Consider the following 56,523-nt stretch of genomic DNA (forward strand, 5'->3'; position numbering starts at 1 on the left):
TGCCATCGTCGCCACGGCAGCTCCCGCACTGGCGAAGAATTCCCAGACGGCCAGGGCGGACGAGCAGTCCGCCGCGACAACGCCATGCCGCGCCTACCAACAAGACCCTGATGGAACCTGGAAGGAGCTGCCCTGCCAGGGACAGACGGCGGCCGTGCCGCGGCGCCAGCAGTCGGTGACCAACACGCCGAGCAACCCCGCGCGTTAGCTGGACGCAAGATGGCAGGAGCGCGCGCGCCCCGCGCTCCGGCTTGCATCAAGATCGCAGCGCTCAATAAGGCGGCGCCTTGCGCGCCCGCTGTTCACGGCCGGCTTCGACCCACCACAACAGATCATCGGCAAAGCGCGGGAATGCGCGCGCCAGCGATTGACCCGCATCGCCCGTAGGCTTGCCGTCCGTCGAGAGCGCCTGTCCAATCGGGCCCACCGCGAGCGTGCTCGACACCACGACCATGCCCATCTCCGACAACGTGCCGTGCCAGGCGGTGGCGGCGCGCGCCCCGGACAGCCGGCCAGCGGAGTAGCTCGCGATCGCCGCCGGACGCCAGAACCATTCCTCGAGGAAGTGGTCGGTGAGATTCTTGAGCCCAGGCTGCATGCCCCAATTGTATTCGCCGGTCACGAACACGAAGCCGTCGGCCGCGCGGATCTTGGTCGCGAGCTCGGTCATGGCCGCCGGCGCCTCGCCCGGCTTGTATTCCTTGTACATGCGGTCGAGCATCGGCAGGCCGATCGCCTTGGCGTCGATCAGCTCGACGTCCTGTCCCTTGTCGCGCAGCCCATCGACGAGGAATTGCGCGAGCCGGATGCCCATCCGGTCGGAGCGGTAGGAGCCGTAGAGGACTAGGATGCGGGTGCTCATGGCGGTCAACTCCTGGCCGGACGATCCGTGCCAGTCTACCACGCCCACATTGTCATCGAAGCATTGACATCATCGAAGATCGGCATGACGCCGCGGGTCGGTCCCCAGCCAACCGGCGGCGCGTCGTTGTCGAAGCTGGCGGGGACGCTAGCGCGTCACCGTGGCCGAGGCCGAGCGTTCGGACGGACGGCCGAACACGCTGCGGCAACCGTCGCTGAGGCTGGCGCGCTGCTTCATCATGCAGGCGATGATGCGGTCGCGGTCGGGAATCTCGGACGAGCACAGCCGAAACACGTCGCCGGTGCACAGCCGCCGCTGGTCGTCCTCAGTAAAGGCGTGGCCCGCGCGCGGGCTGACGACCATGGCCAGCGCAAGCCCTGCCATTGCCACATTCAAGTTTCGCATCCTGAACAGATGAGTTCGCATCAGTGTCCCCAATTCGCCCGCTGTTTGTCCGGTTCACCCGCTGCTCCCGCATTGCCGCGAAGCAGTTGCCGCCGCAGAATCGAATGATGACACGTCGCTGCGCGCCTTCAACAAGCGCGCGTCTCGCTGCACCACTATTTTGCCGGCTGTTGCATCTTCGACTCCACGCCGCCGCCGGAACCTGTGAGGCGCCGCCAAATTGTCATTAGGCGAACGCAATCCGGCCCAGCGGCGCTCACACTCTCGCGGCGTAGTGACGACGAACCGATGGTGCTTCGGGCCATCGTCCCCAGAGTCGATGGTTGGGAGTTGAGTCATGGCGTACACGATGATCGCCGAGCGGGAGTCGCAGAAGATCCGCAAGCAGCGTGAAAGCGCGCTGATCGTGATCGCCAACGCGCAGGTAATGGAGGCCGAAGGCTGGCAGGTCGTCATCACCGACGAGGACGGCAACACCCTGCCGCTCGCCGATTTCGAAGCCACCCTCACCCAGAAATTTTCGTCCTGGTACAAGGCCAAGTCGCGGCCGGTGGTCCCGACCACGATCCCGGGGCCGAACCTGTTCGGCGAGTCCGCTGCCGACCCGGCCGAGCCGGAAGCCGTCGTAGCGGCCGAGCTTGCCGCCGAGCAGGTCGAGACAGCGGCGGCCGCCGAGGTCGATGAGGCCGAGGTCCAGGAGATCGCCGAGGACGATTTCGAGACGGCCGAGACCGCCAATGCCGCCCCGGCCGAGAAGGTCGAGCGCGACGAGATCGTGATCGAGGCCGAGGCGATGGCCGACTAGCAATATGGCCGCGCCGCAGCGCCCCCGGCGATGTCGCGCTTCGAGACGAATCGAGCGGCAGGCCCACGGCCTGGCCGATGCCCGTCGGGCGACTCAGCGCGAATTCTCCCACCACCATCGCGCATCCTGGGGGGGAGCGACCCTGAAGCCGGGATTCCCGCAAACACGATTTTCTCCATACGGATCAAGCTGATTTGGTCTGTCCAGTCCCGCCGTTGAAAATATTCTGCTTTTCCTAAATCCAAATCGATGCTCTTGTCGCGTCACCTCCCGCTCTCAGGAGGGGCGGTTCGCGGTCGTCACGGACGTGGAGCGGGAGGAGCGGTGGACGCGATGGCAGCGCAGCGCATCTTGCGCCGACGAACGCTGGCGTCGCGTACGGTCAAGTCGCGTGGTCCTGGCATCCCGCCGCTGATGCCCCCGCGGTGGCGCGCCCAAAGCGCGTCATCGTGCACGGTGACCAGAACGCCCGGCGCACCGGGGAGCGCGCGAAGCAGCCGTGAAGACCATCGCGCGGGGAATGCCGTTGTCGGCTGAACCTGTGGTGACTGCCGCCTGCTTTTTTCTGCAGGCGGGCCATGGGTTGCGGCCAGCAGCCCGGCATTCCCCGCGCCCTCTGTTCATGACGGGGGCAAAACGAACGGATCACTCGGACGCCGCGCGTCGCGAGAACGCGGGAGCATGTGCAAATGATAGAATACTTGAGGTTTGCGAAATGTCTCGGCACCCCCCCGCTGTCATTCCGGGGCGCGCGCAGCGCGAGCCCGGAATCCATACTCACGAACGGGCGTCATTGAGCGAGCTGGAGCCACCAGCACGCCTCACACGACCGCTCGTGGTTATGGATTCCGGGCTCGCGCTGCGCGCGCCCCGGAATGACGATGCTGAAAGACCGTGGCCCTACCCACCGCCGCCGTCATGCCCGCGAAGGCGGGCATCCAGTACGCCGCGGCATCTCGGTCGATCACGACCGCCTCGGAGTACCGGATCGCCCGGTCCCGTCTTCGCCCGGCGGGCTTCGACGCGACCACGAATTCGAGGGCGCGCCGCAGCATCGGCGAAGGCGGCAAGCCGGGCGATGACAGAGAGTGTGACGCGGGAGCGGACAGTCAACGCAAGCAGAAACGATCAATGCACGGCCCCAGCGACTATCCCCCTCACAGCAGCTTGGCACTCACGAACAGCGTGCGCACCGCATTGGTCGCCTGCACCGTCATGATGGCGTTGTCGGCCGCGTCCTGCAGCGCGGCCATGGCCGTGTCGTGAAGCGACTTGAACTCCATCCATTCGACGGCGTTGAGGCTGGTGAGGAATTGATGCGCCTGTCCGACCGTCGAAATCACGACCGGCTTGCCGTTCACCTTGATGTTGAAGGTGGTACGCAGACGCGTTTCCGAGTTTGCGGGATCGATCATGAGGACCTTCTGGAGGATGCGACTGCTGTCACCGCCGAGGTCGCGCACAGGTCCGGCAACAAAACGTCACTCGGTCTTCTGCGCGGTCCGCGTCGGGGTGCCAGCCTCGAGCCCGACGACGACGACGAGTCGGTTGAACTCGCCGTCATCATACGCCTTCAGGAAGCGATCGTAATTCTTGATCGACACGCAGCCGTTCGAATCGCCCTCGGGTCCCAGCATATAAGGGTGGGTCAGCAGGCCGCTCCGGCCGAGGGTCGATCCCTCCACCACGTTCATGCGCAGGGCGCGTACGCCGTGAAATGGCTTTTCTCGCGGCTTCAGGTCATAGGTGGCCGGCGGGGTCGCGCCAACCATGCGCTGATTGACGTGCTCGGGGTCGTCGCGCAGGTTGCCCATGCCGGAGTGAGCCTCGAGGCCGATGCCCGAGGGCAGATAGACCATCTTGGCCTTGATGTCGTAGACCGCCGTCCTTTCGTAGCCGAGCGCGCCGAGATCGACGCCGGAGCGCACGATGCCGCTATCGGGCCCGAGCGAGGCGAACTTGGTCGGGCTCGGCAACATGTCCGACAGCTTCTGCAGAATCGAGCGGTCGTCGACGCGGCCGACTGCTTCGGAGGCGCTGGCCGACACGAGGCTGGTCGGCAGGTTGGCCACCGATGGGCGCGGCCGCGGCAGCGGCACGCCCGGCGCGGGCATTGCGACCGTGTTACCTTCCGTCAGGGTCGGCCGCCAGTCGCTGCCGTTGAGGTCACGCGCGCCGGCATCGCGCGATTCCATGCCTTTCACCAGCGCCGCCCGAGCGTCCAGCAGTTGGCGGTCGATGCCGCGCATGGCGAAACGGTCGAGCGCCCGGATAGCGTCTTTTTCCGAATAGGCCGTCGCCGAGGCAGAGGCCGGCGCGAAGCGGGTCTCGAAGGTCATGGCCGGCGCGGCGGTCGCAGGAAGGGCGGCCGTGGCGACCGGCGGCTGCTCGCTGGTCGCATCGATCCATGCCGCTGCGCCCGCCGCGACCGCCAGTGCTGCAAGCACGAGTGCGATCGCTTCGGAGCGCCCGAAGCGGCCTTGCGACAACAGAACGTCTACGCTTGCTTCACTGGAAGCCATCACGTCCCCGATATACCCCCCTTTTCGAACACCCGTGGAAGGTGCCCGACCCCAAGGGGTACGATTCGACCCGTCATGACATAGGATGGCAAGAGTGCGGCATAATCTAGACAAAGGCCAGCCCGGATTGCTCCGGCGCCGCCGCCAGAGTCAGGCGGCTACACGACCATGCCGGATCGGGCAGACTGATGGATTGTTTCGATAATTCATATAGTTGGAGGAAATGATGGATGCCGATTGTCACGACCTCAACCGATTTGTCGACGCACAGAATTCGATATATTCGCGCGTGACCGCCGAACTTGCGGCGGGGCGGAAGCAAACCCACTGGATGTGGTTCATCTTTCCGCAGGTCGAGGGGCTGGGCCACTCCGCGATGGCGCAGCGCTATGCCATCCGCTCTCGCGCGGAGGCCGAGGCCTATCTCGATCATCCCGTGCTCGGACCGCGCCTGCGCGAATGCACCCGCCTCGTTCTGGCCGTGAGGAACAAATCGCTCCGCGAGATGCTCGGCTCGCCGGACGACATCAAGTTCAGATCATGCATGACGTTGTTTGATTCGGTCGCGCCGAACGCGGAGTTCGCTGCCGCCCTCGACCGTCATTGCAACGGCGCGCGAGATCCCGAGACAGTGGCCTTTCTGCAGCGCGGGATGCGATGAGGGAGCGTCGTCCGACATGTCGCACCGGCGTCATCGGTAGCATGCTGATGAGTCCGGAGGCCTGTGCGGCCGGATTTCGGGTGATAGCCGAACAGGAAACTTGATCGCGCCAAGATTTGCGGCTCCCATCCGCCGCATTGTTCCCACTGAGGAGACACGCTCATGAAGAAGTTTTTCCTGATTGCCGCGCTTGCGACCTTCGCCGCGGGCTCCGCCTTCGCCGAGGACAGCTGCGAGACCAAGGCGGTCGGTAAGGACGGCAAGGCGCTGGCTGGCGCTGCCAAGACCTCGTTCATGAAGAAGTGCATGGCCGAGAGCTGTGAGACCAAGGCGGTCGGCTCCGACGGCAAGAAGCTCTCCGGTGCCGCCAAGACCAGCTTCATGAAGAAGTGCGAGGCCGGCGGCTGACGCACGGCGAGCGACGACACGAGCGCCCCGCCACGACGCCGGCGGGGCCCGACAACCATCCCGCAAGTTCCATCAAAGGGGAGCGTACCGCCGGCAGCATTGACATGGTATGTTGTCAGTCGATCTCCACATCGAGCTGCTCATGCCCATTGCCCCCCTGCTGATCGTCAAACGCGCCGAGGCCTTTGCAGCGTGAGTTCTCCGGAGATCGAGGAGCTCCGCCGGCAACTGCAGGAGCTCGAAAGTGAGAATGCCCGGCTCAAGGCGCTGTTTGCCGCCGATGCCGGCAAGCGCGCACGGGCCGAGACGGCGCTGGCCGAGAGCGAGGAGCGCTATCGGACGCTGTTCAACTCGATCGATGAAGGCTTCTGCATCATCGAGTTCTTCGACGGCCCGCATGGCCCGCTGAGCGACTACGTCCACGTCGAGGCCAATCCGGCCTATGCCCTGCATGCGGGCATCCCGAACGTGGTCGGGCAGAAGGTGCGGGAGATGGTGCCGGGCGAAGCCGACGGCTGGGTCGAGCTCTATGGCGGCGTGCTGCGCACCGGCGAGCCGATCCGCTTCGAGCGCGAACTCGTCGCCACCGGCCGCCACCTGGAGCTGGCGGCGTTTCGCGTCGAGCCCGCCACGAGGCGCCAGGTCGCGGTGCTCTTTCAGGACATCACCGCGCGCAAGCGCGCCGAAGCCGCGTTGCAGGAGATCAACGACACGCTGGAGGCGCGGGTCGTCGCTGCGCTCGCCGAGCGCAAGCTGCTCGCCGACATCGTCGAAGGCACCAATGCCTTCGTGCAGGTGGTCGACATGCAGTTCCGGCTGATCGCGATCAACGGCGCCGCCGTCCAGGAATTCCAGCGCATCTTCGGCGTCCAGCCCAAGGTGGGAGATCATCTGATCGAGCTGTTCAAGGATCTTCCCGGGCACCAGGCCGCCGTCCGCGCCGTGTGGTCGCGCGCTTTGGCGGGCGAGGAGTTCGTCGAGGTCGGCGAGTTCGGCGATGCCAGCCGCGACCGCCGCTTCTACGAGTTGCGCTTCTCGGGGCTGCGCGACGCCACCGGACAGCAGATCGGCGCCTATCAATTCGCCTATGATGTCACGGAACGGCTGCGCGAGCAGGCGCGGCTGCGCGAAGCCGAGGAGGCTTTGCGGCAGTCGCAGAAGATGGAGGCGGTCGGGCAGCTGACCGGCGGGATCGCGCACGACTTCAACAATCTGCTGACCGGCATCATGGGCTCGCTCGAGATGCTGCAGACCCGGCTGCGCCAGGGCCGCTTCACCGAGGTCGACCGCTACGTCGCCGCAGCCCAGGGTGCCTCGAAGCGCGCGGCAGCGCTGACCCATCGCCTGCTCGCCTTTTCGCGCCGGCAGACGCTCGATCCCAAGCCAACCGACGTCAACCGGCTGGTGATGGGCATGGAGGAGCTGGTCCGCCGCACCGTCGGGCCGCAGATCCATCTGGAGGTCGTGACGGCCGCCGGGCTGTGGCCGGCGCTGATCGATTCCTCGCAGCTCGAGAGCGCCCTGCTCAACCTCTGCATCAATGCCCGCGACGCGATGCCCGAGGGCGGCCGGATCACGATCGAGACGGCCAACAAATGGCTCGACGACCGCGCCGCGCGCGAGCGCGACCTGCCGGCGGGCCAATACATCTCGCTCTGCGTGACCGATACCGGCACCGGAATGACGCCCGACGTGATCGAGCACGCCTTCGATCCGTTCTTCACCACCAAACCGATCGGCCAGGGCACCGGCCTCGGCCTGTCGATGGTCTACGGCTTCGCACGCCAGTCGGGCGGCCAGGTGCGGATCTATTCGGAGATCGGCCAGGGCACCACGATGTGCCTCTATTTCCCGCGCCACTATGTCGGCGAGGCTGCCGCCGCGGATCCTGCCCGTGCAGCAACCGCGGCAACGGTTCCGACGGGCAAGACCATCCTCGTTGTCGACGACGAACCGACGGTGCGCATGCTGGTGATGGAGGTGCTCGACGAGCGCGGCTATGCCGTGATCGAAGCCAAGGACGGACCGACCGGCCTCGCTGCCCTGCAATCCGATGCGCGCATCGACCTCCTGGTCACCGATGTCGGCCTGCCTGGGGGCATGAATGGCCGCCAGCTCGCCGATGCGGCGCGCGCCACCCGCGCCGATCTCAAGGTGCTGTTCATCACCGGCTATGCCGAGAACGCGATCCTGGGCAGCGGCCAGCTCGCGCCAGGCATGCAGGTGCTGACGAAGCCGTTCGACGTCGAGGCGCTGGCCAGCCGCGTGTCAGAGATGATCGAGGGCTGAGCGCGCGACCGCGGCGGCGGCATCCGTGATCAGCTGCGCAGGCCGGGCGCCTCATGACCACTCCGGGCGACGTATTCGGTATAGCCGCCGCCATATTGGTGCAGCCCGTCCGGCGTCAGCTCGAGCACGCGGTTGGAGAGCGCGGCGAGGAAGTGCCGGTCGTGCGAGACGAACAGCATGGTGCCCTCGAAGCTCGACAGCGCCGCGATCAGCATCTCCTTGGTCGCCATGTCAAGGTGGTTGGTCGGCTCGTCCAGCACCAGGAAGTTCGGCGGATCATAGAGCATCTTGGCCATCACCAGCCGGGCCTTCTCGCCCCCCGACAGCACCCGACAGCGCTTCTCGACGTCGTCACCGGAGAAGCCGAAACAGCCGGCCAGCGCGCGCAATGAGCCTTGGCCCGCCTGCGGAAAGGAATGCTCCAGCGACTCGAACACGGTCTCGTCGCCGTCCAGCAGGTCCATCGCATGCTGCGCGAAGTAGCCCATCTTGACGCTGCCGCCGATCGTCACCGAGCCGTCGTCGGGCTCGGCCGTGCCGGTGACGAGCTTCAGCAAGGTCGACTTGCCGGCACCGTTGACGCCCATCACACACCAGCGCTCCCGGCGCCGGATCATGAAGTCCAGTCCTTCATAGATGCGGCGGCTGCCATAGCTTTTCGACACGTTCTTCAGCGCGACGACATCCTCACCCGAGCGTGGCGCCGGCAGGAAGTCGAACGCCACGGTCTGGCGGCGCTTCGGCGGCTCGACGCGCTCGATCTTGTCGAGCTTCTTGACGCGACTCTGCACCTGCGCCGCATGCGATGCCCGCGCCTTGAAGCGCTCGATGAACTTGATCTCCTTGGCGAGCATCGCCTGCTGGCGCTCATATTGCGCCTGCTGCTGCTTCTCGTTCAGCGCCCGCTGCTGCTCGTAGAAGTCGTAGTCGCCCGAATAGGTCGTGAGCTGACCGGCGTCGATCTCGATGACCTTGTTGATGATGCGGTTGATGAACTCGCGGTCGTGCGAGGTCATCAGCAGCGCCCCCTCGTAACCTTTGAGGAAGTGCTCCAGCCAGATCAGGCTTTCGAGATCGAGATGGTTCGACGGCTCGTCGAGCAGCATCACGTCCGGGCGCATCAGGAGGATGCGGGCCAGCGCGACACGCATCTTCCAGCCGCCCGACAACAGGCCGACATCCTTGTCCATCATCTCCTCGGAGAAGCCGAGGCCGGCCAGCGCCTCGCGGGCGCGGCTGTCGAGGGCGTAGCCGTCGAGCTCCTCGAAGCGCGCCAGCACCTCGCCATAGCGTGCGATGATCTCGTCCATCTCGTCGGCGCGGTCCGGATCGGCCATCGCGGCCTCGAGCTCCTTGAGCTCGGCGGCGACCGACGACACCGGTCCGGCCCCGTCCATGACCTCGGCCACGGCGCTGCGGCCGCTCATCTCGCCGACATCCTGGTTGAAATAGCCGATCGAGATGCCGCGATCGGTCGAGACCTGGCCCTCGTCCGGCTGCTCGCGGCCCGAGATCATCCGGAACAAGGTCGTCTTGCCGGCCCCGTTGGGGCCGACCAGCCCGATCTTCTCGCCGCGCTGGAGGGCGGCGGAGGCTTCGATGAACAGAATCTGGTGGCCGACTTGCTTGCTGATGTTGTCGAGGCGGATCATGAGGGCTCAGGCGATGGACGGGTTGCCGCCGCTCTTAGTCGATGCGCGCCGCCGGTGGAAGGCGCAATTTTGCACCGCAACCGGCCGCACGCAACCGGCCCGATCATCGGCCCTGGGGCCGGAAATCCTGGTTGCCGAACGGCTTGTCGGTCGGGATGCGAATGGCGACGTAGCCGCGATCCATCGTCGCGTGGCAGGCATTGCAGCCTGACGTCAGCTCGGTCACCGCGGAGGCGAACCGCTTGCCATCCTTGGCGGCAATCGCATCGGAAATCGACTGGATCGGTTGGCTGAGGGTGGTCACGTTGTTCACCGGCAGACCCGAATAGAAGATCGCCGCGTCGGTCAGACTCTGTTTGAGTTGAGCGAGCTCGTAACCGGCAAGGTCCCAATTCTTGGCCTGCCCGGCGAACCACAACTTGGCGTGCCTGACCTGGATCAGATTCATGATGTCGCCGAGCCGCGGCAAATACTGGTCTGCGTTGGAGCGCGACGGCGTCGCCGCGAGCGACACGACCGAACAGGCCAGCGCAACGCCGACAACCCACTTGCGATACGTCATTCGATCCCCCGCTTCTCAGATCCGACCCACTGCCATCCAAGATGGACATACCGCTGTCCATATGCGCGGGACTTGCGATTGATCAAGAGCGGCCATTCCGGCCTGGACCCGGCCGACCACTCATTGAGAGGGGTCGACGAGTCCCAACCTCAAAACAAATGATCCGCCGAAGCGGCTGCTCCGGCGGATCATCATGTCAGCCCCTGCCCCGGGGTGTTGTGCTCGGCGTCTTAGGCTGCGGCTTTCGCGCCGGTCGGAACCATGGCGATCGTCTTCAGGACCTGAGACGCGATCTGGTAGGGGTCGCCCTGCGAGTTCGGGCGGCGGTCTTCCAGATAGCCCTTATAGGCGTTGTTCACGAACGAATGCGGCACGCGGATCGAGGCACCGCGGTCGGCCACACCCCAGCTGAAGGTGTCGATCGAAGCGGTCTCGTGCTTGCCGGTCAGACGCATGTGGTTGTCCGGACCGTACACGGCGATGTGGTCGGCGCGGGCCTCCTTGAAAGCGTCCATCAGCTTCTCGAAGTACTCCTTGCCGCCGACTTCGCGCATGTGCTTGGTCGAGAAGTTGCAGTGCATGCCCGAGCCGTTCCAGTCGGTGTCGCCGAGCGGCTTACAGTGGAACTCGATGTCGATGCCGTACTTCTCGGTCAGACGCAGCATCAGGTAGCGGGCCATCCACATCTGGTCGGCGGCGGTGCGCGAACCCTTGCCGAACACCTGGAACTCCCACTGGCCCTTCGCCACCTCGGCGTTGATGCCTTCGTGGTTGATGCCGGCCGCGAGGCAGAGGTCGAGATGCTCTTCGACGATCTTGCGGGCGACGTCGCCGACGTTCTTGAAACCGACGCCGGTGTAGTACGGACCCTGCGGAGCCGGGTAGCCGTATTCCGGGAAGCCGAGCGGACGGCCGTCCTTGTAGAAGAAGTATTCCTGCTCGAAGCCGAACCACGCGTCCGGATCGTCCAGGATGGTGGCGCGGGCGTTCGACGGATGCGGGGTCTTGCCGTCCGGCATCATGACTTCGCACATCACCAGCACGCCATTGGTGCGGGCAGCGTCGGGATACACGGCGACCGGCTTCAGCACGCAGTCGGAGCTATGGCCTTCGGCCTGCATCGTCGACGAGCCGTCGAAGCCCCAAAGAGGCAGCTGTTCCAGGGTCGGGAAAGAGGAAAATTCCTTGATCTGTGTCTTGCCGCGCAAATTCGGCACCGGCTTGTAGCCGTCGAGCCAGATGTACTCGAGCTTGTATTTCGTCATTGAGCCTCTCTGTCTTGTCGAAAGGTGGGAGCCCAGCAATCGAAGGCTCCCCGCTTACCCGGCCACGATCGGCCAGCGCACTCTTAAGCATGGAACGTGCCAAATCCATCGATGACCCTCCTCGTGCCTCGGTGCTCACCCGGAGACCGCGAGGCTCCGTACCCACTCGCCAGGGGTGCGGCAAACCAGCGCGGCCGGGTTTGCACGGAGCGCATGACGGCGCGACCAGCGTGCGAGAAACCCGCTTGTTTCATTGGCATTTGCGGCGACGCGAAAAAAGCGCCGAACAAGACAGCAGCAGTTCCCGGACATTTTCGCAAAGCTTCGCCGCCAGCCTCGCAACCTTTGATCCGGCTCAAGCGTTAATCAGCTGCCCGTTGCTTCGCAGGGGGCAAAACCATGTTTGCCCTCAAAACGCGCAATTTGTGATTTCGTTTTGATCATATTGCATTCCCCGGGGCAGCCGCCGATATCGGAACGGTAACCACAAGAGAACGAGTCGGGCGCACCATGATGGGGAGTCCGATTGAGAGGAGCCTGTTCAATGGACACAAACGTAAAAGAGGGGTCCGCAAGGATCTATCAATTCCCGCGCGGGGGGCGGGCCGGTCTCGCGCCTCGGCATCTCGGAGAAACGCCTGCGCGTCAGGCCGCTCCGTCTTTGCAGCCGGCCATCTACAGCGGCAGCTGGTATCACGACGAGGCGATTCAGGAAGCCAAGCCGGCATGGGACCGCTAATGTCGACAACTCCCGTGACGCATCTTTCGAGCCTTTGCTGAAGGGTCGGACCGCTAAGGTTCCGGCCCTTTTGCTTTCCGAGACCCTCGCCTCCTCCATCACGAGGGCGGACGCAGGTGGTTTCAAACGGATCAGCGAATGACGTACACTTGGAGTCATGTCAGCTGCGTCACCTTCGTATCCCTCCCGCCATCTCGGCCTGCAAGGGGCCAGCAATTTCAGGGATCTTGGCGGATATCCCAGCCGCGACGGCCGCCATGTGCGCTGGCGACATCTCTTCCGCTCCAACCATCTCGGTCGACTGACCGAAGCCGACGCTGCGGTCGTGCGCACACTCGGCATCCGCACGGCGTTCGATTTCCGCGGCAAGGAAGAGCGGATCGCAGGCCTCTGTGCGATCGCCGAGATCGCCGTTCATACGCTGCCGATCGAGCCCAGCGTCGTCCCTGTCCTGCGTGACCGCTGGTCGGCAGGACGTTTGACGGTGGAAGACGCCCTGGAACTGATGCGAGAGTCCTATCGCAACTATATCCGGCGCCATACGCCGCGCTTCCGCGCTCTGTTCGACCATCTGCTCGGCGATCACGCCCCGTTGGTGATTCATTGCACGGCTGGCAAGGACCGCACAGGCGTGGCCTGCGCGCTCGTGCTGTCTGCCCTCGATGTGCCCGACGAGATCATTCTCGACGATTATCTGCTCACCAACCAGCATTTTCGCCGCGACACGGCCGCCCATCCCGAGCTTCCGCAGGACGTCCTCGAGGCGATTGGCACGGTGCAGGCTTCATTCCTGGCTGCCGCTCTCGATGCCGTGCGCGAGTCGTATGGAGATATCGACAGCTATCTGCGCGAAGGCCTCGGTCTCGATGGCCCCACGCGCACTGCTCTGCAACAGCGCTACCTCACCAGCTGAGCGCTGCGCTCAGTCCGGCAGCTTGGCCGGCTGCATCGAGATCACGCGCGCCGCGGCAGATGACTTGACGGTTTTGATCATCAGTTCCAGCCGAAAGCCGAGCGCCGGCTCCTCGCTCTTGGGTTTGAAGAGAATGGCAGCAAAGCGGAGACGGCCATCGGCATCGAGCTTGACGGGCAGATCCTCACGCACGCGAAACACCCGCCCCTTCCCGGCCCGTTGCGGAGTCTTCGCGCGGACCGCCTGCTCGACCAGATCATGGAGGTTCAGGGTCACGACGTCGGGATCGCCGACCGCGTAGAAGCGGAATGAATCCGTGTCCCAGCGGCTGTTCGCGACCTCGACCACGGCGCGGCTGTCGGGCGACCAGGCGGCAATCAGATCATAGCGATTGGCACGCATCTCGCCGGTGGCCCAATAGGTGCCACCGAGCCGGCCAAGCACCGCGCCGTCCGGCAGCCTGATCAGCACATTCTCAACATCGCCGGGCGGCTCGGCCTGGCCTGTCGACAATCCCTCCGAGGTCCGCCAGCCGAAGGCCAGCTTGCCCGATGGTGAGATGGTCTCGGGAAATACGCGGATGGCATCCTTGCCATTGCCGCAAATGAAGCTTCGGTGCTGGTCCGGCACACAGGCCGCCAGGGCAGCGGCAGACGACCCTGCCAGACAGGACAGCGCAAGGAAGCTCAGCGTGGCGACGATGAAAGCCCGGTTCATGCAGTCCATGCTAACCGCAGCAGCCGTGCGACGCACGTCGCTCCGACCTCGAACGGTCGGCCGCGTGCGATTGGCGGAGATCAGGCCGCTTCGATATCCGCCGACTCGGCCGCCTCGAGCGCGTCGAGATCGGCAATGACCTCCTCAAACGCGGAGATCGCCTGCTGCACCGCTGCGATCTGCATCAACTCCCATCCGCTCACCGGGCCCGACCGGTTCTGCAATGCGACCACGAGATCCCGCCGCTGCTCTTTCAGCTGCACCAGCGGCAAACCATGGTCCGGCAGATGTCTCATCATGACAAAGCTCCAACGCCCCTCAAGCGGCATGGAAGCAGGCTAGCCGGCCGCGCTGGCGATCTGCTTACGAAACTCCGGCAAATTTTATCGATCAGGCCGGCGGCGCGGGGCTCGCCATGATGGCGTTGGCAAGGACCTCGCTCACCGTGGCGGTCGCGCATTCGCTCATATGCAGGCCATCGTCATGGCCATCATCCATGGCCCGCAACGGAATGCCGGCGTCACACCAGCCCTTCATGAGATCCCAGCGCCNGGCGTCACACCAGCCCTTCATGAGATCCCAGCGCCGGAACAGATTGACGCCCGCGGCCGAGGTAACCTCCTCGATGCGACGTTGCATGTCCCAGGCACGCGCCAGCCGCTCTGGCGGGTCGACCATCGCAGCCGTGTACTGCAGGTCCATGACGATGACATCGATCGGCAGTCGGGCCAGCCAGCCGAGGCCGTTGCGGAGCGCCGTTTCGACCTCATCGAGGTTGGAGGTCTGGTAGCGATAGACGGCGTTGGTACCGACCTGCCAGATCACCAGCGACGGCTGCTCCGCTATGACGTCGCTCTCGATGCGGGAGAGCTCTTCTGGAGCCTCCTGTCCGCCGATGCCGCGATTGAGGACGTCGATCACGCAGCCGAAATTGGCTTTCTGCTTGCGCAGCTTCTGCTCGAGCCGCGCCGGAAACGCCACGATATCGTTGGTGCCAGCGGTCGAGGACGAGCCGAGCGCCACCACGCGGGTCTTGCGCCGGGTCACGAGACCCTCGCGGAAATGCCGGATCGGATAGCGAAACGCGCTGGTAGCGTCGGGAAATCTGCAAGAGCTTGTCGCGGTCATGGTCACCTCTGACAAACCACGCCTTCTGATTGCAATTGAATGCACCGGCCGCTCAGCCATTGCAACTCGTCCGCAGGGCAATAGTATAAAAAGGAACGCTGCGGGGCGTGTGAACGGGGATCAGGGACGGAATGAACGGAGCAGTGATTGTCATCACGGGGGCGCAGGGCGCGCTCGGGCGCAGCGTGGCCGATCTCGCGCTGGCGCGTGGCGCGCATGTGGCTGGAATCGATCACGCCCAGGCCGAAATCCCTGCCAGTGACGACCGCATCGAGCTCGGAGGCGTCGATCTGTCCGATCCAGACCAGGCCAAGGTCGCAATCGACTCGGTCGCTGCCCATTTCGGCACGCTGGATGCCCTGATCAACATCGCCGGCGCATTTGCTTTCGAGAATGCCGCCGATGGCGACGACAGCGTCTGGGAGAAGATGCATGCGCGCAATCTCATGACCGCGCTGCATGCCTCCCGCGCCGCGATCCCGCATCTGGTGCGCTCCAGCACCGGCCGAATCGTCAATATCGGCGCTATGGGGGCACTGCAGGCCGGCGCCGGCATGGGCCCCTATGCCGCCTCCAAGTCCGGCGTGCATCGCTTGACCGAAGCGCTCGCGGCGGAGTGGAAGGGCAAGATCACCGTCAACGCCGTACTGCCTTCGACGATCGACACGCCGGCAAACCGCGCCAGCATGCCGAAAGCCGATTTTGACAAATGGGTGACGCCGCAGGAGCTTGCCGAGGTGATCCTGTTTCTGGCCAGCGATGCGGCAAGCGGTGTCACCGGGGCACTGATACCGGTGGTCGGCCGCGTTTAGCAGACCGCGCCCGAGCCGCAGTTCGCACTGACACGACGAGACGCATCGGGCTAGACTCGCGGCGCTTGAGTCGCAACGATGGACGCCCCTTGGAAACCACGCTCTACCTTCCCGTCAAACGCTTCCTCGAAAACCTCGGCTTCACGGCCAAGGGGGAAGTCGGCGGCTGTGACGTGGTCGCGCTGAAGGGTGAGGACCCGCCGATCGTGGTCATCTGTGAGCTGAAGCAGGCCTTCAACCTGGAACTGCTGCTGCAGGCGGTCGACCGCGCCGGCGCCTGTGACGAGGTGTGGATCGCCGCCCGATTGTCGGTGCGGGGCAAGGGCCGCGAGAGCGACACGCGCTATCGAAATCTGTGCCGACGGCTCGGTTTCGGCATGCTGGCGGTGACTTCCAACGGCCAGGTCGAAGTCCTGGTCCCGCCGCCAACCACTGCGCCCCGCAAGAACCCCAAGAAGCGATCGCGCCTGGTGATCGAGCATCAGCGCCGCAAGGGCGACCCTGTCACCGGCGGCTCGACCCGGACACCTCTCATGACGGCCTACCGGCAGCAGGCGCTGGCCTGCGCCTCGGCGCTCTCGGACGGCCCGAAACGCGTCCGCGAGCTGCGAGCGGACATTCCTGATGCACCGAAGATCCTTCAGCGCAATGTCTACGGCTGGTTCGACCGCGCCGAACGCGGCGTCTACGCCCTCACCAAAGCCGGGCACGCGGCCTTGCGCCGCTGGCCCCAGGATATCCACATGACGGCGGCAGCGTTGCCCGATCGCGACATGGTGAACGCATAGCTGGGCTGCCGCGCAGATTTCATATTGCAATGCAACAAAGCTGCTTCTAGGTATCCCCGACGATTCACGAGGCCTCCCATGAGCGAAGATTGGAACACCAAGTACGGTCCGCGTCGCGTCAGGCGTGATCCCCCGACTCTGGAGGAGGCGATCTTCGCGGCGTCCGGCATCACCGATGATGTCCAGGCCCAGGCTGAGATCGCATCAGCTCTGATGGGGCTGCCGCTCGAGCAGGTGCTGCCGGAGGTCAAGAAGGCGGTCCGGGTTGCCGCGCGCACCAATACGCGGGTCATCACGGCTGATCAGGGCACGCAGCAGCGCGCCGTCGTGGTCGAGCGCCGCACCGTACGCCGCTTCAATTTCGACAAGCGCACCGGCACCTGACCGTTGCGGCGCGCCACTGGATAGCCGCCCGCCGCAGCTAGCAACGACTTCCACGACAAAAGCGCGACAGCGAAATCGCCGTCGCGCTTTTGTCATTTGCAAGCGTTGTCGTCGACGAGCCGCTCCTGATCAAGCGGCGCGCTTGTCCCCGTACATCCGGGTCACGAGCTTCCAGCAAGCCCGGTTCAAATTGAAGAATGCACGCGCGGCTGCGATCGGCGCGTCGATCACGAGCTTGGCGAATTCATCCTGGGGCTGCTCGGTGAGATCAATCGTGCCGGTCGACTCGCCATGCCGGAACGCCAGATGCGCACCGAACTTGAAGGCGAGCGCACGCATGGCGTGGTTCTGCGAACCCGTGGTTACCCGCAGCTTGCGATAACCCTTCCAGCGCGCTTCCGAGATCACACGCTGGAACAGCAGGCTGCCGACGCCACGGCGCCGCACGCAGGACTCGACGCTGAACGCGATCTCCGGAAGCCCGTCCTCGGACTGCTCCGGCGGATGCAACTCTGCCGCGCCGCGCACCATGCCGTTTTCCATGTAGGCGACGACGATCGTGCCGTCAGCCGCACACCGGGCCGCGTAGCGTTCGATGAAACTGTCATCGAGAAAACCGTTGAACCGATCATGCCGGCTCTCAGGATCGAGCCGCAGCAGATGATCGCGCAGCAGCGGCAGTTCTTCATGCTGGCTGAGCGTCCGCACATAGCCGAAGCCCGGCCGGGGACGAAAAGTATCTACCTGTGTCACTGCCAAAGACTCCTCTCCGAAGCCCTCCGCGTACAGACGTCTTTCCCTAGACAGCAGCTATATTGTGCATCGCAACATTCATTGCAAGCCCCGTGCTCTACGGAGAGAACATGCGGCCATGCACGGGTCGCGTGAGTTAATGATTTGTTCGTATACGAATGGTCACAGCACCAGCTGAGTCTGGCTGACGATCGCCACCAGCCTACCGTCGTCGGTCTCGATACGGGTCTGCCAGACCTGGGTGCGGCGGCCACGATGCACCGGCGTCGCAATGGCCGTCACCACGCTCCCCTCCTTGGCGCCGCCGATGAAGTTGGTCTTGCTTTCGATCGTCGTGGTGCCCTTGGCATCCTCGGGCAGATTGATCACGGTCGCAGCGGCGCCGACCGAATCGGCGAGAGCCATGATCGCACCGCCATGGATGGTGTGATGTAGCGTGCAGAGATCCGGCCGGACCAGCATCTGCGCCACCACGCGCTCAGCGCTGGCCTCGGTGAAGGTGACACCCTTCAACTCGGCGAACGGCATCTTCAGAGAATTGATTCTTTCGAGCGGCGTCATGCCGTTCCCTCCTGCGACCGGACCACACGTCTTTCGCGTGCCTGCACCTGATCTGAATGCATCGAGCTTCGAATCGAAGGCAATGACCCGAGAGGTCATTGCCTTCGCGGGTCACAAAGTCAGGACGTCTCGACGCCGCACCATTCGGCAATGAACAGCGCCATGGCCTTGGTCACCTGACGCAGCGAGTCGATCTCGACATATTCATTGAAGCCGTGCATCGCCGCACCGGTGGCGCCGAAGCAGAGGCTCGGGATGTTGTAGTTCAGCCCATAGAAGCGCGTGTCGGTCAGCGCCGTGAAGACGAGATCCTGCACCTCACCGCCATAGACGGCGGCGAATGCCTTGCCGAACGCCGCCTCGGGCTCGGCCGAATTGGTTAGTTCGTAACCTTCCGACAGGAAGCCGGACCATTCGACCACCGGCGGATTGTTCGAGAGGAAGCGGTGATCGCGCGAGGCTGCGGCGATGCAGGCGAGGATCTCGTTCTGGCAATCCTTGATCGACCAGCCGGGCAGGATCGCAATCCGGCAATCGACGTCGCACCAGGCCGGTACGCTCGAGGCCCAGTCGCCGCCTCTGATGATGCCCGGATTGAAGTTGATCGGATGCGTGAGCGTCTTGAAGTGACGGTCGCTCTTGGCGCGCTCGTTCCACTCCGCTTCGAGCTTCTCCAGCGCATGAATGAGGTGATAGGTCGCCTGGATCGCATTGGCGCCGACGCCGGCCTCGAAGACATGCGCGGGGAAGCCGCGCACCTTCAGGCGGAACCAGATCACGCCGACCTGCGAGCGAACCATCTTGCCGTTGGTCGGCTCCGGAATGAAGCAGGCGTCGGCGCGGTAGCCGCGCTGCAAGGTCGAGAGCGCACCGACCCCGGTGCTCTCCTCCTCGATCACGGACTGGACGTGAATGCGTGCGGTCGGCCTGAAGCCTGCGGCCTTGATGGCGTCGAGCGCATACAGCGCGCCGATCGTCCCGGACTTCATGTCGCAGGCGCCGCGACCATACATCCGACCGTCGCGGATGACCGGCGAGAATGGCGGTGTCTCCCACATGTCGAGCGGACCGGCGGGCACGACGTCGCAATGCCCCTGCAGGATCAGCGAGCGCCCCGCCGTGGTCGTCGGCCGATACGTTCCGACGACACTGCGCCCCTTCGAGAAATCATGCTCGATCGGGCCGTAGCCCCGCATGTCCTTCAGATCATCGAGATCGATGTGCCAATCGTCGACCTCGTAGCCGCGGGCGCGCAGGAGATCACCGAACATGTCCTGGCATGGCCCTTCGGCGCCGCGCGTCGAGGGGATCGCGACGAAGTCGCTGGTTGTGGCGAGCTGCCGGTCGAAGCCGGCATCGACGGCGTCGACGATCCGCTGCGTAATGTCCTTGGTGATCATGCCTGTTCAGGTTCCAAATTGCTGACGATCCCAACAAACCATACTTCGCAGCACTGTTGCACCGGATTTGCCACTGCTTTCAGAATCGCAAGCCTCCCCGTACACTGGCGCATACGAAAAACGACAAAACATATTCTGGAATTTCACATGTCGGATCATCGCAACGTTCTTTATTTCCTGCTCGGCATTCTCACCGCGGCCATCGTCGTGCTCGGTTATAATTTCTACCAGGCCAAGAAGCAGCCCGACGGATTTCAGATCAATGTCGGGCCGAACGGTGTGAAGATCGAGGGAAAGTGATGCGTCTTGTCCATATGTCGCGGCGGTGTCGTGCCGCGCAGTCTCTTGCCGGCCTCGGCCTCGTGCTGCTGCTGCTCGCCACGCCGGCGCAGGCGCAATATGTCGGGCGCGAACAGGACGTGATCGACCTCCGGCTCGGCCAGCGCGTGCTGGTCGATGACGGCACCTGCCCCGCCGGTCAGGTCAAGGAGGTCTCCGGCTCCCGGATGGCCGAAACCGGCATTGTCCGCACCACGAAATGCGTGCCCCGCTTCGGGCCGAAGAAGAAGTAGCAGCGCATTCCGGCCGGACGTCGCCAAAACGACCGGCGTGACCTGACGCACAGAGCCTCATCGTCGCATCGCCCATGCTCCCGCCGGTGCACAATCGCGGGGACTGATCATGTCGATGTCACTGGTACAGGATCACGGCTTCTTCGAGCCGGCAGACCGGCCGCAGCCGGTCAAGGCCGATTTCAGCCGCTATGCCCTGCTCGGCTATCTGTCGATCGCGCTGGTGTTCGGCGGCTTCGGCGTATGGGCCGCCTACGCGCCGCTCGACCGCGCGGCGATCGCGCCGGGCACGGTGTCGGTCTCCGGCGATCACAAGGTCGTCCAGCACCGCGAGGGCGGGATCGTCAGGGAGATCCTGGCCAAGGAGACCCACGCCGTGCATCGCGGCGACCTGCTGTTCCGGCTGCAGCCGACCGAGGCGCAGGCCAACACGGACCTGCTGCGCAAGCAGATGGACGCCGCCTTGGCCGAGGAGGCGCGCCTGCTGGCGGAGCGCGGCAATGCGAGGATGATCTCCTTCCCCGACAGCCTGCTCCGTCGGCAGCACGTGCCTGAAGCAGCCCTCGTCATCGCCGACCAGCAGCGCCTTTTCATCGAGCGGCGCAATGGCCTGATCAGCCAGATCAACATCCTGAACTCGCAGATCGCCCAGCAGCAGCAGGAGCTCGCCGGACGCGACCGCCAGCGCGCCGCGCTCGTCGCCCAACGCGCGAGCTTCGAGACCCAGATGAACAACGTGCGGCCGGCGGTCGCCGGCGGCTACTATCCGCGCAACAAGTTCCTCGAGCTGGAACGGGAACGCGCCCGCGTCGAAGGCGACCTCGGCCAGGCGCAGGCGGACGTGGCGCGTCTGACCCAGACGGCGGCGCAAACGCGCCTGCAGATCGACCAGACCATGCAGAAGTACCTTGCCGAGGTCGGCCAGCAGCTCGACGGCACCCGCGCCAAGCTGTCCGACCTGCGCGAGAAGCTCGTCATCGCCGAGGACGTGCTGCGCCGTGTCGACATTCGCGCCGAGCGCGACGGCATCGTCATGAACATGAAGGTCCACACCGTCGGCGCCGTCGTAAAGCCCGGCGACACGCTCGCCGAGATCGTCCCGGTCGGCGAAGGCGTCGACGTGATGGCGCACGTCTCTCCGCGCGACATCGAGAGCGTCGCCATAGGCCAGAAGGCCGAGGTGCGCTTCCCCAACTTCTCCTCGCGCACGACGCCTGCGATCTTTGGCAAGGTGCAGAGCGTCTCGGCGGACGCGATGAACGACGAGGCGACCAAGCAGAGCTACTACTCGGCACGCGTCGTGATCGACTATTCGACCATTCCGCCCGACATCGCCGACAAGATCCTGCCGGGCATGCAGGCCGACGTGATCATCTCCACGGGCGAGCGCACCGTGCTCGAATATCTCGTGGGACCGCTGCTCAACACGCTTGCCAAGACGTTCCGCGAGAAATGATGCGGCGGCACCTAGACCGGCGCGTCCGGTGCAGCGCGCGCGACGGGAGCGACGTCGCGCGCACGGAGCACGCCGACGGCATCGAGATCCCCGCCCTGCTCGGCATCGGCGAGCGTCTCTTGAGCCAGCCCGGCCACGTCGTGCAGGCCTGCAGCTCTTGCCGCGTGCCCGGACAGCGCCAGCTGCCAGCCTTTGCGCTGCGCCAACGCAGCCAGGCGCGCCGGCACGTCGGTCACGGTTCCCAGCACCGCCACTCGCGTCATCCGTCCCAACGCCAACCGTCCGACGACCACCTCGCCGACATGGACACCGATTGCGAGCTCGACGGGACGACCGATCTCGGCGGCAATCTTTTCATTGACCCGGTCCATGGCGAGATCGATCGCGCCAATCGCCTGCAGCGCATCACGGCAGCCTTGATCCGGCCCGCGCTGCTCGCCGAACACGGCAAGCACGCCGTCACCAAGGAAGCGATCGATCCGCCCGGCATTGGCTTCGATGGCTCCGGACACGGCGCCGAAGATCTCGTTCATCATGAAGACGAGATCGGAAGCGAGGCGATCGCCCGCGATGGTCGCGAAGGCGCGAACGCGGATCTGGACGAGACAGACGGCGCGGCGCTCGCCTTGAGCGTCAGCCTGTTCGTTCACCTGCATCAGTGCTCCAGGGCCATCCACCAGGGGCGCGATGGTGAGCGGCGTCGCCGGGCGAATCTGGCAGGCCAGCCGTACATGCTCCGGGGCGCTCGAGCCCGTGAGCACGGCGCGCTCCTCATGACCCGGCGGCGGCAGCGTCTCTGCACCCTCCAGCACACGAACACGGCACAGGCCGCAACGGGCGCGGCCGCCGCATTCGGACCGATCGGAGAGACGGTTGCTCCTGATGATCTCGAGCAGCGTGGGACCGATGGCGGCCTGCACCGTCGCACCATTTGGAAAAGTGACGGCAACCTTTGGCGCCGCGAGCAGCGCAATGTGGCGGAAGACGACGATCGTCGCGCCCGCCACGAGCAGCGCGGCAACAGCGATCCGCGCCGACAACTGCAACAGATTGATCCACTTGCTATCGAGCTCACTCGGCCAATGCGTCACCTGCCGCATCCGGTCCGCCATGGCGGGATCGCTCAACAGCCCGGCGACCGCCCGCCCCGACACCACGAAGCCCATCAGCGCCGCCATCGGGACGGCGACGGCGAGCACGACCAACGCCGGCTGCGCCAAGCGATACCAGCGCCGGAACTTCAGCCAATGATGCAGGCCGAGACAGCCATGGACCCACACGAGCAGCAGCAGCGTCGTCTGGATCCACGCCGCACGCGGCCAGATCAGCGCAAGCGCGTAGAGGTAGTTGTCCTGAACACCGAACAAGGCATGGGCGACATGGGTCTCGACGATGTGCGGCAACAGCAGCAGCGGGATCGCCAATCCTGTGACGAGCTGAATCAGCTCCCACGCCGGCAGCCGCCAGCTGCTGCGCTGGATCGTCTTTGCCACCGCAAGCACGGCATGCGCCAGCAACGCTGCCAGCAGCACGATCATCCCGGGCCAAGACCGCGTCAGCACAAGCCGCCACTCCTGCACCTCGTCCATCGCCTCGAGACTGAACAGACCCACCGCGTGATTGAGAAAATGCGTGGCGGCGAATGCGAACAGGATGAGCCCCGACAGGAGGCGAATGTTTTGGGTCGTCAAAGTGCGCATGTCATGACTGGCGAAAAGGCAGAGCTCGAGATCAAGCGGGCGTGTCACTGCGGTAGCGGCTGAGACCGGTCAACTCAAGCACCGGCAGAGCCGTTTCGACCTATGTGAGGTCAGTCACGGTCGCCGATTCCGCAATGGACGAACCTCCCCGAGCGCCATCGTGAGGGGACCTGCCATGACGACCACCATCGCCCGAAGCCCGCTGGGAGCCGCGCTCCGCGCCTGCTTCCCCGCGCTCACCGCGACCTTCGTGCTCAGCCTCTTCATCAATGCGAGCATGCTCGCCTCGCCGCTCTACTCCATGCAGGTCTACGACCGCGTGCTCACCAGCCGCAATCTCGGCACGCTGGTGATGCTGACCCTGATCGTCGGCGTTTTCCTGGTGCTGTACGGGATCCTCGAATTCGCCCGCTCCGGCGTCTTGGCGCGCGCCGGCGTGCAGTTCGAAGGCACGCTGCGCCACCCGCTGTTCGAGACGATGATGAAGGCCGAGCTGTCGCCGCGGCACCGTTTCGGCCAGCAGATCATCCGCGACGCCGAGACGATCCGCGACTGCATCTCCAGCGGCACCGCCGCGATCGCCTGCGACCTGCCGTGGACGCCGGTGTTCGTCGCGCTGTGCTTCCTGCAGCACGCTTATCTCGGCGTCCTTTCGCTGCTCGGCGCCATCGTGCTGTTCTCGCTGGCGCTGTTCACCGAGTTCTACACGCGCGCCAGTGTCGAGCGCACCAATGCGCTGGCGAACGAGGCCTCGCGCTTCGTCGCGGCGGCCTTGCGCAACGGTGAAGTCGTGCGCGGCCTCGGCATGGGCGACATCGTGATGGATCGCTGGAGCTGCCGGCAGTCGGCGATGGTCGATGCCCACAGCACGCTGGTCGAGCGTGGCGCGGCGATGCACTCCGTGACCAAATTCGCGCGCATGGCGGTGCAGACCTCGCTGCTCTGCATCGGCGCTTGGCTCGCCATCGAGCAGCAGATCTCGCCCGGCGCAATGATGGCGACGTCGATCATCATGGGCCGCGCGCTGGCGCCGGTCGAGCAGGTCGTCGGCCAGTGGAAGCGCATCGTCGCCTTCCGCTCTGCCTATCGGCGCCTCGAGGAACTGTTCCATGCCCTCCCCGTCACGGCAGCCCCCACGGCCCTGCCGACGCCGCGCGGCGACATCGACGTCGAGAACGCCGTGGTGTGGCCGCCGGCCGCGGGACGTCCCTCCGTCAAGGGCGTCAGCTTCTCGCTCAAGGCCGGCGAGAGCCTCGCGATCGTCGGCGCCTCCGCCAGCGGCAAGTCGAGCATGGCCCGGGCGATGGCCGGCGTCTGGCCGCTCCGCGAAGGCGTGATCCGCATCGACGGCGCCGCCTACAGCCAGTGGGACCAGAACCGGCTCGGCAAGCATATCGGCTACCTGCCGCAGGACATCGAGCTGTTCGCAGGCACGGTGGCAGACAACATCGCCCGTCTCGCCAAGGTGGACGAGGCTGCGGTCGTGGCCGCAGCCAAGGCCGCGGGCGCTCATGAGGTGATTCTGCGCCTGCCCAACGGCTACGACACCCCGATCGGAGAAGGCGGCGTGGCGCTGTCGGGCGGCATGCGCCAGCGCGTCGGCTTGGCCCGCGCGCTGTATGGCAATCCGCGGCTGCTGATCCTCGACGAGCCGAACTCCAACCTCGACGAGGACGGCGAGCGGGCGCTGGCTCATGCGATGGCCCAGGCCAAGGCCGCCGGCCGGACCGTGATCGTCGTCACGCACCGTCCGCAGCTTCTGGCGCATGTTGACCGCATCATGGTGATGGCCTTCGGCAAGACGCTGGCATGCGGCCCGCGCGACGAGGTGATCGCCAAGATGCGCGGCCAGCGCGTCGTCGTCGCCCACGACCGGGCGACGGCCAGCGCCGCGGCCTGAACCAAGCGCAAACAGATCGCACACCGCAAGGAGCCCGCCATGACCCAGCATATGTCGCCTTCCAGGATCATTCAGCTGACGCTCACAGCCGCCGTCCTGTTGCCGATCACAGCCTTCGCGGAAACACCGATGACCGCACGGCAGATGCTGGCTCACGCACAGAGCCAGGCCGTGAATGTCCCTGATGAAGTCAAGAAGCCCGAGCCGGACAAGAACGACAGGATGAGCGGCGAAGCCGTCGTGACGCCCACGGGTGCCAGCGCCGTCGCGCGCCCGCTTCCAGTGATTGAACCGCCGGCACCGATCTCGCCGCAACCGACGACGCTCTCCGCCCTGACGGTGCCGGTCGCAAGGCCCGAGCCAGCGTCGCCGCAGACCCGCACCAACTCACTCACGGCCGCCGCACCGTCGGTCGATCCGGTGAAGGCGCATGCCGCGCCCGCAACGCCGTCGGTCGCGACCGCGGCCGGCAGCACCCCCAGCGTGGCCCCGACTACGCCGCCCGTTGCAGCCGCGGCCTCTCCGGCAGCGGCCCCTGCGGTTGGCCCCGCCGCAGCGACAGCACAGCCCAGCGTGCCAACCACGATTGCCGCACCGACCCAGGAGGTTCAAGCGGTGGCGCCTTTGTCATCATCAGCGGCGAGACCCGCCGATGCGCGCCGTCCGTCGAAGGCCGCCGCCCCCCCTTCTCGCATCGTCCACAAATCGTCGCCGAGATCGTCGCTCCGCAACGATGATGCGGCGATCGGCACCCGGATCTCGAACATCATGCGACGGCCCGAGGTGCAGGCGCTGATGTCGCAATATGGCCTGGAGTGACGACCGCGCGGTGCGGTATGCCGTCGAGGGTCAGCGCTCGGCGCGCATCAGCCGGCCGGATCGAACATGCACTGCAGGGCAGGCTTGGCAATTCTGGTGAAGGTCGGTCCGATCTCGGACTGCTTCGGCACGGGCACCCAATCGGCCTCGATCGTCGGCACGCCGGTCTCACTGATGCCGCGCAGCAGGGCCTCGCGCAAGTCGGCATCCTCGACGACAGCAGCCGCATGGTCATGCAGGCAGGAGCAGACGGCTTCGGGGTGCGCCCAGCGTCCGAGCATGCGAGGCGCGCATTGCCGGACGAACTCGCCGCGCAGGTCGGGCAATCGGGTTGCCGGCCGCGCATCGGCGGATGACCAGGAGAGGCAGGACAGGACGGCAAGCGCCGCAGCACCTAGTCGAAGAAGCATGGTGGACCGCTGGTCTCGTTGTGTTGTCATGTCATCTGCGTCGGGCCGGATGACACGATCGGGATGGCAGCGCTGCCCGCTCTCACTTCATAATCGTTTCACGTTTCATCGCGTCTGCGGGACAAGCAGAAAACGGTTTCGTGGCCCCACTGCATTGTTTCATGCCGTCCGCCTGACGACACAAACCACAACCAGAACGCGAGAATATACCAACGTCAAGCAAGGCGGGACGATTTCAGCGTTCCCCATCGGACTGGCTGCGCCGTGGGCGGTCGATTCCCACCGATGGAGAGCTTCTTAAGGCCCGTCCTGTAAGCGTGCTGCCAGGGAGGCCCATTTCAGCAAGCCGGCGGCGCATGCGTTGGGGACGTCGTTGCTCCCTCAGGACCCGCATGGACAAGAACAGCACGCACATCCCCACGCCGATATCGCCAAAGCGCAGCCCTACCGCGCCCATGGCGCAACAGCGGGCAGAAAACGACGCCGGTTCGACGCCGCAGGGCCTGCTTCGGCTGGTCGGCTGCCACGACCCTGCCAAGCGCAAATTGCCTGGCAAGCCCGCGGGCAACCGCCCATTGCTCGGCAAATCCCTTATTGAATGAAGTCACCGCACTTCTGAACTTCGCCGTCGTCCGCCTTGCCCCAGGGCATGACCGGGACCGACGACGTCGAGTTCTTCGGCGAGCCCTCGATCAGCCTGTCCGAATAGACCATGTAGACGAGCACATTGCGCTTGGCATCGCAGCCACGCACGATCTGCATCTTCTTGAAGAACAGCGATCGGCGCTGCCGGAACATGTCATCCGCCTGATCGAGCTTGCGCTTGAAGCGGATCGGACCGATCTGCCGGCAGGCGAGCGAGATGTCCGAGACTTCCTCTGCCAGGCCGAGCCAGCCGGCATAGCCTCCCTTCTGCGGGACAGTGAAATGGCAGGCGACGCCCTCGACCTCAGGATCATCAACACCATAGGTCGCGAGCTTGTCATTCGGACTCAGCAGCTTGAACACTGTCGACCGACGGAAGATCAGATCCGGCTCATCCGCGGCGGAGGCTGACACCACGGGCGAAGACAGTCCGATAAGCAATAGGAAAGCTAGGGTTTTCAGCCACAGGTCAAACCGCTTGGTGGCTCTGAACGACATGTCGGTCTCCGTTATACCGCCGATGGCTCGGCATACCGCCCATGTAGGAACACAAATGCCTGCAAGGAAGGCACTCCACGCCTCCATCTCTCCAATGCGCGTTTAACGCGATGTGAGGCTTTTCTGCTACGATTGGAACGAAACTCACGGCGGGCAGAAGCCCCAAGCTGGTGAACGCAGAGTCCGTCTGCGACACTAAAGACCAGATGGTTCTTGAGGATTTGCCGGAATGCTCTGCGTTCGTGCAGCCGCCAGGGGGCGGTTTTATTGTGCCGCAATCGTTTCAGTCCCGCTTGTTCTAGCAGCGACATCTCAGGCTGACGCAGCGTCCTATTACTACTGGAACGATTCGCGGCCGGTCACCATCGCTCCGCCCGCGTTCCCGGCCATGCCCCGCAAGCCCAAAGTGCGCCACGGTCAGAAGCCGGTGACGATCGAGAAGGAGGCCGCCAAGCCGCAGGGGCCGATCACGATCGCGGTGTCGATCAGCAAGCAGCAGCTCAAGGTCTACGACGCCAACGGCCTGTTCGCGGAGGCTCCGGTCTCCACCGGCATGAAGGGACACTCCACGCCGATGGGCGTGTTCAGCGTGATCCAGAAGCAGAAATTTCACCGGTCGAACATCTATAGCGGCGCGCCGATGCCGTTCATGCAGCGGATCACCTGGTCGGGTGTCGCGCTCCATGCCGGTGTGCTTCCGGGCTATCCGGCCTCGCATGGCTGCATCCGCATGCCCGCGAGCTTCGCACCCCGGATCTATGGCTGGACGCGGATGGGATCGCGCGTCCTGGTGACGCCGGGCGAAGTGGCTCCGGCCAGTTTCTCGCATCCGCTGCTTGCCGCGCTGAAGGCGCCGCAGCCAAGCGCCTCGGTTCAGCCCGACGCCAATGCACCAGCTGCTACCAAGTCGGACAAAGGCGCCGCGGTGACGCCGGCGATCACGGTCGCAACGATCGACCTTCGCGCCACGATCGGCCATGGCGAGGTCGGCCGCTCCGCTGAAGCGATACCGGTTCAGCGCCAGATGCGCACCGCCGATGCCAGCAACGCGAGCCGACTGCCGGGCGTGGCCTCTGACGCCGCGCCGAGCGCCGATCCGGCGCGACCGGACTTGGCCGATGTGAAGGCCAGCGTCGCCGAAACGACGACCGCCGACGCATCGAGCGCCGAGGCCAAGCCCGCCGATGCTGCGCCGGCACTGGCGAGCCAGCCGGCCGACAACGCGCAGGCGGCGGCACCTGAAAAGACGACGGAAGCGCCGGGCAAACTGGAAGCGACCGGCTCGACCGATCTCAAGCCGGTCGATGCCAAAGCCGCAGACTCCAACCCTGCAGACTCCAAGGCCGCTGGCACCAAAGCTGCTGACACCAAACCATCCGCCCCAGAGATCGCGGACCAGCCTGCGGTGCCGCCGACGACAACCGCCGATGCGCCAGCCAAGCCGCTCGACGCGCAGGAGCCCTCCAAGGATCCGTCCCGTGTTGTCGCCGCACCGGACAAGCCGATCGCGCCCAAGCCCGAGCTGAAGCGCAACAGCCAGGTCGCCATCTTCATCAGCCGCAAGGATTCCAAGCTGTACGTTCGGCAGAACTTCGCGCCGGTGTTCAATACCCAGGTCACCATCGCCTCGAGCGACAAGCCGCTCGGCACGCACGTGTTCACGGCAACGGCCGACAAGGCCGATCCGGCGACCATGCATTGGTCGGTCATCTCGCTTCCTGCCTCAGCACGCGCCGCAGCAGCATCGGAGGCCACCAACAAGGTAGCCAGGCGCGGCAAGAAGTCAGCGGAGACCCACGCCGAGTCGAAGCCCGCCATTCTGTTGAGCAGTCCAGCCGAAGCGCTGGATCGCATCACCATCCCGGCGGATGTCATGGCGTGGCTCGGCGAGGCCCTGTCGACCGGCAGTTCGCTGATCGTCTCGGATCAAGGCATCAACCAAGGCGAAACCGGCGAGGGTACGGAGTTCATTCTTTCGCTGCGCTGACGACCGACGAGGTCCCTTTTTCCGCCCCAGCCTAAGGGTATCCCCTTGCTGGAACGCAGTCTGATCCAACGGACAGCCGTCGCCGTTCCAAGACCGGCTGGCGAACGTGGGTGCCTGCGTGCTTTTCGGGGCTGGCTCTGCACAGGGAGATTCTCATGATCGATCGCAGGATGGTTGTTCTCGGCCTCGGCGCGTCATTGTCGAGCTTGGCGCTGACGTCGTACGGCGCCCGCGCCGACAGCACGGCGAGCAAGACCACAGCCTACCGCTTCTCCTTCCCGGCGCTGTCCGGCGAGCCGATTCGCCTGGCCGATTTCGCGGGCAAGCCGGTCATGGTCGTGAACACGGCCTCGCAATGCGGCTACACCCCGCAATACAGCGGCCTGCAGCAGCTCTGGGGCGAGTTCCACGAGCGCGGGCTGTCGATCATCGCCGTGCCCTCCAACGACTTCCACCAGGAGCCCGGAATCGCTGGCGATATCGCCGATCTCGCCAACAAGCAATACGGCGTTACCTTCCCGATGACCGCCAAAGCGGTGGTCACCGGATCCAATGCTCACCCGTTCTACCGCTGGGCGGCGGAGGCGCGTCCCAAGGACACCCCCCGCTGGAACTTCCATAAATACCTGATCGGGCGCGACGGCTATATCGCCGACGTCTTTGCCTCCTCGGTCGAGCCCACCGACACCCGGGTGAAGACGGCGGTGGCTCGGATGCTCGCCAACGGCTGAGCAACACTCGGCAAGAATGCGGCGGAAGCTGACAACTTCCCCGTGCTTTTGCCTCGTTTCCTTTTGGCGCCGATCCGGCGGCTGGGCTAGTATCCTTGCCCGGATGGTGGAGCGACTCCTGGCATTTGCGCTCCCGCAACAACCCCGAGGAAACACGAGATGCGGATTGCGGCTGGATTGGTGTTCGCAAGCTCTTTGGCAGCTTCGCTGTTGACGTCTGGCGCGGCCTGGTCGCAGGCCCAGCGCACGGCGGCGGCCGCCGCCCCCGCGCCGGCCGCGGCTCAGCCGGCGGCGGCTCAGACCCAGCCGCCGCGCGCGCCCTGCATGAATCCGGAGGCGCTGGGCGTCGGCCGCACCGTCGAGATCGACACGACCGGCGGCCCGGGCTTCGGCTTCGAGCACTTCAAGGACCTCGACTTCCTGAAGGATCACGAGGTCGTTCTGACCTTCGACGACGGCCCGTGGCCGGAGAACACCCCCGGCGTGCTCAAGGCGCTGGCCGACCAGTGCACCACCGGCATCTTCTTCATCATCGGCAAGCACGCGACCTATTATCCGGAGATCCTCAAGCAGGTGTACAATGCCGGCCATACCGTGGGCACGCACACCTGGTCGCACGCCGCGCTGACCAACAAGAAGCTGACAGACGACCAGCGCAAGGAAGAGATCGAGCTCGGCATCAGCGCCGTGAAATGGGCGCTCGGCGGCAACTCGCCCGCACCGTTCTTCCGCTTTCCGGCGCTGCAGCACCCGCCGGAGATGGTGACCTATCTCGGCAGCCGCAACATCGGCATCTTCTCCTGCGACCTCGACTCGTTCGACTTCAAGGCGCGCAATGCGCAGGCGGTGATCGACGTCACCTTCAAGAAGCTCGACAAGCTCGGCAAGGGCATCATCCTGATGCACGACTTCCACAAGCACACGGCCGAAGCTCTGCCCGAGCTGCTCCGCCGCCTGAAGGCCGGCGGCTACAAGGTGGTCGCGATGCGGGCAAAGGCGCCGGTGCAGTCGCTTCCCAACTATGACGAGCAGCTCGGCAAGGTCGCGAAGCTTCCGACAGTGAGCCAAAGGCCGGTCTCGAGCGTTGTGACGACAGTGTCCGAATGACCGAGGATCCGTTTCGTCAGTGACCAAGCTTCGTCTCGAGGGTTATGTGATCGTGTCGGCCGACGGAATGTTGGCCGACGCCCACAATGTGATGCCGGCAGCGCTCAAATTCCCCGGCGACGCGATGTTCTTCTCCGATGCGCTCGACAGTGCCGATCTGATCGTGCACGGCCGCAACTCCTATGAAGACCAGCCGAACTCGCCGAAGCGCCGGCGGCTGGTCGTGACCCGCTCGGTGGCGGGGCTCGCGCCGGACACCGAGAAGCCACTGTCGACCCTGTGGAACCCGGCCGGCGCCTCGTTCGAGGCCGCCTGCGCGGCTGCCGGGGTCACGACGGGCACCGTGGCCATCATCGGCGGGCCGGTCGTGTTCGACATGTTCATGGACCGCTACGACACCTTTTTCCTGTCGCTCGCGCCTCACGTTTCTCTGCCCGGCGGCGCCCCCTGCTTCACGGAGATCGGTCCAGGCCGTTCGCCGCAGCAGGTGCTGACGGCCCACGGTTTTGCGCCCGCCAATCAGCTGATGCTCGATCCCGCCCACGACGTCTGCGTCACCGCCTGGAAGCGCGCCGCCTGAGGCGAACTGCTAGATGTCGCCATAGGCGCTCTGCTCGGGCGCCTTCGGCCCCCTGCCGTAGCCGAAGATCATGAACAATGCGCCGATGATCGAGAGATTCTTCAGAGCATCGATCAGGGTCTTGGCGTTATCGGGCGCGGCCTGATTCCAGAAATCGTGGAAGTAGAAGATCGTCAGTCCGACGAACACGATCATCAGAGCAGCGAAGAACCGCCCGAGAAAGTTGATCGCGATCATGGCGCCCGCGAAGACTTCAAAGGCGCCGGCCGCGATCGCCAGGATCTGCGGCATCGGCATCTTCGCGGCGGCCTCGAGCTGCGCCGCGTAGGGCGCGAGCAAGGTGGGGATCGTGACCTTGGCCGCGATGATGTCGGCGGTCGCCTGAATACCGAACAGCTTGGTCGCGCCCGTGTAGATGAAGATCACGGCAAACAGAACGCGCCCGAACGTAATGAAACCCGGCATTCCAGCCCTCACGATCAACTTCAAACCATGTGTCGCCGGCCCGTCAGGCCGGATATGTGACGTCGCGAACGCTTTTCAACAATAAAGGCGGGCGGAATACGACCGAAACCGGACGAATTCCGCCACACTTCGATCACGCCAACAAGGTTATGCGAACAGCGTCGGCTGCGCCCTCCCCGCCCGCTCCTGGGCCTCGACGGCGGCCACCGCCGTCATGTTGAGGATGCCGCGCGCCGTGACAGAGGGTGTCAGGATATGCGCCGGCCTGGCAGGGCCGATCAGGATCGGACCGACCGGAACTGCATCCGCCAGCACCTTGATCATCTGATAGGCGACGTTGGCGGCATCGAGGTTCGGCATGATCAGCACGTTCGCCGAGCCTTCGAGATCGGAATGCGGCAGGATCGCCTTGCGCGCGGTCGCCGACAGCGCGGTATCGCCCTGCATCTCGCCGTCGGCCTCGAGGTCCGGGCGATGCTGCTTCAGCAGCGCCGTCGCCTGCCGCATCTTGCGCGAGGACGCCGTGTCATAGCCGCCGAAATCGGAGTGCGAGACGAAGGCGATCTTCGGCTTGATGTTGAAGCGCGTGACGTGATTGGCCGCGAGCGACGCCATCTCGGCGAGCTCTTCCGCGGTCGGATCGGGCCGCACCTGGGTGTCGCCGATGAAATAGGCGCCCTTGCTGGTGATGGTGAGCGCCAGCGCCGCGTAGTCGCTGACCCCCGGCATGAAGCCGATGATCTCGCGCACGTGGCGCAGATGGCTCATGTAGCGGCCCTCGACGCCGCAGATCATCGCATCCGCCTCGCCCCTGACAACCGCGAGCGCCGCGATGACGGTGGCGTTGGTGCGAACCACCGTGCGCGCCGCATCCGGCGTCACGCCACGACGGCCGGCGATCTCGATGTAGCTCTGCACATAGGAGCGGTAGCGCGGATCGTCCTCGGGGTTGACGAGGTCGAAGTCGCGTCCGGCCTTGATCGACAGGCCGAAGCGCTTGATGCGGGCCTCGACGACGCTCGGGCGTCCGACCAGGATCGGCCGCGCCAGCTTTTCCTCGAGCACCACCTGGGTGGCGCGCAGTACGCGTTCGTCCTCGCCCTCGGCATAGATCACGCGCACCGGCTGCGCCTTCGCCTTGGCAAACACAGGCTTCATCACGAGGCCGGAGCGGAACGCAAAGCGTTCGAGCAGCGCGGTGTATTCGTCGAAATTGGTGATCGGCCGGGTCGCGACGCCCGACTCCATCGCGGCCTTCGCCACCGCCGGCGCGATGCGCAGGATCAGGCGCGGATCGAAGGGCGACGGGATCAGCGAGCCCGGGCCGAAGCCCTGCGTCTCGCCGGTGTCGAAGCCGCGCGACACCGCGTCCGACGGCGGGTCCTGCGCGAGCTGCGCGATCGCGTCGACCGCGGCCTGCTTCATCGCCTCGTTGATCGCGGTGGCGCCGACGTCGAGCGCGCCGCGGAAGATGAACGGGAAGCACAGCACGTTGTTGACCTGGTTCGGGAAGTCCGAACGCCCCGTGCAGATCATCGCGTCGGGCCGCGCCGCGCGCGCCTCCTCCGGCATGATCTCCGGGTTGGGATTGGCGAGCGCCATGATCAGCGGCTTCTCGGCCATCTGCTTCAGGAGCTCCTGCTTCAGCACGCCGCCGGCGGAAAGGCCCAAGAAGATGTCGGCGCCGCCGATCACGTCGGCCAAGGTCCGTTTGTCGGTCTTCTGCGCATAGACCGCCTTCCAGGGATCCATCAGCGTGTTGCGGCCCTCGTGCACGACGCCGTCGATGTCGCAGACCCAGATGTTCTCGCGTTTCGCGCCCATCGACACCAGCAGATTGAGGCAGGCGATGGCGGCGGCGCCCGCGCCCGACGTCACGATCTTGACCTCGGACAGCTGCTTGCCGGCCAGCGACAGCGCGTTCTTGATCGCGGCGCCGACGATGATCGCGGTGCCGTGCTGGTCGTCATGGAAGACCGGGATCTTCATCCGCTCCTTGAGCCGCGCCTCGATCTCGAAGCACTCCGGCCCCTTAATGTCCTCGAGGTTGATGCCACCGAAGGTCGGCTCCAACGCCGCCACCGTCTCGACCACGCGGTCGATGGTGTCGGCGGCGATCTCGATGTCGAACACGTCGATGCCGGCGAACTTCTTGAACAGAACCGCCTTGCCTTCCATGACCGGCTTGGATGCCAGTGGGCCGATATTGCCGAGACCGAGCACGGCGGTGCCGTTGGAAACCACGGCGACGAGATTGGCGCGCGCCGTCAGCGTCGCCGCTTCGGCCGGGTTGTTGGCGATCTCGGTGCACGCAGCCGCCACGCCCGGCGAATAGGCAAGCGCGAGGTCGCGCTGGTTGGCGAGCGGCTTGGAGGCCTGGATCTCCAGCTTGCCGGGCCGCGGCAGGCGGTGATAGGCCAGGGCTGCGGAACGAAGATCTTCAGAAAAGGACGACGACATACGTGCTCCAGCGTTTCCGACCCGGATTTTTGGTCTCTTGAATTTCGTTCAGACGTCGGTTTTTCCGGCCGGTGGAAGCGCATGTGATGCACGTTGGACGGCTTTCATGCAACATCCGAAACCATGTTCGTCGGCATCCCGGGCCAGCGATTCCTTAATTCGCAGAAGCACATCCCTACTCCATCGATTTCCCTGAGACCATCACCCCTCTGCTGCCTAAGCGTTGGGCGGAGCATATCGAATGAAACGTGTCGTCATCACAGTCCTCGTAGCGGTAGCCCTGGGCGCCGCCGGCTTCATCGGCGTCCCCTGGTACGCCCAGGCGCGCGCCGAGCGCGAGGTCGAGGCCAATTTCGCCCAGATCCGCCAGAACGGCGCCACCGCCAGCCACGGCAAGGTCGCCTTCGACCTGTGGTCGCGCAAGTTGACGATTGCCGACGTCAAGCTGGAATCCGCCAGCCAGCCGCCGGCCAGCGTGACCTTCGGCAGCATCGTCGCCACCGGGCTGAACCAGCCTGACAGCGAGCATGTCACGGCATCCAGCATCGAGATCAATGACGTCACGATGGCCGGCAGTCTGGCCGGCGCGGCGCCGATGCGGCTCAGCTACAAGCTGCCGCAGCTGCTGGTGAAGGACTATGCCGGCCCGGCGCGGTTCGCCGCGATCCCCTCCGGCGCCAGCATGCTCGACACCTACCGGGCACTCGCCCAGCAGTTCGTGACGATCAGCGCAGCGTCGATCTCCGTGCCGCGCACCACGGGCACCATGGACGGCGGCCCCTCGGCCGGCCCGGCCGAATTCGCCTATTCCGGGCTCACTTTCGAGACCATCAAGGCCGGCCGCATCGCCAGCTACAAGCTCGACGAGGTCACCTTCACGATGACCCCGCAGCAGCCGGGCGGCAAGGCCGACAAGATGCAGGGCCGGATGGCCGGCATCGTCCACCAGGACATGGACGCCAATGCGATCCTGGCCGTGCTCAGTCCCGACGCCGCCAAGGACGACAGGACCTATCGCATCAACGGCAAGTTCACGATGGGCGCCTACGAGATCACCACGGACTCCGGCCTGAAGATGCGCATGGAGAGCGCCAGCGCCGACGAGTTCAGCGTGCGGCCCTCCCGGCTGCAGCTGCCCGCTCTGTTCGCCATCCTGCCGGCCTCGCCGGCCGCCCAGCCGACGCCCGAGCAGGCGCGCGAGCTGATGGACCGGGTTGCCGGCATCTATGAGGGCATGGCCGTCAAGAATGCCGAGCTCCGCGGCCTTGCGATCGAGACGCCGCAAGGGCCCGCCAAGCTGGCCGCGTTCCGCCTCGACCTCCGGGACGGCAAAGGCGACATCGCCGTCGAGGGGTTTGACGGCCGTGGGCCGAACGGGCCGATCAAGCTCGGCCGCTTCGCGCTGAAGAGCTTCGATCTCGCCGGCCTGATGCATTTCGCCGCCAAATATTCCGCCGCCGGCGCCAAGCCGGCCCCGGCCGATGCGGCCGAGATGCTCAAGCTGCTCGCCGGCGTCGAGCTGAAGGCGCTGACGACACCCTACAAGTCCGGCGACAAGCCGGTGCAGATCGACACGATCAGCCTCGATTGGGGCCAATATGTCGGCCCGATCCCGACGCAGGCCCGGCTGGTCGCCAAGATGGCCGGGCCACTCGATCCCTCCAACCCGGCATTCCTGCCGCTGCTGGTCGCCGGCATCGACACTGCCGCGCTCGATGCAGATCTCGGCCTTGGCTGGACCGAGAGCGCCGGCACCTTCGCGTTGTCGCCGTTCAAGCTCGAGGTCAGCAATCTGGTCGGTGCATCCGCCAACGTCTCGCTGGCGCGCGTGCCGCGCGACGTGTTCACGGTCGATCTGCAGCAGGCGACGACGGCGGCGGCGCAGATCGAGGCGGCCGGGATCGAACTGACGTTGCGCGATCTCGGCGCCGTCGACGTGTTCGTCGCCAACTATGCGCGGACGCATGCGATTCCGCGTGACGCCGCGCGCAAGGCGCTGGTCGACAGCATCAAGGCGATCGGCGCCCAGTTCGCCGCTGACAATGCCGATGTCGCCGCCGCGGTCGAAGCCCTCAGCCGCTTCGTCGAGAAGCCGCGCCAGACGTTCTCGCTGAAGCTCTCGCCGCGCGCCAAGGTGCCAGCCATGCAGCTCGCCCAGCTCATCGCCATCGATCCGCCGAGTGCGCTGGCGCAGTTCAAGATCGAGGCGCAGACGGCGCCGTAAGACTGACGCCGATCGGAGCAGCGCGCTGAAGCAGGACGTGAGTCCACGTCTCTCTCCACGCGTCATTCCGGGGCGCGCGCAGCGCGAGCCCGGAATCCATACTCCGGGACGGTGATTGGTGAAGGAGGTCAAGCGAGCAGACATCCCGATCCTCTCGACCGGTCGTGGTTATGGATTCCGGGCTCGCGCTGCGCGCGCCCCGGAATGACGGGCGGAGAGAGCGTGCCATCAGGCGGCAACGTTGCACGCGGAGGGATCGCGCTCGCTGATCAAGACGCACGGTTGGCACCTCGCCGTCAGCACACACGTCCACGATCCCGCGGCTGAAACGCCCGAGTTGGTCCGGTTCGTTCCGCCCTCGCTTAGCGAAGAGGGCGCAGGGAATGCCGGGTGCTGGCCGCAACCCATGGCCCGCCTGCGAAGAAAAATGCAGGCGGCAGGTACCACAGGTTCAGCCGGTCATCCGGCATTCCCTGCGCGGTGGGCTTGTCGGCTGCTTCGCGCTCTCCCTGGTGCACCGGGCTTGTTGGCCACCATGCGCAACAATGCGCTTGCTGCGCATTGCGCGGGACACCAGCGTCGGGGTGTCGAGACCACGCGACTTGACCGCCTGCAATCCGCCGTTCGTCCACACGCCATCAGCGCGTTGCGACAGACTGCAGCCACCGCCTCCCCACCTCACGTCTCGTGACGACCGCGAACCGTCCCTCTTCATCGAGGCGGGATGCGCAAGAAGATGCAGGTGATCTGCCCGACGGCGCAAGCGGAAACAGTGCGGCAAACTAACACGACGGGCAGTTGGCGCATGGCGGAGATGCGGAAATTGCCCGTCGGGCAGACACGCGGAGGAGAGCGACGAACGACGACGCTGCTGTCTAAGTCGAACCGACTATGCGGATCGGACATCCGGTCTGATCGGTTCTCTCGATCCAGCCGGTCCCGATCCAACGGAAGCGACTTGCCCCGGGGACTTGGCCGCGCCGTGCACGTTCGGTTAGAACGCGACTCCCGCGAGTCGTCCCGCCTCCGTCCGAAGGAACTCTCATGGCCTTGATGCCGGTGTCCGATGCGTTGTCTGCGGTGCTCGCCGGCGCCGAACCGCTGGCCGAGGAGATGGTCGGGCTGGACGAGGCGTTTCACCGGGTGCTGGCGCGCGATCTTGCGGCGCTGCGGACACAGCCGCCGGAGGCGATGTCGGCGATGGACGGCTATGCGGTGCGCGCGGCCGATGCCGACAAGCCCCAGGCGCGGCTCAAGGTGATCGGCGAGGTCGCCGCCGGGCGGCCGTTCGATCGTGTCCTCGGACCCGGCGAGGCGGCGCGCATCTTCACCGGGGGCGTGGTGCCCGTCGGCGCCGACGCCGTCGTGATCCAGGAGGACACGATCGCGGAAGGCGATCACGTCGTGCTCAGCGAGGCAGCAATCAAGGGCCGGCACATCCGGCCGGCAGGAGTCGACTTCCACGAGGGCATGGTGCTGCTGAACGCCGGACGCCGGCTCAGCGACCGCGATCTGTCGCTCGCCGCCAGCATGAACCATCCGGCGCTGCCGGTGCGGCGGCACCCGAGGGTGGCGCTGCTCGCGACCGGCGACGAACTGGTGATGCCCGGCGCGACGCCGGGTCCGGGCCAGATCGTCTATTCCAACGGCTATGCTCTGCGCGCGCTGGTGCGCAGCGAAGGCGCCGAGCCGGTCGATCTCGGCATCGCCGCCGACACGCTCGACGCCACGGTCGCCGGCATCCGCAAGGCGCTTGATGCGCAGGCCGACATCCTGGTCACCACCGGAGGCGCTTCGGTCGGTGATCACGACCTGGTCAAGCAGGCGCTCGAGGCCGAGGGCGTCGAGATGGCGTTCTGGAAGATCGCAATGCGGCCGGGCAAGCCGATGATGCATGGCCGGCTCGGCGGCATGAGGGTGATCGGGCTGCCGGGCAATCCGGTGTCGTCCTATGTCTGCGCCATCCTGTTCCTGGTCCCCTTGATTCGACGCCTGCTGGGCCGCGACGACGCGCTGATGCCGCGCGAGACCGCCCTGCTCGGCCGCGAGCTCGGGGCCAATGATTCGCGCGAGGACTATCTGCGTGCCCGGCTCGAGGAACGCGCCGACGGCACGCTGATCGCGACGCCGGTGACACAGCAGGATTCGTCGCTGCTCGGCCATCTCGCGCTCTCCCAGGCGCTCGTGATCCGTCCGGCCTTTGCGCCGAAGGCGCCGGCCGGCAGCCCCTGCGAGATCCTGCGCCTGCCGAACTGAGCCGTTTTCCCCCGGCAAAGCCCGGATCGTTCATCATATTTTTAGGATTGCGGAACACACATCGAACATATAGTGTCCGTTCATGATTTGTTTTTAGTATGTTGCGGGCGACGCGAATACGAACGTCCAACCTCCCATCGGCCCTTGGACGCAGGGCGCGGACTCGGACGACACAAACTGGGGACCAGGTCGAGATGCTGACGCGCAAACAGTACGAACTTCTGCGGTTCATCAATGAACGGCTCAAGGAGGCCGGCGTGCCGCCGTCATTCGACGAGATGAAGGATGCCCTCGACCTGCGCTCGAAGTCCGGCATCCACCGCCTGATCACGGCGCTGGAGGAGCGCGGCTTCATCCGCCGGCTGCCCAACCGTGCCCGCGCCATCGAGGTGATCAAGCTGCCCGAGCTGTCGCAGGCCGCCAACAATCGCCGCGGTTTCACGCCGTCGGTGATCGAAGGCAATCTCGGCAAGGTGCGGACCTCGACGCCCGCGCTCGATGATGGCGAGCGCCCGGTCGCGGTGCCTGTCATGGGCCGCATCGCCGCGGGTACGCCGATCGAGGCGCTGCAGACCCGCAGCCACACGATCAGCGTGCCGGCCGACATGCTCGGCAATGGCGATCACTACGCGCTCGAGGTGCGCGGCGACTCGATGGTCGATGCCGGCATCCTCGACGGCGACATGGCGCTGATCCAGCGCAACGAGACCGCCGACACCGGTGACATCGTGGTGGCCCTGATCGACGATGAGGAGGCGACGTTGAAGCGCTTCCGTCGCCGCGGCGCCTCGATCGCGCTGGAGCCCGCCAATACCGCCTATGAGGTGCGCATCCTGCCGCCCAACCGGGTGAAGATCCAGGGCAAGCTGGTCGGGCTCTATCGCAAGTACTGAGCGCGGACCTGCAGGCATCTGCCGACATGCACAGTTGTGTGGCGGCGCGATGCCAGGAGCTGCGCTGCAGCTCAAAAACGAGTCACGCGCGAATGCACCTCATGATGTGCAGCGCGGCACGCTCAAACGCTTGTGATCATCGGCGGCCACGCGCCATGCAGATCAGCGCAGAATTGCCGTGAAGCGCGCGCTAACATCGCCTCGATGTCCACTCTGATAGAGGCCTGCGCCTGTCCGGGGGGAGCGTGGGTCGGCTATCTCTCAGCGAGGAGCGATCCGATGTGTGACTACAGCCTCCATGCCGTTGCCTCCCGTCCTGCCAAGGTCGGCGAGACGCTGATATCGACGACCTTCCGCGGCACCGCGACCCGCGGCTTCGCGGTGGAGACCGAGCCCAACGTTGCGGTGTGCATGCTGCCTGGCACCGAGCTCGCCTTCGCCGAGGACGTCCGCTACGACAGCCGCTGGCTCTGGACCCGGACGATCCGCGAGCGCGTCGCCAAGTTCAACACGATCGAAAAGCACATCCCCGACCGCCATCACGACGCCATCGAGTTTGCCGACGGCCGGCACGTGCTCGTCACGCAGCTCTGCGAAGGCCAGCGCGTCACCGTGCTGCAGCTGCCCGTCACCAGGCAGCCGGGCGAGCACCGTCCGGATACCGCGGAGGAGGCGCCGGCATCGCAGACGACGCGGATACGCCGGATCAGCATCACCTGACACGCGTCAGTCGATTTCGCCGTCTCGGATCGCTCGCCCGCAGCCCTCGGCCGGCACCTGCCGAAGCCGGGGGCGCGAGCAACAGCGCGGAAGCCGGACGAACTAATCCTCGATCACCTGCTCCGCCTCCGGCGGAGTCGCATCCTGAGCACGCGACGCAGGCGGGCGCGGTGTCAGGGTCATGTCGAATTCGCCGGTATCGGCCGAAGCCGGCCACCACGGGCGATCCGTGCCACCAGCACGCACCGGCGTGACGGCGAAGCCGGCGTCCCGCTGCACCAGCATCAAGGCGCCCTGCTGCTGCAGACGCGGGCGGTCAACCACGGCGGCTGCACATGACGACGGCGCGGCGCGCGCGGTCACGATCAGCGCGGCACGGACGCAATCGTCGGCGATGGCGTCGGCGCGCAAGGTCATGGCGACGAAACGGCCATCGGCCATCGCCACGACACAGCCCGCCTCATCGCAGGACACGCCGTCACTGAGCGCTGCATCGGCGGGCAGGCGCGTATCGGCATCGGCGGCGAGCCACTCCCGGGTGACGAACACGTCCTTGCCGGTGCGCATCACATGCAGGCGTCCGTCGCGGCCACGCACCGCCACCGCGCGTCCGTCTCCGGCAATGAGAATGTCGGGCAACGGCGTCGTGGCGGCCCACAGGGTGGCCGCCGCGAGCACGACGGCGCCCGACCAGCGCAGCGGCGTGCGCAACAGCCCGATCAGGATGAGTCCGAGACTGGCCAGGATCAGCGGGCCGATGCCGAACGCCGGAATCCGTCCGACCGCGCCCGGTAGCGCCGCCACCCAGCGCGTCACCGCGATCATCCAGTCGATCCCGAAGCCCATCAGCGACCACCAGAAGCCGTCAAGGCCAAACGGCACCGCCAGCAGTCCCATCAGACCGGCAGGCATCACCAGCACGGACACCACCGGCATCGCCGCGAGATTGGCCAGCACGCCATAAGGCGTGATGCGATGGAAGTGAAAGGCGGCGTAGGGCGTCGTCGCGAGCCCCGCGATCAGCGAAGCCAGCAGCAGCATCGCAAGCTCGCGCCCGCCCCACAACGCGATGCGCTGCGAGGCGGAGCTGTCCGGCGTCGCGAACAATCTCGGCAGGCCGAACTGCACCAGCGCGACGAGGCCGAGCGTCGCCGCGAACGACATCTGGAAGCTCGGATGCACCAGCGCCTCGGGCGCTGCGACCAGCACGATCATTGCGGCGACCGCGAGCGTGCGGAAGGTGACGGCGCGACGGTCGACCATCACGGCGATCAGCACGACCGCCGTCATGAAGAAGGATCTCTGGGTCGCGACCTCCGCGCCCGAGAGCAAGAGGTAGAACGCGGCCGCGACCAGCGCCGCGACTGCCGCCCATTTCTTGATCGGATGGCTCACGGTGAGCCCCGGAATCAGCGCCAGCAGCGCGCGCACCGCGAAGAACACGACGCCGGCGACGACCGCCATGTGATAGCCGGAGATCGACAGCACATGGCCGAGGCCGGACACGAACATCGCGTCGTTGACATCGGGCGTGATGGCGTCGCGCCGCCCGGTCAATAGCGCCGTGGCGATGGCGCGCTCGTCGCCGTCGAGCCGGGCGCGGATGCGCGCATCGATCGCATCGCGCAGACCCTGCATCAAAGCCGCATAGCGCAGGCCGAAGCCGGCCGCCTGCGGCGGCGTCACGGTCGTGATCGTTCCCATGACGAAGCCGGAGGCGCCGATGCCCTGGAAGAACATGTCGCGCGCGAAATCGTAGGCGCCCGGCCGCACCGGCGCGAGCGGCGGCAACAGCCGTGCCTTCAGCTGCACGAAGCTGCCGACGTCCGGGGCGCTGCCCTTGCGCACCGCGAGCCGCACCCGCGCCAGCGTGATCGCATTGCGCGGGCTCTCCATGGCGGTCACGCGCAGCACGATGCGGTCGCTGCGCTCGCGAATGTCGCGCGCCTCGACGAAGCCCGCGAGCGACACCGAATAGAGCGGTCGCGCCAGCACCGGATGCGCCACGCGCGCGGTCTTCACCGTCGCCACCGCAAAGCCGCAGGCGGCGGCCGCGATCATCACCGCCGCCGGAAACAGCGGATGGCGCCGCATCAGCATGGCGACCAGACAGAACAGTGCCGCGGCGATGGCGCTGACCCACAGCACCGGCTCGTGATCGGCGGAGAAATACAGCGCGATGCCGGCGCCGAAGGCCACGGGCACCCATGGCAGCAGCCGCCCTGCGCCGGCCTCCTCGCGCGCCCAGCCCCTGAGACGCGCGGCAAAGGACGGCCATGCGGCCGAGCCGATCGCGGGCCAACCGCCAGCCAGCGCGCCGCGCGGCGGCCAGACGTCGGCCATCACGCCCGCGATCCCGCGACGCCATCCCGGCGGCCTGACCGGCCCCGCCATCGCCACACCACCCGCTACGACACCGGGCCGGAAGGCTACTGGAAGCTGCGCGAGCGCGCCTAGCAGAACGGAACGAGAATCCTGGATTTCTACATGCGCGGTGCACTGGAACTTTTTGCACCGCCCGCGCTTATCGGGGTATGGACGCCCACGATATCGACGACCCCTTCTCCGACCTGGATCTGGAGAAGGCCATCCATCTGCGCTGGACCCTTCGGGACATCAAGGCGCACCGGCTCACACTCTCCCCCATCGCCGACGACGACCTCTCGCTGCTGACCGAGCGCGGCCTCGTCGAGGTCAGCGACGGCGTGCCGACGCTGACCGAGGCCGGGCAGGATGCGATCAACTGACCACATCCGTTGGCCCGGGCCGCCTCACCCCTTCGCGACTTCCTTTGCGAAGGTGTCGCGCAGGCCGATCGTGCGGTTGAACACGAGCTTGTCGGGCGTGGAGTCCGGATCGCGTACGAAATAGCCCTGGCGCTCGAACTGCATCGGTTCGTCCGAATTGCTCTCGGCGATCGCCGGCTCGATCCGCGCGTCGGTCAGCACCTCCAGCGAGTTCGGATTGAGGTCGGCGGTGAAGTCGGCCGCGTTCGGGCTCGGATTGGCGAACAGCTGATTGTAGATGCGGATCTCGGCGACACGAGATTGCGCGGCGGAAAGCCAGTGCATCGTCGCCTTGACCTTGCGTCCGTCCGGCGCGTTGCCGCCTTTGGTCGCGGGATCGTAGGTGCAGCGCAGCTCGACGATCTCGCCCGCGTCGTTCTTGATCACCTCGCGGCACTTGATGAAATAGGCGTAGCGCAGCCGCACCTCGTTGCCTGGCGACAGGCGGAAGAACTTCTTCGGCGGGTTCTCCATGAAGTCGTCCTGCTCGATATAGAGCTCGCGGCCGAAGGCGATCTTGCGGGTGCCGGCTGAGGGATCATCCGGATGGTTGATCGCCTCGAGGTCCTCGACCTGGCCTTCCGGATAGTTCTCGATGACCACCTTCAGCGGACGCAGCACCGCCATGCGGCGCTGCGCCGTGCGGTTCAGCTCCTCGCGGATGCAGAATTCGAGCATGCCGACGTCGACGACGCTGTTGGCCTTGGCGATGCCGATGCGCTTGATGAATTCGCGCACCGCCGCCGGCGGCACGCCGCGCCGCTTCAGGCCCGCGACCGTGGGCATGCGCGGGTCGTTCCAGCCGGAGACGTGGCCGTCCTGCACCAGCCGCGTCAGCACGCGCTTGGACAGCAGCGTGTAGGTGAGGTTCAGGCGCGCGAACTCATACTGGCGCGGATGCGACGGCACCGGCAGCTTGTCGAGGAACCACTCGTACAGCGGCCGGTGATCCTCGAATTCCAGCGTGCAGATCGAGTGCGTGACGCCCTCGATCGCATCCGACTGGCCGTGGGCATAGTCGTAGCTCGGATAGATCTTCCAGGTGTCGCCGGTGCGCGGGTGATGGGCGTGCAGGATCCGGTACAGCACGGGGTCGCGCAGATTGATGTTGCCGGCGGCCATGTCGATCTTGGCGCGCAGCACGCGCGCGCCGTTCGGGAATTCGCCCGCCTTCATGCGCCGGAACAGGTCGAGATTCTCCTCCACCGAGCGGTCGCGGAACGGGCTGTTCTTGCCGGGCTCGGTCAAGGTGCCGCGCGACAGCCGGATCTCCTCCTGGGTCTGGTCGTCGACATAAGCGAGGCCAGCCTTGATCAGGCCCTCCGCCCACTCGTAAAGCCGCTCGAAATAATCCGATGCGTAGAACAGGTTGTCGCCCCAGTCGTAGCCGAGCCAGCGCACGTCGGCCTGGATGGAATCGATATATTCCTGCTCTTCCTTGGTCGGATTGGTGTCGTCGAAGCGAAGATTGCAGCGGCCGCCGAACTCCCTGGCGATGCCGAAGTTGAGACCGATCGACTTGGCATGGCCGATATGCAGGTAGCCGTTGGGCTCCGGCGGGAACCGGGTCACGATCGTCTTGTGCCTGCCGCTGTCGAGATCGGCCTGGACGATGTCGCGGATGAAGTCGCGCCCTGCCTCTGCCGTCGTCGCCGTGTCTGTCGTCGTGGTCATCAAGAAATATCCTGCTCCGGAATTTGCCAGCCTATCTGCCAAATCCGCCTCCCCCAAGGAAGGCTTTAGTTATGCGGTAAGCCTGCTATACACCCCCCGCCCTCTTGAGCCCCTGCCTGGATTTCGTGCTGCCGCCCATGACCTCCCCGATCGTCACGCGCTTTGCCCCCTCCCCGACCGGTTTTCTCCATATCGGAGGCGCCCGGACGGCCCTGTTCAACTGGCTGTATGCGCGCGGCCGCGGCGGCAAGATGCTGCTCAGAATCGAGGACACCGACCGCGAGCGCTCGACGACGGCGGCAATCGACGCCATCCTCGACGGGCTGAAATGGCTCGAGCTCGATTGGGACGGCGAGGTCATCTACCAATATAGCCGCGCCGCCCGGCATCGCGAGGTGGCCGAGCAGCTGCTCGCTAGCGGCATGGCGTATCGCTGCTATGCCACGGCCGAGGAGCTGACGGCGATGCGCGAGAAGGCCCGCGCCGAAGGCCGCACCCGGCTCTACGACGGCATGTGGCGCGACCGCGATCCGAAGGAGGCGCCCGAAGGCGTCAAGCCGACGATCCGGCTGCGCGCGCCGCTCACCGGCGAGACCGTGATCGAGGACCAGGTGCAGGGCCGCGTGGTCTGGCAGAACGAGAACCTCGACGACCTCGTGCTGCTGCGAGGCGATGGCAATCCGACCTACATGCTGGCCGTGGTCGTCGACGACCATGACATGGGTGTCACCCACGTCATCCGCGGCGACGACCATCTGATCAACGCCGCGCGCCAGAAGCAGATCTACGATGCGCTGGGCTGGACGGTGCCGTCGATGTCGCACATCCCGTTGATTCACGGGCCCGACGGCTCCAAGCTGTCCAAGCGCCACGGCGCGCTGGGCGTCGATGCCTACCGCGCGATGGGCTATCTGCCGTCGGCGCTGCGCAACTACCTCGTGCGGCTCGGCTGGAGCCATGGCGACCAGGAGATCTTCTCGACCGAGGAGATGATCGGGGCGTTCGACCTGCCGGCGATCGGCCGCTCCGCGGCGCGCTTCGACTTCGCCAAGCTCGAAAATCTCAACGGCCACTATATCCGTCACAGCGACGACGCCGCGCTGGTGCGCCAGTTCGAGGACGTGCTGAACTACGTGCCGAACGGCGTGGCGCTGAAGGCCAAGCTCAACGACGCCACGCGGGCGCAGCTCACGCAGGCGATGCCGAGCCTGAAGGAGCGCGCCAAGACGCTGCTGGAGCTGATCGACGGCGCCGCCTTCATCTTCGCCGACCGGCCGCTGCCGATCGACGCCAAGGCCGCGGCCCTGCTGACGCCGGACAGCCGCGCGCTGATCGGCCGACTGCACGAGGCGCTGGCTGGCGTCGAGAGCTGGAGCGGACCGGCCACGGAAGCCGCGCTGCGTGCGTTTGCCGAAACAAACAATCTCAAGCTGGGCGCCGTGGCCCAGCCGCTGCGCGCGGCGCTCACCGGACGGACCACCTCGCCCGGCATCTTCGATGTTCTGGCCATCCTCGGGCGTGATGAATCCTTAGGCCGCCTCAAGGACCAGGCCACCGCATAAGGTCTCATTTCCCCCCATCTTGCAGCGCACAGGGCAATACGATACGCAGTTGTGCGGCACAAATTGGTATCCGGGGCTTTGACGATTGTAACACGTTGCGACCGGCGCGTTTGCGAATGTAAAAGCCGAAGGACACTAGTAAGTATAAGATTCCAGTGCGGTTTCGGACTTGACCTTCGCTTAACATGTTCGCGGCAACAGTGCCGCGGACGACGCTGACGGCAAGTCAGAGCCCGCACTAGATAAAGTCCACCCGCCCTGCCATCTCTCACAAAGAACAAGGGCCAAGCCTAACGATCTCATCGGGGACAAACGATGGACGCAAAATCCGCAAGCAAGACCGCGACGCTCACCGTCGGCAACAAGAATTTCGATCTTCCGATCCTGAGCGGCACCGTGGGTCCCGACGTCATCGACATCGGCAAGCTCTACGCCCAGACCGGGATGTTCACCTATGACCCCGGCTTCACCTCGACCGGCAGCTGCCAGTCCAAGATCACCTATATCGACGGCGACGCCGGCGTCCTGGAATACCGCGGCTATCCGATCGAGCAGCTCGCCGAGAAGGGCGACTTCCTGGAGACCTGCTATCTCCTGCTGTACGGGGAGCTCCCGACCGCCGCTCAGAAGAAGGATTTCGACTATCGCGTGACCCATCACACGATGGTGCACGAGCAGATGTCGCGCTTCTTCCACGGCTTCCGCCGTGACGCGCATCCGATGGCCGTCATGGTGGCCTCGGTCGGCGCGCTCGCCGCGTTCTACCACGACTCCACCGACATCAACGATCCGAAGCAGCGCATGATCGCGTCGATGCGGATGATCGCGAAGATCCCGACGCTCGCGGCGATGGCCTACAAATACACCATCGGCCAGCCGTTCGTTTATCCGAAGAACTCGCTGTCCTTCGCCGAGAACTTCCTGCACATGTGCTTCGCGGTGCCGTGCGAGGACTACAAGCCGAACCCGGTGCTCGCCGACGCGCTCGACAAGATCTTCATCCTGCACGCCGACCACGAGCAGAATGCCTCGACCTCGACGGTGCGCATCGCCGGCTCCTCGGGCGCCAACCCGTTCGCCTGCATCGCCGCCGGCATCGCCTGCCTGTGGGGCCCGGCGCATGGCGGCGCCAACGAGGCGGCGCTGAACATGCTGGCCGAGATCGGCACCGTGGACAAGATTCCGGACTTCATCGCCAAGGTGAAGGACAAGAACAGCGACGTACGCCTGATGGGCTTCGGCCATCGCGTCTACAAGAACTACGACCCGCGCGCCAAGATCATGCAGAAGATGTGTCACGCGGTGCTCAAGGAGACGGGCCACGCCGACGATCAGATGCTCAAGGTCGCGATGGAGCTCGAGAAGATCGCGCTCAGCGATCAGTACTTCATCGATCGCAAGCTGTATCCGAACGTCGACTTCTATTCGGGCATCACCCTGAAGGCGATGGGCTTCCCGGTGTCGATGTTCACCGTGCTGTTCGCGGTCGCCCGCACCGTCGGCTGGATCAGCCAGTGGAGCGAGATGATCGAGGACCCGCAGCAGAAGATCGGCCGTCCGCGCCAGCTCTACACCGGCGTCGCGACGCGGAACTACGTCGACATGGACAAGCGCGGCTGATCGCGACAAGTGAACTCATCTCTGGTAGGCCCGTCCAGCATCCTGGACGGGCCTTTTTCTTTGCGGTGAAGGGGGCCGGCCTCGATCGTGCGCTACGGCCCCTGCCGTCCCCCGCGCATCGTGGCCAGGACGATGTCAGCGGCGCGCACGCTCGGCGAGGCAGCGCCCGTAGCCATGATGCCGTCCAGCCGATTGAACGCTTCGACCTGGCGCGCGCGGATCGGGCCATTGCCGAGAAGGTCGACGAGCACGGGCGCGAGATTGTCCGCCGTGCAGGCTTCCTGCAGGAATTCCGGAATCACGTTCTCGCCGATCACGAGGTTGGCAAGGATCACGGATTGCACGTTGACGATACGTCTGAGGATGAAGGCTTCGACCTCGCCAACGCGATAGGCGGTCACCATGGGCACGCCGGAGAGCGCGAGCTCCAGCGTGACCGTTCCCGATTTCGCGAGCGCTGCATGGGCGCGCCTGAAGGCGCTGCGCTTCTCCGCCTCGCCGGTCACGATGACCGGCGCGACCGGCCAGTGCGCCACCCCGGCCCTGACGGCGGCTTCGAGATGCGGCGTCGTCGGCACCACCGCCTCGAACGGAATGTTCTGCGCCTGCAGCCGCGCCAGGGTCTCGCCGAACACGGCGATGTGGCGCGCAACCTCGCTGCGCCGGCTGCCGGGCAGCACCAGCAGCACCGGCGGCCTGGCATCGCGCCGTGCCTGCTCTGCCGTGCTCGGGCGCAGCGTGGACAACTGCTCGATCAGAGGGTGGCCGACATAGGTGCAGGGCGGCCCACCGAGCCTGCGAAACGCGTCGGGCTCGAACGGCAACAGGCCCAGCACGTGATCGACATAGCCGCGCATCGCCCTGGCACGGCCGGGACGCCAGGCCCAGACCGTGGGCGCGACGTAGTTCACGATCGGAATCGCGCCATCGCGGGCGTGCACCCGCTTGGCGACGCGCTGGGTGAAATCGGGGCTGTCGATGATGACGAGCACGTCCGGCTGTGCTGCAACGATCGCATCGACCGTGCCACGGATCAGGCGCAGGATCTTCGGCAACTGCTTCAGCACGGCGGTGAAGCCGACGATCGACAGCTCCTCGATCGGGAACAGCGAGACGAGTCCCTCTCGCGTCATGTCGCGGCCGCCGACGCCGGTGAATTCGACGCCATCGCCGAGGCGCTGGCGTAGCACCTTCATCAGCCTGGCGCCGAGGCGATCGCCGGACTCTTCGGTGGCGACCAGACAGATCCTGCGGATGGCCGGCCCGGCCGGCGGCCGCGCCGTCACGCAGTGACACCCGTGATGAACACGCCGGCGCGATCGGCGGCCGTGACCGTCTCCTGCGGATCGGCCAGCAGCGTATGGGCGCTGGCGACCGCGACGCCGGCAAGGCCTGCGTTCGACAGACCTTCGACGGTGCGCGGGCCGATGGTCGGCAGGTCGTAGCGGAGATCCTGCCCGGCCTTCGGCGCCTTCACCAGCACGCCCCGCCCGACTGCAGAGCGAATGCGGCGATCGGCGCGCAGCCGCGCCACGCGGGCCAGCAGCCCGTCAGTGCCCTCGATATCCTCCAGCGCGACGACGTGACCGTCGATCACGACCACCGCCTGCCCCACGTCGAACGGCGCCATCGCCCTGAGCACGGCGAGGCCCTTGGCGATATCGCCGGCGACCAGATCGTTCGGCCGGCTTCGCGTCAGATGCCCTTCTGGCACGAGCAGATTGGGGGCGACGTCCTTGACGCCGATCATGTGGAAGCCATGGCGCTCGAAGATGCGCCCGACGCCCGACAGCAGATGATCATCGCCGCCACGAAACGCCGACCAGATATAAGGCAGCTCGCGCAGCGTGCCCCAGTCGAAGCGGATCTCGGACACCGCGGGGCGCACGAGATTGCCGATGAACATCAGGTCGCGGACGCCTTCCGCTTTCAGCAGCTTCAAGGCGTTGCCGAGCTGGCCGAGGCCGATCCAGTGGTGGCGGAAGCGCGCCAGCGGCTTGGGATCGCAGATGCCCTTGAGGGCGAACAGCACCGGCGTCTGGCCGCGCGCGACGATGGCGTCGGCGACCGCGAAGGGCAGCACGCCACCGGCGGCAATCAGGCCGACGGGCGCCGTGGTCTCGCTGGCCGGCCCGCCCATGACCGTCAGATCTCCGCGGGCGCGGATCTGCCGATCTCCGGCAGACACAGCGCGCGGTGGCGGCCGCCCTCGATGAAGGCGAGGATCTCGGCGATCGCCGGGTCGTCGCCGGCCATCGACCGCACTTCAGCCAGACGATCGGCGAACACGCCGGGGCCATGGAACAGCTTCTGATAGAAGGCGCGGACGGTGGCGAGGCGCTCGCGGGTGAACTTGCGGCGCTTCATGCCGATGACGTTGAGGCCTTCGAGCGCGGCGTACTGGCCGTTGACGAGACCATACGGGATGATGTCGCCGCGCACGCCGCAGACGCCGCCGACCATCACGCCATGGCCGATGCGGGTGAACTGATGCACGGCGGAGAGCCCGCCGATGTAGACGGCATCACCGACCTCGACATGGCCCCCGAGCGTCGCCGAGGTCGCGAAGATCACGTTGTTGCCGACCACGCAGTCATGGGCGACATGCGCATTGTTCATGAAGAACCCGGCATTGCCGATCGTGGTCAGGCCACCGCCCTTGGTAGTGCCGATGTTCATCGTCACGCCTTCGCGGAAGGTGTTGCCGGAGCCGATCTCGAGCCGGTGCGGCTCGCCGCGATAGCTGAGATCCTGCGGCGCACCGCCGAGCACGACGAAGGGCGAGATCACGTTGTCGTCGCCGAGCGTGGTGTGGCCCATGATCTGGACGTGGCTGATCAGCCTGCAATTGGCGCCGATCACGACGTTGGGGCCGATGATGCAGTACGGCCCGATAACGGTGCCATCGCCGATGACAGCGCCGTCCTCGACACGCGCGGTGGGATCAATCTTGCTCATTTCAACGCAACCAACTCTTTTCGGCGCAGGTCAGTCAGTCAGCATCGCGCCGACATCGGCCTCGGCAACGACCGTGCCATCGACCTTGGCATCGCCGTGGAACCACCACATCGTCTTGCGCCGGCCGATCGAGCGCATGTGGTACTCGATGGTCTGGCCCGGCAGCACCGGCTTGCGGAATTTGCACTTGTCGATGGTGAGGAAATACACCGCGCGCGGCTTTTCCGTGCCTTCGACCGATTTGATGCCGATCACGCCCGCAGTTTGCGCCATGCCCTCGATCATCAGCACGCCCGGATAGACCGGCCGCTCCGGGAAATGCCCCTGGAAGCACGGCTCGTTGAAAGAGACGTTCTTGACGCCGATGCCGCTGTAGTCGGCGCGGATGTTCTTCACGCGGTCGATCAGGAGAAACGGGTTACGGTGCGGCAGCGTCTTCAGAATCTCGTTGATATCGATGTCCGCAAACCTGATGGGTGACTCCTCCATCACTCCTGTCCTTCGTCCTTTTTCGTCGCGGTCTGATCACGCACCAGCCGTTCCACGGCGACGATCTCGCGGAACCACTGCTTGGTCGGCTTGGCGAAGAAGCCCCCCCACCGGCCGTTCGGCGGGATGTCGTCCTTGACGCCGCTCATCGCGGTCACCTGTGCGCCATCGCCGATCGTCAGGTGATTGTTGATGCCGACCTTCGCCCCGAGCGCGACGTTGTCGCCGATCGTGAGGCTTCCTGCCAGCCCGATCTGGGCCGCCAGCAGGCAATGCCGGCCGATCGTGACATTGTGGCCGATCTGAACCTGGTTGTCGATTTTGGTGCCCTCGCCGATCACCGTGTCGCGCAGGCTGCCGCGATCGATGGTAGTGCCGGCGCCGACCTCGACGTGATTCTGGATCAGTACCCGGCCGGTCTGCGGCACCTTGGTGTGCCCGTCTGCTCCGAAGAAGATGAAGCCGTAGCCGTCCTGGCCGATGCTGCAGCCGGGGTGAATCAGCACGTCGTTGCCGATCAGCGCGCACTGGATCACGGTCCGGGCGCCAACATTGCAGTCGCGGCCGATCTTGACGTGCGGGCCGATGACGGCGCCCGCACCGACAATGGTGCCCGAGCCGATCTCGGCATGAGCGCCAATCACGGCCAGCGGCTCGACGATGACGTCGTCCTCCAGCCGCGCGGTCGGATCGATGATCGCCTGGGGCGAGATGCCGTCACAGCCGAACCAGGACTGCGGCCGCAGCGCGTCGGCATGCATCTCGCGGGCGAGCTGCACGAAGGCGCGGAATGGCTGATTGGCGCGGAGCACAGCCACATGCGGCGGCACGCGCGCTTCGAAACGCGGGCTGACCAGGCAGGCCCCGGCCTTCGTCGCGGCGAGCTGGTCCGCGTATTTGAGATTGTCGAAGAACGCCAAGTGCATCGGACCGGCTTCGTCGAGCGACGCCAATCCCTTGATCACCTGGTCTCCGCGCGACGGATCGACCAGCGTGGCCTTGGCGGCCGTAGCGATCGCCGCCAGCGTCGTCCGCGGGGGGGATTGGAAGAAGGTCGGCTGAGCCATTCCGTTGTACTCTCGGGGAAAGCGTCTTCGCAAAAAGTCAGAGCCCGGCTCCGATCTCCCGGAACCGAGCTCCCATCTCTTACACCGTCCGGGTGGGCTCAGGCCAACCCGGATTTGCCCCTGGCGGCAGCCTTAGAAGCTGGTGCCACCACCGAACCGGAACTCCTGCGTCCGGTCGAACTGGCCCTTGGTGAGCGGGATCGCGTAGTCGAAGCGCAGCGGACCGAACGGCGACGCCCACACCAGACCCACACCGACCGAGGTCCGGACCGTGTTCTGGTCGTTGAACTGCAGGCCAAGGCAGGTGCCGGCGTTGTTCGGGTTGCGCGTCGGCGCCTGACAGCCGGCCACGTTGACCTCGCCGGTCTGAGCCCAGGACGTCGGGCCCTGATAGCCCCACAGGCCGCCAGCGTCGGCGTAGACCGCGCCCTTCAGACCAGTCTCCTTGGGCAGGAACCAGAACGGCATCTGCAGTTCGAGCGAAGCGCCCCAGTACTTGGTGCCACCCAGCGCATCCTGGGTGCCGAAGGGATTGATGTCACGCGGACCAATGCCGTTCGGAGCGAAGCCGCGAACCAGGTTCGGACCCATCTGGAAGTGATCGAGCATGCGCAGCTGGTTGTTGCCGATCTTGTTCAGGATGCCGCCCTGGAGGTGGACGATGCTGACGATGTCCGACACCAGCGGGGTGAAGTACTTCGCGTCGAAAGCGGTCTTCAGATAGGACACGTCGCCGCCAACGCCCGCGAAGTCCTGCTTGAAGTCGACCAGGAGGCCTTCGGTCGGGTTCTTGTTGTTGTCGAGCGTGTTGTAGTTCAGCGTGTAGCCGAGCGCCGAGGTCAGCGTCGCACCGTTCGCCAGCTCCTGACGGACCGGCAGCGACGCCTCGCCGTTGGCGAAGCAGCCCAGGCCGTTGTTGCCGGTCGGATCGACGCCGCCGAGATTGCCGTTGATGAACGCCGGCGTCGGGACGAAGGCAGGGTTCGGCAGACCATTCACGAGCTGGCGATTGTCGCAATCCCGCAGCGTCGCCGGCAGCGTGATCTCCTGACGGTAGATCGAGTAGCGCAGCTGCAGCGACAGATCTTCACGCAGCTGGAAGCCGAGGCGCGGGCTGAAGCCGAGCGTCTTGGTGCCGTAGGAGATGAAGTTGTTGGCGAGCTGCTGGCGCTGATAGAGGTCGAGCCCCAGCGCGACCCGGTAGTCGAGCAGGTACGGCTCGACGAAGGACAGCGAGTAGCCGCGGGCAAACTGGCCGTAGGTCACCGAGGCCTTGGCGAACAGGCCGCGGCCGAGGAAGTTGCGCTCGGAGATCGAGACCTCGGCCAGCGCACCGTCGGTGGTCGAGTAGCCGCCCGAGATCGAGAAGTCGCCGGTGGACTTCTCTTCGAGGTTCACGACCAGGATGACGCGGTCGCTCGACGAGCCAGGCTCGGTCGAAATCTTCACGTCCTTGAAGAAGTCGAGATTCTTCAGGCGCCGCTCGGCACGGTCGACCAGGGCGCGGTTATAGGCGTCGCCCTCGGAGATATCGAACTCGCGGCGAATGACGTAGTCGCGGGTGCGGGTGTTGCCGCGGATGTTGATGCGCTCGATATAGGTGCGCGGGCCCTCGTCGACGGCGAACACCACCGACACGGTGTGAGCCTCGAAGTTGCGATCACCGCGCGGACGGACCACCGCGAAGGCGTAGCCTCGCCGCGAGGCCTCGATCTGCATCTCCTCGACCGACTTCTCGATGTTCTCGACGTTGTACAGCGAGCCGACGCTGACGCGCGAGTAGCCGCGCAGCGAGTTGGGGTCGAGCGTCGCGATCGTCGACTGGAAGTCGACCGAACCGACCCGGTATTGCTGACCTTCCTCGATCTTGAAGGTCACCATGAAGCCCTTGCGCTCAGGGTCGTACTCGCTGAGCGCGGCCACCACCTGCACGTCTGCATAGCCGTTCTTCAGGTAGAAGCGGCGAATGAGGTCGCGGTCGGCCTCGACGCGATCCGGATCGTAGACGTCACCCGAGCCGAGGAAGCTCAGCAGGTTGGTCTCGCGGGTCTTGATGACGTCCTTGAGGCGATAGGACGAGAACGCGCTATTGCCGACGAACTCGATCGACTTCACGCCGGTCTTTGCGCCCTCCTCGATCGTGAAGATCAGGTCGACGCGGTTGTTCGGCTGCTCGATCATTTCCGGCGTGACGCGCACGTCATATCGGCCCGAGCGGCGGTAGATCTCGGAGATGCGCTGGGCGTCGGACTGCACCATCGGCCGCGACAGGGTGCCACGCGGCTTCGACTGGACCTCGGCCTGGAGCTGCTCGTCCTTGACCTTCTTGTTGCCCTCGAAGGCAACGCGTCCGATCACCGGATTCTCGACGACGGTCACGATCAGCCGGCCACCCTGGCGGTTGATCCTCACGTCCGAAAACAGGCCAGTCTCGATCAGGGCCTTCAGGCCATCGTCGACCCGGCCCGCATCCAGCGTGCCGCCAGGACCCGGCTTGAAGTACGAGCGGATCGTCTCCAGCTCGACGCGGCGATTGCCCACCACTTCGATCGAGTTGACCGTCTGAGCCGCAGCTGGCGACGAAACCACCACGCCCGCCAGCGGCAAAGCTGCCGATCCGGCGATCATGATAAAGGCGGCCGCCAAGCCCCCCCGCACCCGCAATCCGAACTTCATGCGCTACGCGCCCTTATTCCGAGGCCGGTTCGGTACCCCTACCAAACCGACAGATTCCCATTTGTCGTTCGCTTGTAGCCAATTTGGCCCCGACGGCAAACGCCGGATATCTCCGAATTTTCAAATTCGTTTCAAAACGTTGCCTATCGGCCACGTCGGAAAAGAGACGCCGTCAGGACCCCGCGATGTGAAGGATATCGTTATAGGTCGTGAAGACCAGGAGCATGAGGATGAGGCCCAGGCCGATTCGGAACCCCATCTCCTGCGCCCGCTCGGACAGGGGGCGGCCGCGAACCGCCTCCACCCCGTAAAACAGCAGGTGTCCACCATCGAGCAGCGGAACCGGGAACAGGTTCAGGAGCCCGATGGAGACGGAGATCATGGCGCACCAGTTCACCAGAACCTGGAATCCGAGGCTCGCCGCCTGTCCGGACAGCTGGGCGATCCGAATCGTTCCGCCGAGCTCGCCGGCATTGCCGGTTCCCGAGAGCAGCGATGCGATGAACTTGAAGGTTGTGCCGATGATGAACCAGACCTGCTCGACGCCGAACTTGATCGATTCGAAGAAGCCGACCGGGACCGACCGTGATTCATCCGGCTTGGCGTTGTACTGGATGCCCAGCACGCCGATTCGATGACTGT

54 protein-coding genes (2 of these 54 only partly in view) are annotated in these 56,523 nt (G+C 65.6%); 27 read left to right on the forward strand and 27 right to left on the reverse strand.

Going from position 1 to position 56,523, the window contains the following annotated elements; translation table 11 throughout:
- Positions 1-208 carry the 3' portion of a hypothetical protein gene (locus tag HL666_RS28010; RefSeq protein ID WP_172132085.1) on the forward strand. 38 nt of this gene lie to the left of the window's left edge, so the window shows 208 of its 246 coding nt (coding positions 39-246); its start codon lies off the left edge, out of view; the stop codon is at positions 206-208.
- 63 nt (positions 209-271) lie between these two features.
- Here HL666_RS28010 and HL666_RS28015 read toward each other — a convergent pair whose 3' ends face one another.
- Together HL666_RS28015 and HL666_RS28020 are read right to left on the reverse strand one after the other, a co-directional pair.
- Positions 272-862, reverse strand: a complete 591-nt coding sequence (locus HL666_RS28015; protein ID WP_172109511.1) for an NADPH-dependent FMN reductase — start codon at positions 860-862, stop codon at positions 272-274.
- Positions 863-1,009: 147 nt separating this feature from the next.
- Positions 1,010-1,267, reverse strand: a complete 258-nt coding sequence (locus HL666_RS28020) for a hypothetical protein (RefSeq protein ID WP_246741636.1) — start codon at positions 1,265-1,267, stop codon at positions 1,010-1,012.
- Positions 1,268-1,604: 337 nt separating this feature from the next.
- Between HL666_RS28020 and HL666_RS28025 the strand changes: the two genes are divergently transcribed.
- Entirely contained in the window at positions 1,605-2,072 is a 468-nt protein-coding gene (locus tag HL666_RS28025; protein ID WP_172184754.1) for a hypothetical protein, read from the forward strand.
- 1,157 nt (positions 2,073-3,229) lie between these two features.
- On the opposite strand, the gene HL666_RS28030 is transcribed toward HL666_RS28025, so the two are convergent.
- Positions 3,230-3,487: a hypothetical protein gene (locus HL666_RS28030; protein ID WP_172109514.1), complete on the reverse strand. Its 258-nt coding sequence runs from the start codon at positions 3,485-3,487 to the stop codon at positions 3,230-3,232.
- A gap of 66 nt (positions 3,488-3,553) precedes the next feature.
- Positions 3,554-4,594: a DUF2778 domain-containing protein gene (locus HL666_RS28035; protein ID WP_172109515.1), complete on the reverse strand. Its 1,041-nt coding sequence runs from the start codon at positions 4,592-4,594 to the stop codon at positions 3,554-3,556.
- Positions 4,595-4,820: 226 nt separating this feature from the next.
- Here HL666_RS28035 and HL666_RS28040 point away from each other — a divergent pair, with 226 nt between their 5' ends.
- The 3 genes from HL666_RS28040 to HL666_RS28050 all read left to right on the forward strand — a co-directional run bounded on the left by HL666_RS28040 (position 4,821) and on the right by HL666_RS28050 (position 7,952).
- Positions 4,821-5,255 carry a DUF1810 domain-containing protein gene (locus tag HL666_RS28040; RefSeq protein ID WP_172109828.1) on the forward strand — a complete coding sequence of 145 codons (435 nt, stop codon included), beginning with the start codon at positions 4,821-4,823 and terminating at the stop codon, positions 5,253-5,255.
- A gap of 162 nt (positions 5,256-5,417) precedes the next feature.
- A complete protein-coding gene (locus HL666_RS28045) occupies positions 5,418-5,663 on the forward strand; it encodes a hypothetical protein (protein ID WP_172109516.1) in 246 nt (81 codons plus the stop codon).
- 192 nt (positions 5,664-5,855) lie between these two features.
- Positions 5,856-7,952 (forward strand): PAS domain-containing protein, encoded by a 2,097-nt coding sequence (locus tag HL666_RS28050; protein ID WP_172132089.1) that lies wholly within the window; start codon positions 5,856-5,858, stop codon positions 7,950-7,952.
- Positions 7,953-7,981: 29 nt separating this feature from the next.
- Here HL666_RS28050 and HL666_RS28055 read toward each other — a convergent pair whose 3' ends face one another.
- The 3 genes from HL666_RS28055 to HL666_RS28065 all read right to left on the reverse strand — a co-directional run bounded on the left by HL666_RS28055 (position 7,982) and on the right by HL666_RS28065 (position 11,431).
- A complete protein-coding gene (locus HL666_RS28055; RefSeq protein WP_172109518.1) occupies positions 7,982-9,604 on the reverse strand; it encodes an ABC-F family ATP-binding cassette domain-containing protein in 1,623 nt (540 codons plus the stop codon).
- Positions 9,605-9,707: 103 nt separating this feature from the next.
- Positions 9,708-10,166, reverse strand: coding sequence for a hypothetical protein (locus HL666_RS28060; protein WP_172132090.1), 459 nt, complete (start codon positions 10,164-10,166; stop codon positions 9,708-9,710).
- A gap of 230 nt (positions 10,167-10,396) precedes the next feature.
- The gene (locus HL666_RS28065; RefSeq protein WP_172109520.1) at positions 10,397-11,431 is read right to left on the reverse strand and encodes a glutamine synthetase beta-grasp domain-containing protein; all 1,035 of its coding nucleotides are present in this window, start codon (positions 11,429-11,431) and stop codon (positions 10,397-10,399) included.
- A gap of 544 nt (positions 11,432-11,975) precedes the next feature.
- On the opposite strand from HL666_RS28065, the gene HL666_RS28070 reads away from it, so the two are divergent.
- Both HL666_RS28070 and HL666_RS28075 read left to right on the forward strand, forming a co-directional pair.
- Positions 11,976-12,170, forward strand: a complete 195-nt coding sequence (locus HL666_RS28070) for a DUF2735 domain-containing protein (protein WP_172109521.1) — start codon at positions 11,976-11,978, stop codon at positions 12,168-12,170.
- A gap of 157 nt (positions 12,171-12,327) precedes the next feature.
- Entirely contained in the window at positions 12,328-13,083 is a 756-nt protein-coding gene (locus HL666_RS28075; RefSeq protein ID WP_172184755.1) for a tyrosine-protein phosphatase, read from the forward strand.
- A gap of 9 nt (positions 13,084-13,092) precedes the next feature.
- Here HL666_RS28075 and HL666_RS28080 read toward each other — a convergent pair whose 3' ends face one another.
- From HL666_RS28080 to HL666_RS28090, 3 genes are all read right to left on the reverse strand, one after another.
- Positions 13,093-13,800, reverse strand: coding sequence for a hypothetical protein (locus HL666_RS28080; RefSeq protein WP_172184756.1), 708 nt, complete (start codon positions 13,798-13,800; stop codon positions 13,093-13,095).
- A gap of 80 nt (positions 13,801-13,880) precedes the next feature.
- Positions 13,881-14,099, reverse strand: coding sequence for a hypothetical protein (locus HL666_RS28085; RefSeq protein ID WP_009027809.1), 219 nt, complete (start codon positions 14,097-14,099; stop codon positions 13,881-13,883).
- Between the two features lie 91 nt (positions 14,100-14,190).
- Positions 14,191-14,988, reverse strand: a complete 798-nt coding sequence (locus HL666_RS28090; RefSeq protein ID WP_446471660.1) for an SGNH/GDSL hydrolase family protein — start codon at positions 14,986-14,988, stop codon at positions 14,191-14,193.
- Between the two features lie 71 nt (positions 14,989-15,059).
- Here HL666_RS28090 and HL666_RS28095 point away from each other — a divergent pair, with 71 nt between their 5' ends.
- The 3 genes from HL666_RS28095 (at position 15,060) to HL666_RS28105 (ending at position 16,912) form a co-directional block, all read left to right on the forward strand.
- Complete coding sequence (locus HL666_RS28095; protein WP_172109525.1) at positions 15,060-15,740, forward strand: SDR family oxidoreductase; 681 nt, start codon at positions 15,060-15,062, stop codon at positions 15,738-15,740.
- 89 nt (positions 15,741-15,829) lie between these two features.
- A complete protein-coding gene (locus HL666_RS28100) occupies positions 15,830-16,528 on the forward strand; it encodes a DUF2161 domain-containing phosphodiesterase (RefSeq protein ID WP_172109526.1) in 699 nt (232 codons plus the stop codon).
- A gap of 78 nt (positions 16,529-16,606) precedes the next feature.
- Complete coding sequence (locus HL666_RS28105) at positions 16,607-16,912, forward strand: hypothetical protein (protein WP_172109527.1); 306 nt, start codon at positions 16,607-16,609, stop codon at positions 16,910-16,912.
- Positions 16,913-17,041: 129 nt separating this feature from the next.
- Here HL666_RS28105 and HL666_RS28110 read toward each other — a convergent pair whose 3' ends face one another.
- The 3 genes from HL666_RS28110 to HL666_RS28120 all read right to left on the reverse strand — a co-directional run bounded on the left by HL666_RS28110 (position 17,042) and on the right by HL666_RS28120 (position 19,626).
- Positions 17,042-17,665: a GNAT family N-acetyltransferase gene (locus tag HL666_RS28110; protein ID WP_172109829.1), complete on the reverse strand. Its 624-nt coding sequence runs from the start codon at positions 17,663-17,665 to the stop codon at positions 17,042-17,044.
- A gap of 162 nt (positions 17,666-17,827) precedes the next feature.
- Positions 17,828-18,226, reverse strand: a complete 399-nt coding sequence (locus HL666_RS28115) for a PaaI family thioesterase (protein WP_172184758.1) — start codon at positions 18,224-18,226, stop codon at positions 17,828-17,830.
- Positions 18,227-18,345: 119 nt separating this feature from the next.
- Positions 18,346-19,626: an ArgE/DapE family deacylase gene (locus tag HL666_RS28120; protein WP_172184759.1), complete on the reverse strand. Its 1,281-nt coding sequence runs from the start codon at positions 19,624-19,626 to the stop codon at positions 18,346-18,348.
- A 147-nt stretch (positions 19,627-19,773) separates the two neighbouring features.
- Between HL666_RS28120 and HL666_RS28125 the strand changes: the two genes are divergently transcribed.
- From HL666_RS28125 to HL666_RS28135, 3 genes are all read left to right on the forward strand, one after another.
- Entirely contained in the window at positions 19,774-19,926 is a 153-nt protein-coding gene (locus HL666_RS28125) for a hypothetical protein (RefSeq protein ID WP_172184760.1), read from the forward strand.
- Positions 19,926-20,198: a DUF6719 family protein gene (locus tag HL666_RS28130; protein WP_246741637.1), complete on the forward strand. Its 273-nt coding sequence runs from the start codon at positions 19,926-19,928 to the stop codon at positions 20,196-20,198. Before HL666_RS28125 ends, HL666_RS28130 begins: the two co-directional genes overlap by 1 nt.
- A 109-nt stretch (positions 20,199-20,307) precedes the next feature.
- Entirely contained in the window at positions 20,308-21,654 is a 1,347-nt protein-coding gene (locus HL666_RS28135; protein WP_172109531.1) for an HlyD family type I secretion periplasmic adaptor subunit, read from the forward strand.
- A gap of 11 nt (positions 21,655-21,665) precedes the next feature.
- On the opposite strand, the gene HL666_RS28140 is transcribed toward HL666_RS28135, so the two are convergent.
- Positions 21,666-23,354, reverse strand: coding sequence for an adenylate/guanylate cyclase domain-containing protein (locus HL666_RS28140; RefSeq protein ID WP_172184761.1), 1,689 nt, complete (start codon positions 23,352-23,354; stop codon positions 21,666-21,668).
- A gap of 175 nt (positions 23,355-23,529) precedes the next feature.
- On the opposite strand from HL666_RS28140, the gene HL666_RS28145 reads away from it, so the two are divergent.
- Both HL666_RS28145 and HL666_RS28150 read left to right on the forward strand, forming a co-directional pair.
- The gene (locus HL666_RS28145) at positions 23,530-25,254 is read left to right on the forward strand and encodes a type I secretion system permease/ATPase (RefSeq protein ID WP_172184762.1); all 1,725 of its coding nucleotides are present in this window, start codon (positions 23,530-23,532) and stop codon (positions 25,252-25,254) included.
- A 39-nt stretch (positions 25,255-25,293) separates the two neighbouring features.
- A complete protein-coding gene (locus tag HL666_RS28150; protein ID WP_172184763.1) occupies positions 25,294-26,073 on the forward strand; it encodes a hypothetical protein in 780 nt (259 codons plus the stop codon).
- Positions 26,074-26,120: 47 nt separating this feature from the next.
- Here HL666_RS28150 and HL666_RS28155 read toward each other — a convergent pair whose 3' ends face one another.
- Positions 26,121-26,483 (reverse strand): hypothetical protein, encoded by a 363-nt coding sequence (locus HL666_RS28155; RefSeq protein WP_172109535.1) that lies wholly within the window; start codon positions 26,481-26,483, stop codon positions 26,121-26,123.
- 392 nt (positions 26,484-26,875) lie between these two features.
- Between HL666_RS28155 and HL666_RS28160 the strand changes: the two genes are divergently transcribed.
- Entirely contained in the window at positions 26,876-27,085 is a 210-nt protein-coding gene (locus tag HL666_RS28160; RefSeq protein ID WP_172109536.1) for a hypothetical protein, read from the forward strand.
- Here the strand turns inward: HL666_RS28160 and HL666_RS28165 are convergent.
- Positions 27,075-27,626: a CreA family protein gene (locus HL666_RS28165; RefSeq protein ID WP_172109831.1), complete on the reverse strand. Its 552-nt coding sequence runs from the start codon at positions 27,624-27,626 to the stop codon at positions 27,075-27,077. The two genes, HL666_RS28160 and HL666_RS28165, sit on opposite strands and share 11 nt — an antisense overlap.
- Positions 27,627-27,855: 229 nt before the next feature.
- On the opposite strand from HL666_RS28165, the gene HL666_RS28170 reads away from it, so the two are divergent.
- The 4 genes from HL666_RS28170 to HL666_RS28185 all read left to right on the forward strand — a co-directional run bounded on the left by HL666_RS28170 (position 27,856) and on the right by HL666_RS28185 (position 32,031).
- The gene (locus HL666_RS28170) at positions 27,856-29,613 is read left to right on the forward strand and encodes a L,D-transpeptidase (RefSeq protein WP_172109537.1); all 1,758 of its coding nucleotides are present in this window, start codon (positions 27,856-27,858) and stop codon (positions 29,611-29,613) included.
- 155 nt (positions 29,614-29,768) lie between these two features.
- Positions 29,769-30,344 carry a glutathione peroxidase gene (locus tag HL666_RS28175; protein ID WP_172109538.1) on the forward strand — a complete coding sequence of 192 codons (576 nt, stop codon included), beginning with the start codon at positions 29,769-29,771 and terminating at the stop codon, positions 30,342-30,344.
- A 159-nt stretch (positions 30,345-30,503) separates the two neighbouring features.
- Positions 30,504-31,451: a polysaccharide deacetylase family protein gene (locus HL666_RS28180; RefSeq protein ID WP_172132102.1), complete on the forward strand. Its 948-nt coding sequence runs from the start codon at positions 30,504-30,506 to the stop codon at positions 31,449-31,451.
- Between the two features lie 19 nt (positions 31,452-31,470).
- Positions 31,471-32,031, forward strand: a complete 561-nt coding sequence (locus HL666_RS28185) for a dihydrofolate reductase family protein (protein ID WP_172184764.1) — start codon at positions 31,471-31,473, stop codon at positions 32,029-32,031.
- 9 nt (positions 32,032-32,040) lie between these two features.
- Here HL666_RS28185 and HL666_RS28190 read toward each other — a convergent pair whose 3' ends face one another.
- Both HL666_RS28190 and HL666_RS28195 read right to left on the reverse strand, forming a co-directional pair.
- Positions 32,041-32,496, reverse strand: a complete 456-nt coding sequence (locus tag HL666_RS28190; RefSeq protein ID WP_172109541.1) for a DoxX family protein — start codon at positions 32,494-32,496, stop codon at positions 32,041-32,043.
- Between the two features lie 147 nt (positions 32,497-32,643).
- Complete coding sequence (locus HL666_RS28195) at positions 32,644-34,956, reverse strand: NADP-dependent malic enzyme (RefSeq protein ID WP_172109542.1); 2,313 nt, start codon at positions 34,954-34,956, stop codon at positions 32,644-32,646.
- Between the two features lie 241 nt (positions 34,957-35,197).
- Between HL666_RS28195 and HL666_RS28200 the strand changes: the two genes are divergently transcribed.
- From HL666_RS28200 to HL666_RS28215, 4 genes are all read left to right on the forward strand, one after another.
- Positions 35,198-37,180 carry an aq_1923 C-terminal domain gene (locus HL666_RS28200; RefSeq protein ID WP_172184765.1) on the forward strand — a complete coding sequence of 661 codons (1,983 nt, stop codon included), beginning with the start codon at positions 35,198-35,200 and terminating at the stop codon, positions 37,178-37,180.
- 1,044 nt (positions 37,181-38,224) lie between these two features.
- Positions 38,225-39,436, forward strand: a complete 1,212-nt coding sequence (locus tag HL666_RS28205; RefSeq protein WP_172109544.1) for a molybdopterin molybdotransferase MoeA — start codon at positions 38,225-38,227, stop codon at positions 39,434-39,436.
- Positions 39,437-39,630: 194 nt separating this feature from the next.
- Entirely contained in the window at positions 39,631-40,329 is a 699-nt protein-coding gene (gene lexA, locus HL666_RS28210; RefSeq protein ID WP_172109545.1) for a transcriptional repressor LexA, read from the forward strand.
- A gap of 279 nt (positions 40,330-40,608) precedes the next feature.
- A complete protein-coding gene (locus tag HL666_RS28215; protein WP_172184766.1) occupies positions 40,609-41,049 on the forward strand; it encodes a hypothetical protein in 441 nt (146 codons plus the stop codon).
- A 102-nt stretch (positions 41,050-41,151) separates the two neighbouring features.
- Here HL666_RS28215 and HL666_RS28220 read toward each other — a convergent pair whose 3' ends face one another.
- Complete coding sequence (locus HL666_RS28220; RefSeq protein WP_172184767.1) at positions 41,152-43,443, reverse strand: ComEC/Rec2 family competence protein; 2,292 nt, start codon at positions 43,441-43,443, stop codon at positions 41,152-41,154.
- 140 nt (positions 43,444-43,583) lie between these two features.
- Here HL666_RS28220 and HL666_RS28225 point away from each other — a divergent pair, with 140 nt between their 5' ends.
- Complete coding sequence (locus HL666_RS28225; protein WP_172109548.1) at positions 43,584-43,796, forward strand: hypothetical protein; 213 nt, start codon at positions 43,584-43,586, stop codon at positions 43,794-43,796.
- 24 nt (positions 43,797-43,820) lie between these two features.
- Here HL666_RS28225 and HL666_RS28230 read toward each other — a convergent pair whose 3' ends face one another.
- Entirely contained in the window at positions 43,821-45,509 is a 1,689-nt protein-coding gene (locus tag HL666_RS28230) for a glutamine--tRNA ligase/YqeY domain fusion protein (protein WP_172184768.1), read from the reverse strand.
- 137 nt (positions 45,510-45,646) lie between these two features.
- Here HL666_RS28230 and gltX point away from each other — a divergent pair, with 137 nt between their 5' ends.
- Both gltX and gltA read left to right on the forward strand, forming a co-directional pair.
- Positions 45,647-47,071, forward strand: coding sequence for a glutamate--tRNA ligase (gltX, locus tag HL666_RS28235; RefSeq protein WP_172184769.1), 1,425 nt, complete (start codon positions 45,647-45,649; stop codon positions 47,069-47,071).
- 315 nt (positions 47,072-47,386) lie between these two features.
- Positions 47,387-48,691, forward strand: coding sequence for a citrate synthase (gene gltA / locus HL666_RS28240; RefSeq protein WP_172184770.1), 1,305 nt, complete (start codon positions 47,387-47,389; stop codon positions 48,689-48,691).
- A 92-nt stretch (positions 48,692-48,783) separates the two neighbouring features.
- Here the strand turns inward: gltA and lpxB are convergent, their stop codons facing one another.
- The 7 genes from lpxB to rseP form a co-directional block, all read right to left on the reverse strand.
- Positions 48,784-49,977 carry a lipid-A-disaccharide synthase gene (gene lpxB, locus HL666_RS28245; RefSeq protein WP_172184771.1) on the reverse strand — a complete coding sequence of 398 codons (1,194 nt, stop codon included), beginning with the start codon at positions 49,975-49,977 and terminating at the stop codon, positions 48,784-48,786.
- On the reverse strand, positions 49,974-50,831 hold the full coding sequence (locus tag HL666_RS28250) for an LpxI family protein (RefSeq protein ID WP_172184772.1): 858 nt from the start codon (positions 50,829-50,831) through the stop codon (positions 49,974-49,976). The genes lpxB and HL666_RS28250 overlap by 4 nt, the downstream gene beginning before the upstream one ends.
- 5 nt (positions 50,832-50,836) lie before the next feature.
- Entirely contained in the window at positions 50,837-51,649 is an 813-nt protein-coding gene (gene lpxA / locus HL666_RS28255; RefSeq protein ID WP_172184773.1) for an acyl-ACP--UDP-N-acetylglucosamine O-acyltransferase, read from the reverse strand.
- Positions 51,650-51,679: 30 nt separating this feature from the next.
- Entirely contained in the window at positions 51,680-52,138 is a 459-nt protein-coding gene (gene fabZ / locus HL666_RS28260; RefSeq protein WP_172184774.1) for a 3-hydroxyacyl-ACP dehydratase FabZ, read from the reverse strand.
- Complete coding sequence (gene lpxD / locus HL666_RS28265) at positions 52,138-53,205, reverse strand: UDP-3-O-(3-hydroxymyristoyl)glucosamine N-acyltransferase (RefSeq protein WP_172184776.1); 1,068 nt, start codon at positions 53,203-53,205, stop codon at positions 52,138-52,140. Before lpxD ends, fabZ begins: the two co-directional genes overlap by 1 nt.
- A gap of 132 nt (positions 53,206-53,337) precedes the next feature.
- Positions 53,338-55,881 (reverse strand): outer membrane protein assembly factor BamA, encoded by a 2,544-nt coding sequence (gene bamA, locus HL666_RS28270; protein WP_172109557.1) that lies wholly within the window; start codon positions 55,879-55,881, stop codon positions 53,338-53,340.
- A 172-nt stretch (positions 55,882-56,053) separates the two neighbouring features.
- Positions 56,054-56,523: the final stretch of an RIP metalloprotease RseP gene (gene rseP / locus HL666_RS28275; RefSeq protein ID WP_172132641.1), read on the reverse strand. It continues 682 nt past the right edge of the window; the window shows 470 of its 1,152 coding nt (coding positions 683-1,152); the start codon falls outside the window, past its right edge — the gene reads right to left on this strand; it ends in the stop codon at positions 56,054-56,056.

Origin of the sequence: Bradyrhizobium aeschynomenes, assembly GCF_013178945.1 — a bacterium.
GTDB lineage: Bacteria > Pseudomonadota > Alphaproteobacteria > Rhizobiales > Xanthobacteraceae > Bradyrhizobium > Bradyrhizobium aeschynomenes.

Coding starts and splice junctions, on each gene's coding strand:
- HL666_RS28175 (WP_172109538.1), top strand. CDS start 29,769: ATGATCGATCGCAGGATGGTTGTTCTCGGCCTCGGCGCGTCATTGTCG.
- HL666_RS28135 (WP_172109531.1), top strand. CDS start 20,308: ATGTCGATGTCACTGGTACAGGATCACGGCTTCTTCGAGCCGGCAGAC.
- HL666_RS28165 (WP_172109831.1), bottom strand. CDS start 27,626: ATGTCGTTCAGAGCCACCAAGCGGTTTGACCTGTGGCTGAAAACCCTA.
- HL666_RS28145 (WP_172184762.1), top strand. CDS start 23,530: ATGACGACCACCATCGCCCGAAGCCCGCTGGGAGCCGCGCTCCGCGCC.
- HL666_RS28170 (WP_172109537.1), top strand. CDS start 27,856: ATGCTCTGCGTTCGTGCAGCCGCCAGGGGGCGGTTTTATTGTGCCGCA.
- lpxD (WP_172184776.1), bottom strand. CDS start 53,205: ATGGCTCAGCCGACCTTCTTCCAATCCCCCCCGCGGACGACGCTGGCG.
- HL666_RS28095 (WP_172109525.1), top strand. CDS start 15,060: ATGAACGGAGCAGTGATTGTCATCACGGGGGCGCAGGGCGCGCTCGGG.
- HL666_RS28060 (WP_172132090.1), bottom strand. CDS start 10,166: ATGACGTATCGCAAGTGGGTTGTCGGCGTTGCGCTGGCCTGTTCGGTC.
- HL666_RS28065 (WP_172109520.1), bottom strand. CDS start 11,431: ATGACGAAATACAAGCTCGAGTACATCTGGCTCGACGGCTACAAGCCG.
- HL666_RS28160 (WP_172109536.1), top strand. CDS start 26,876: ATGGACAAGAACAGCACGCACATCCCCACGCCGATATCGCCAAAGCGC.
- HL666_RS28250 (WP_172184772.1), bottom strand. CDS start 50,831: ATGGGCGGGCCGGCCAGCGAGACCACGGCGCCCGTCGGCCTGATTGCC.
- HL666_RS28205 (WP_172109544.1), top strand. CDS start 38,225: ATGGCCTTGATGCCGGTGTCCGATGCGTTGTCTGCGGTGCTCGCCGGC.
- gltA (WP_172184770.1), top strand. CDS start 47,387: ATGGACGCAAAATCCGCAAGCAAGACCGCGACGCTCACCGTCGGCAAC.
- HL666_RS28155 (WP_172109535.1), bottom strand. CDS start 26,483: ATGCTTCTTCGACTAGGTGCTGCGGCGCTTGCCGTCCTGTCCTGCCTC.
- lpxA (WP_172184773.1), bottom strand. CDS start 51,649: ATGAGCAAGATTGATCCCACCGCGCGTGTCGAGGACGGCGCTGTCATC.
- HL666_RS28055 (WP_172109518.1), bottom strand. CDS start 9,604: ATGATCCGCCTCGACAACATCAGCAAGCAAGTCGGCCACCAGATTCTG.
- lexA (WP_172109545.1), top strand. CDS start 39,631: ATGCTGACGCGCAAACAGTACGAACTTCTGCGGTTCATCAATGAACGG.
- HL666_RS28085 (WP_009027809.1), bottom strand. CDS start 14,099: ATGATGAGACATCTGCCGGACCATGGTTTGCCGCTGGTGCAGCTGAAA.
- HL666_RS28150 (WP_172184763.1), top strand. CDS start 25,294: ATGACCCAGCATATGTCGCCTTCCAGGATCATTCAGCTGACGCTCACA.
- HL666_RS28030 (WP_172109514.1), bottom strand. CDS start 3,487: ATGATCGATCCCGCAAACTCGGAAACGCGTCTGCGTACCACCTTCAAC.
- gltX (WP_172184769.1), top strand. CDS start 45,647: ATGACCTCCCCGATCGTCACGCGCTTTGCCCCCTCCCCGACCGGTTTT.
- HL666_RS28025 (WP_172184754.1), top strand. CDS start 1,605: ATGGCGTACACGATGATCGCCGAGCGGGAGTCGCAGAAGATCCGCAAG.
- HL666_RS28125 (WP_172184760.1), top strand. CDS start 19,774: ATGTCGGATCATCGCAACGTTCTTTATTTCCTGCTCGGCATTCTCACC.
- bamA (WP_172109557.1), bottom strand. CDS start 55,881: ATGAAGTTCGGATTGCGGGTGCGGGGGGGCTTGGCGGCCGCCTTTATC.
- HL666_RS28045 (WP_172109516.1), top strand. CDS start 5,418: ATGAAGAAGTTTTTCCTGATTGCCGCGCTTGCGACCTTCGCCGCGGGC.
- HL666_RS28200 (WP_172184765.1), top strand. CDS start 35,198: ATGAAACGTGTCGTCATCACAGTCCTCGTAGCGGTAGCCCTGGGCGCC.
- HL666_RS28215 (WP_172184766.1), top strand. CDS start 40,609: ATGTGTGACTACAGCCTCCATGCCGTTGCCTCCCGTCCTGCCAAGGTC.
- HL666_RS28075 (WP_172184755.1), top strand. CDS start 12,328: ATGTCAGCTGCGTCACCTTCGTATCCCTCCCGCCATCTCGGCCTGCAA.
- HL666_RS28225 (WP_172109548.1), top strand. CDS start 43,584: ATGGACGCCCACGATATCGACGACCCCTTCTCCGACCTGGATCTGGAG.
- HL666_RS28180 (WP_172132102.1), top strand. CDS start 30,504: ATGCGGATTGCGGCTGGATTGGTGTTCGCAAGCTCTTTGGCAGCTTCG.
- HL666_RS28105 (WP_172109527.1), top strand. CDS start 16,607: ATGAGCGAAGATTGGAACACCAAGTACGGTCCGCGTCGCGTCAGGCGT.
- HL666_RS28015 (WP_172109511.1), bottom strand. CDS start 862: ATGAGCACCCGCATCCTAGTCCTCTACGGCTCCTACCGCTCCGACCGG.
- HL666_RS28020 (WP_246741636.1), bottom strand. CDS start 1,267: ATGCGAAACTTGAATGTGGCAATGGCAGGGCTTGCGCTGGCCATGGTC.
- HL666_RS28080 (WP_172184756.1), bottom strand. CDS start 13,800: ATGAACCGGGCTTTCATCGTCGCCACGCTGAGCTTCCTTGCGCTGTCC.
- HL666_RS28230 (WP_172184768.1), bottom strand. CDS start 45,509: ATGACCACGACGACAGACACGGCGACGACGGCAGAGGCAGGGCGCGAC.
- HL666_RS28140 (WP_172184761.1), bottom strand. CDS start 23,354: ATGCGCACTTTGACGACCCAAAACATTCGCCTCCTGTCGGGGCTCATC.
- HL666_RS28120 (WP_172184759.1), bottom strand. CDS start 19,626: ATGATCACCAAGGACATTACGCAGCGGATCGTCGACGCCGTCGATGCC.
- HL666_RS28190 (WP_172109541.1), bottom strand. CDS start 32,496: ATGCCGGGTTTCATTACGTTCGGGCGCGTTCTGTTTGCCGTGATCTTC.
- HL666_RS28195 (WP_172109542.1), bottom strand. CDS start 34,956: ATGTCGTCGTCCTTTTCTGAAGATCTTCGTTCCGCAGCCCTGGCCTAT.
- HL666_RS28035 (WP_172109515.1), bottom strand. CDS start 4,594: ATGGCTTCCAGTGAAGCAAGCGTAGACGTTCTGTTGTCGCAAGGCCGC.
- HL666_RS28115 (WP_172184758.1), bottom strand. CDS start 18,226: ATGACGCCGCTCGAAAGAATCAATTCTCTGAAGATGCCGTTCGCCGAG.
- HL666_RS28220 (WP_172184767.1), bottom strand. CDS start 43,443: ATGGCGGGGCCGGTCAGGCCGCCGGGATGGCGTCGCGGGATCGCGGGC.
- HL666_RS28130 (WP_246741637.1), top strand. CDS start 19,926: ATGCGTCTTGTCCATATGTCGCGGCGGTGTCGTGCCGCGCAGTCTCTT.
- fabZ (WP_172184774.1), bottom strand. CDS start 52,138: ATGGAGGAGTCACCCATCAGGTTTGCGGACATCGATATCAACGAGATT.
- HL666_RS28040 (WP_172109828.1), top strand. CDS start 4,821: ATGGATGCCGATTGTCACGACCTCAACCGATTTGTCGACGCACAGAAT.
- HL666_RS28070 (WP_172109521.1), top strand. CDS start 11,976: ATGGACACAAACGTAAAAGAGGGGTCCGCAAGGATCTATCAATTCCCG.